This is a genomic window from Ornithinibacillus massiliensis, assembly GCF_018310345.1.
In the GTDB taxonomy this organism is placed as follows: domain Bacteria; phylum Bacillota; class Bacilli; order Bacillales; family Amphibacillaceae; genus Ornithinibacillus; species Ornithinibacillus massiliensis.
The window spans coordinates 634388-692058 of record NZ_JAGXBY010000001.1; the positions used below are offsets into that span (position 1 = coordinate 634388).

Annotated in this window: 53 protein-coding genes (2 of these 53 running past the window's edge); 42 read left to right on the forward strand and 11 right to left on the reverse strand. The window is 38.9% G+C overall.

Translation table 11 applies throughout. From position 1 onward, the window contains the following. Positions 1–1180 carry the 3' portion of a cation:proton antiporter gene (locus tag KGF86_RS03060; protein ID WP_186868273.1) on the forward strand. 653 nt of this gene lie to the left of the window's left edge, so the window shows 1180 of its 1833 coding nt (coding positions 654–1833); its start codon lies beyond the left edge, outside the window; it ends in the stop codon at positions 1178–1180. An 89-nt stretch (positions 1181–1269) separates the two neighbouring features. Here the strand turns inward: KGF86_RS03060 and KGF86_RS03065 are convergent, their stop codons facing one another. Then, positions 1270–1452, reverse strand: a complete 183-nt coding sequence (locus KGF86_RS03065) for an SE1832 family protein (protein WP_425516467.1) — start codon at positions 1450–1452, stop codon at positions 1270–1272. A gap of 95 nt (positions 1453–1547) precedes the next feature. Between KGF86_RS03065 and KGF86_RS03070 the strand changes: the two genes are divergently transcribed. Beyond that, a complete protein-coding gene (locus KGF86_RS03070) occupies positions 1548–2396 on the forward strand; it encodes a GNAT family N-acetyltransferase (RefSeq protein WP_186868274.1) in 849 nt (282 codons plus the stop codon). A gap of 78 nt (positions 2397–2474) precedes the next feature. Here the strand turns inward: KGF86_RS03070 and KGF86_RS03075 are convergent, their stop codons facing one another. Further along, positions 2475–3563, reverse strand: coding sequence for an AI-2E family transporter (locus KGF86_RS03075; protein WP_343221410.1), 1089 nt, complete (start codon positions 3561–3563; stop codon positions 2475–2477). A gap of 185 nt (positions 3564–3748) precedes the next feature. Here KGF86_RS03075 and KGF86_RS03080 point away from each other — a divergent pair, with 185 nt between their 5' ends. After that, positions 3749–5482, forward strand: a complete 1734-nt coding sequence (locus tag KGF86_RS03080) for a phospho-sugar mutase (protein ID WP_186868275.1) — start codon at positions 3749–3751, stop codon at positions 5480–5482. A gap of 74 nt (positions 5483–5556) precedes the next feature. Here the strand turns inward: KGF86_RS03080 and KGF86_RS03085 are convergent, their stop codons facing one another. Further along, the gene (locus KGF86_RS03085; protein ID WP_186868276.1) at positions 5557–6525 is read right to left on the reverse strand and encodes a DUF4003 family protein; all 969 of its coding nucleotides are present in this window, start codon (positions 6523–6525) and stop codon (positions 5557–5559) included. A gap of 153 nt (positions 6526–6678) precedes the next feature. Here KGF86_RS03085 and chrA point away from each other — a divergent pair, with 153 nt between their 5' ends. The 4 genes from chrA to KGF86_RS03105 all read left to right on the forward strand — a co-directional run bounded on the left by chrA (position 6679) and on the right by KGF86_RS03105 (position 10357). Then, entirely contained in the window at positions 6679–7857 is a 1179-nt protein-coding gene (gene chrA, locus KGF86_RS03090) for a chromate efflux transporter (protein WP_186868277.1), read from the forward strand. Between the two features lie 39 nt (positions 7858–7896). Then, positions 7897–8337, forward strand: a complete 441-nt coding sequence (locus KGF86_RS03095) for an OsmC family protein (protein ID WP_186868278.1) — start codon at positions 7897–7899, stop codon at positions 8335–8337. Positions 8338–8563: 226 nt separating this feature from the next. After that, on the forward strand, positions 8564–9958 hold the full coding sequence (locus KGF86_RS03100; RefSeq protein ID WP_186868279.1) for an L-cystine transporter: 1395 nt from the start codon (positions 8564–8566) through the stop codon (positions 9956–9958). A 147-nt stretch (positions 9959–10105) separates the two neighbouring features. Beyond that, positions 10106–10357 carry a hypothetical protein gene (locus tag KGF86_RS03105; RefSeq protein WP_186868280.1) on the forward strand — a complete coding sequence of 84 codons (252 nt, stop codon included), beginning with the start codon at positions 10106–10108 and terminating at the stop codon, positions 10355–10357. Between the two features lie 30 nt (positions 10358–10387). Here the strand turns inward: KGF86_RS03105 and KGF86_RS03110 are convergent, their stop codons facing one another. Continuing rightward, positions 10388–12199, reverse strand: a complete 1812-nt coding sequence (locus KGF86_RS03110) for a DNA ligase D (RefSeq protein WP_211741115.1) — start codon at positions 12197–12199, stop codon at positions 10388–10390. A 107-nt stretch (positions 12200–12306) separates the two neighbouring features. On the opposite strand from KGF86_RS03110, the gene ku reads away from it, so the two are divergent. Together ku and KGF86_RS03120 are read left to right on the forward strand one after the other, a co-directional pair. Further along, the gene (ku, locus tag KGF86_RS03115; RefSeq protein WP_186868282.1) at positions 12307–13146 is read left to right on the forward strand and encodes a non-homologous end joining protein Ku; all 840 of its coding nucleotides are present in this window, start codon (positions 12307–12309) and stop codon (positions 13144–13146) included. 423 nt (positions 13147–13569) lie between these two features. Then, entirely contained in the window at positions 13570–14604 is a 1035-nt protein-coding gene (locus KGF86_RS03120) for an acyltransferase family protein (protein WP_343221411.1), read from the forward strand. Between the two features lie 160 nt (positions 14605–14764). Here the strand turns inward: KGF86_RS03120 and KGF86_RS03125 are convergent, their stop codons facing one another. Then, entirely contained in the window at positions 14765–16111 is a 1347-nt protein-coding gene (locus KGF86_RS03125; protein WP_211741116.1) for a YjiH family protein, read from the reverse strand. 313 nt (positions 16112–16424) lie between these two features. On the opposite strand from KGF86_RS03125, the gene KGF86_RS19465 reads away from it, so the two are divergent. From KGF86_RS19465 to KGF86_RS03135, 3 genes are all read left to right on the forward strand, one after another. Then, positions 16425–16556, forward strand: coding sequence for a hypothetical protein (locus KGF86_RS19465; protein WP_255488048.1), 132 nt, complete (start codon positions 16425–16427; stop codon positions 16554–16556). A 148-nt stretch (positions 16557–16704) separates the two neighbouring features. Beyond that, complete coding sequence (locus tag KGF86_RS03130) at positions 16705–17007, forward strand: YwdI family protein (RefSeq protein ID WP_339213080.1); 303 nt, start codon at positions 16705–16707, stop codon at positions 17005–17007. 18 nt (positions 17008–17025) lie between these two features. Further along, positions 17026–17394 (forward strand): DUF423 domain-containing protein, encoded by a 369-nt coding sequence (locus KGF86_RS03135; RefSeq protein WP_186868284.1) that lies wholly within the window; start codon positions 17026–17028, stop codon positions 17392–17394. On the opposite strand, the gene KGF86_RS03140 is transcribed toward KGF86_RS03135, so the two are convergent. The 4 genes from KGF86_RS03140 to hemQ all read right to left on the reverse strand — a co-directional run bounded on the left by KGF86_RS03140 (position 17389) and on the right by hemQ (position 20078). After that, entirely contained in the window at positions 17389–17640 is a 252-nt protein-coding gene (locus KGF86_RS03140) for a hypothetical protein (protein WP_186868285.1), read from the reverse strand. The two genes, KGF86_RS03135 and KGF86_RS03140, sit on opposite strands and share 6 nt — an antisense overlap. 377 nt (positions 17641–18017) lie before the next feature. After that, a complete protein-coding gene (gerQ, locus tag KGF86_RS03145; protein ID WP_186868286.1) occupies positions 18018–18494 on the reverse strand; it encodes a spore coat protein GerQ in 477 nt (158 codons plus the stop codon). Positions 18495–18518: 24 nt separating this feature from the next. Next, entirely contained in the window at positions 18519–18941 is a 423-nt protein-coding gene (locus KGF86_RS03150; protein ID WP_211741117.1) for a cell wall hydrolase, read from the reverse strand. A 387-nt stretch (positions 18942–19328) separates the two neighbouring features. After that, entirely contained in the window at positions 19329–20078 is a 750-nt protein-coding gene (hemQ, locus tag KGF86_RS03155) for a hydrogen peroxide-dependent heme synthase (RefSeq protein WP_186868288.1), read from the reverse strand. Positions 20079–20130: 52 nt separating this feature from the next. Between hemQ and KGF86_RS03160 the strand changes: the two genes are divergently transcribed. The 3 genes from KGF86_RS03160 to KGF86_RS03170 all read left to right on the forward strand — a co-directional run bounded on the left by KGF86_RS03160 (position 20131) and on the right by KGF86_RS03170 (position 22079). Continuing rightward, positions 20131–20283, forward strand: a complete 153-nt coding sequence (locus KGF86_RS03160; RefSeq protein ID WP_211741118.1) for a hypothetical protein — start codon at positions 20131–20133, stop codon at positions 20281–20283. An 87-nt stretch (positions 20284–20370) separates the two neighbouring features. Beyond that, positions 20371–21342, forward strand: a complete 972-nt coding sequence (gene pta, locus KGF86_RS03165) for a phosphate acetyltransferase (RefSeq protein ID WP_211741119.1) — start codon at positions 20371–20373, stop codon at positions 21340–21342. Positions 21343–21431: 89 nt separating this feature from the next. Continuing rightward, positions 21432–22079, forward strand: a complete 648-nt coding sequence (locus KGF86_RS03170) for a Type 1 glutamine amidotransferase-like domain-containing protein (protein ID WP_186868290.1) — start codon at positions 21432–21434, stop codon at positions 22077–22079. On the opposite strand, the gene KGF86_RS03175 is transcribed toward KGF86_RS03170, so the two are convergent. Then, positions 22076–22933, reverse strand: a complete 858-nt coding sequence (locus KGF86_RS03175) for a lipoate--protein ligase family protein (RefSeq protein ID WP_186868291.1) — start codon at positions 22931–22933, stop codon at positions 22076–22078. The genes KGF86_RS03170 and KGF86_RS03175 overlap by 4 nt on opposite strands. A gap of 99 nt (positions 22934–23032) precedes the next feature. On the opposite strand from KGF86_RS03175, the gene KGF86_RS03180 reads away from it, so the two are divergent. The 3 genes from KGF86_RS03180 to KGF86_RS03190 all read left to right on the forward strand — a co-directional run bounded on the left by KGF86_RS03180 (position 23033) and on the right by KGF86_RS03190 (position 25413). Further along, the gene (locus KGF86_RS03180; protein ID WP_186868292.1) at positions 23033–24337 is read left to right on the forward strand and encodes an HD domain-containing protein; all 1305 of its coding nucleotides are present in this window, start codon (positions 23033–23035) and stop codon (positions 24335–24337) included. Beyond that, positions 24338–24841 (forward strand): YwgA family protein, encoded by a 504-nt coding sequence (locus KGF86_RS03185; protein ID WP_186868293.1) that lies wholly within the window; start codon positions 24338–24340, stop codon positions 24839–24841. A gap of 71 nt (positions 24842–24912) precedes the next feature. Beyond that, complete coding sequence (locus KGF86_RS03190) at positions 24913–25413, forward strand: YwhD family protein (protein ID WP_186868294.1); 501 nt, start codon at positions 24913–24915, stop codon at positions 25411–25413. 300 nt (positions 25414–25713) lie between these two features. Here KGF86_RS03190 and KGF86_RS03195 read toward each other — a convergent pair whose 3' ends face one another. Then, positions 25714–27756: a transglycosylase domain-containing protein gene (locus tag KGF86_RS03195; RefSeq protein WP_186868295.1), complete on the reverse strand. Its 2043-nt coding sequence runs from the start codon at positions 27754–27756 to the stop codon at positions 25714–25716. A gap of 151 nt (positions 27757–27907) precedes the next feature. Here KGF86_RS03195 and KGF86_RS03200 point away from each other — a divergent pair, with 151 nt between their 5' ends. From KGF86_RS03200 to KGF86_RS03315, 24 genes are all read left to right on the forward strand, one after another. Next, positions 27908–28339, forward strand: a complete 432-nt coding sequence (locus KGF86_RS03200; RefSeq protein WP_211741120.1) for a YwiB family protein — start codon at positions 27908–27910, stop codon at positions 28337–28339. Beyond that, positions 28336–30006 carry an arginine--tRNA ligase gene (gene argS / locus KGF86_RS03205; RefSeq protein ID WP_211741121.1) on the forward strand — a complete coding sequence of 557 codons (1671 nt, stop codon included), beginning with the start codon at positions 28336–28338 and terminating at the stop codon, positions 30004–30006. Before KGF86_RS03200 ends, argS begins: the two co-directional genes overlap by 4 nt. A gap of 772 nt (positions 30007–30778) precedes the next feature. Beyond that, positions 30779–32884: a (Fe-S)-binding protein gene (locus KGF86_RS03210; RefSeq protein WP_211741122.1), complete on the forward strand. Its 2106-nt coding sequence runs from the start codon at positions 30779–30781 to the stop codon at positions 32882–32884. 115 nt (positions 32885–32999) lie between these two features. Next, complete coding sequence (locus KGF86_RS03215; RefSeq protein WP_211741123.1) at positions 33000–34187, forward strand: acetyl-CoA C-acetyltransferase; 1188 nt, start codon at positions 33000–33002, stop codon at positions 34185–34187. A gap of 675 nt (positions 34188–34862) precedes the next feature. Then, positions 34863–35708: a 3-hydroxybutyryl-CoA dehydrogenase gene (locus KGF86_RS03220; protein WP_186868300.1), complete on the forward strand. Its 846-nt coding sequence runs from the start codon at positions 34863–34865 to the stop codon at positions 35706–35708. Between the two features lie 40 nt (positions 35709–35748). Next, entirely contained in the window at positions 35749–36882 is a 1134-nt protein-coding gene (locus KGF86_RS03225; RefSeq protein ID WP_186868301.1) for an acyl-CoA dehydrogenase, read from the forward strand. A 12-nt stretch (positions 36883–36894) separates the two neighbouring features. Beyond that, positions 36895–38034, forward strand: coding sequence for an acyl-CoA dehydrogenase (locus KGF86_RS03230; RefSeq protein ID WP_186868302.1), 1140 nt, complete (start codon positions 36895–36897; stop codon positions 38032–38034). A gap of 16 nt (positions 38035–38050) precedes the next feature. Next, positions 38051–38983: a methylmalonyl Co-A mutase-associated GTPase MeaB gene (gene meaB / locus KGF86_RS03235; RefSeq protein ID WP_211741124.1), complete on the forward strand. Its 933-nt coding sequence runs from the start codon at positions 38051–38053 to the stop codon at positions 38981–38983. 6 nt (positions 38984–38989) lie between these two features. Then, the gene (locus KGF86_RS03240) at positions 38990–39649 is read left to right on the forward strand and encodes a TetR/AcrR family transcriptional regulator (protein WP_246521268.1); all 660 of its coding nucleotides are present in this window, start codon (positions 38990–38992) and stop codon (positions 39647–39649) included. Continuing rightward, on the forward strand, positions 39627–42869 hold the full coding sequence (gene icmF / locus KGF86_RS03245; protein WP_211741125.1) for a fused isobutyryl-CoA mutase/GTPase IcmF: 3243 nt from the start codon (positions 39627–39629) through the stop codon (positions 42867–42869). Before KGF86_RS03240 ends, icmF begins: the two co-directional genes overlap by 23 nt. Before the next feature lie 500 nt (positions 42870–43369). Further along, on the forward strand, positions 43370–43915 hold the full coding sequence (gene rpoE, locus KGF86_RS03250; RefSeq protein ID WP_186868305.1) for a DNA-directed RNA polymerase subunit delta: 546 nt from the start codon (positions 43370–43372) through the stop codon (positions 43913–43915). A gap of 715 nt (positions 43916–44630) precedes the next feature. Continuing rightward, entirely contained in the window at positions 44631–46235 is a 1605-nt protein-coding gene (gene pyrG, locus KGF86_RS03255; protein WP_186868306.1) for a CTP synthase, read from the forward strand. Between the two features lie 259 nt (positions 46236–46494). Beyond that, positions 46495–46857 (forward strand): response regulator, encoded by a 363-nt coding sequence (locus KGF86_RS03260; protein ID WP_186868307.1) that lies wholly within the window; start codon positions 46495–46497, stop codon positions 46855–46857. 123 nt (positions 46858–46980) lie between these two features. Beyond that, entirely contained in the window at positions 46981–47835 is an 855-nt protein-coding gene (fba, locus tag KGF86_RS03265) for a class II fructose-1,6-bisphosphate aldolase (RefSeq protein WP_186868308.1), read from the forward strand. A gap of 120 nt (positions 47836–47955) precedes the next feature. Next, positions 47956–48603 (forward strand): fructose-6-phosphate aldolase, encoded by a 648-nt coding sequence (gene fsa / locus KGF86_RS03270; protein ID WP_211741126.1) that lies wholly within the window; start codon positions 47956–47958, stop codon positions 48601–48603. A 160-nt stretch (positions 48604–48763) separates the two neighbouring features. Further along, positions 48764–50050 carry a UDP-N-acetylglucosamine 1-carboxyvinyltransferase gene (locus KGF86_RS03275; RefSeq protein WP_186868310.1) on the forward strand — a complete coding sequence of 429 codons (1287 nt, stop codon included), beginning with the start codon at positions 48764–48766 and terminating at the stop codon, positions 50048–50050. A gap of 213 nt (positions 50051–50263) precedes the next feature. After that, positions 50264–51235 (forward strand): class II fructose-bisphosphatase, encoded by a 972-nt coding sequence (gene glpX, locus KGF86_RS03280; protein WP_186868311.1) that lies wholly within the window; start codon positions 50264–50266, stop codon positions 51233–51235. A 474-nt stretch (positions 51236–51709) separates the two neighbouring features. After that, entirely contained in the window at positions 51710–52990 is a 1281-nt protein-coding gene (rho, locus tag KGF86_RS03285) for a transcription termination factor Rho (RefSeq protein ID WP_186868312.1), read from the forward strand. Positions 52991–53157: 167 nt separating this feature from the next. Next, entirely contained in the window at positions 53158–53403 is a 246-nt protein-coding gene (locus tag KGF86_RS03290) for a type B 50S ribosomal protein L31 (protein ID WP_186868313.1), read from the forward strand. Positions 53404–53714: 311 nt separating this feature from the next. Then, positions 53715–54335 carry a thymidine kinase gene (locus tag KGF86_RS03295; RefSeq protein WP_186868478.1) on the forward strand — a complete coding sequence of 207 codons (621 nt, stop codon included), beginning with the start codon at positions 53715–53717 and terminating at the stop codon, positions 54333–54335. A 277-nt stretch (positions 54336–54612) separates the two neighbouring features. Next, entirely contained in the window at positions 54613–55683 is a 1071-nt protein-coding gene (gene prfA / locus KGF86_RS03300) for a peptide chain release factor 1 (RefSeq protein WP_186868314.1), read from the forward strand. 1 nt (position 55684) lies between these two features. Further along, positions 55685–56536 (forward strand): peptide chain release factor N(5)-glutamine methyltransferase, encoded by an 852-nt coding sequence (gene prmC / locus KGF86_RS03305; protein ID WP_186868315.1) that lies wholly within the window; start codon positions 55685–55687, stop codon positions 56534–56536. 358 nt (positions 56537–56894) lie between these two features. Further along, the gene (gene spoIIR, locus KGF86_RS03310) at positions 56895–57494 is read left to right on the forward strand and encodes a stage II sporulation protein R (RefSeq protein ID WP_186868316.1); all 600 of its coding nucleotides are present in this window, start codon (positions 56895–56897) and stop codon (positions 57492–57494) included. Positions 57495–57621: 127 nt separating this feature from the next. After that, positions 57622–57671, forward strand: the start of a protein-coding gene (locus KGF86_RS03315) for a GNAT family N-acetyltransferase (RefSeq protein ID WP_186868317.1). It continues 352 nt past the right edge of the window; 50 of the gene's 402 nt are visible here — the first part of the coding sequence; its start codon is at positions 57622–57624; the stop codon falls past the right edge of the window.

Sequence of the window (57671 nt, forward strand, 5' to 3'; positions counted from 1 at the left end):
GTTCTTAAAATCGCCAGCCGTGTTCACAGTTGTCATTCTTTGTTTCACCGTAGCTGATGAAATTATGCATGAAACAGGATTATTATCTGTAACGGCAATGGGAATCACGCTTGCGAATATGGGGATTTCCTCGGTTGCTGATATGCGTCACTTTAAGGAAAATATTTCGATTTTATTAATCTCAGCAATCTTTATCATGCTAACAGCATCCTTGCAAATCGATACGATTTTGGAAATTTTTAGTCCAAATATCATTGGGTATGTTCTATTAATGATGTTCTTAGTTCGACCGTTATCTATTTTTCTTTCCACATTCCGAACAGGACTGACATTTAATGAAAAATTACTAGTCGGATGGATTGCCCCAAGGGGGATTGTTGCCTTAACCGTATCTAGTTATTTCGCTACGATATTGTTAGATGCTGGTTATGAGGATGCGGAAATTCTAACGACCTTAACATTTGGTCTGGTATTCTTTACGGTTATCGCCCATGGCTTTTCGATTGGCTGGCTTGCGAAGCGATTAAATCTTTCTATGGAAGGTAGACCAGGAACATTAATTGTAGGAAGTAATAAGTTTACCGTAGAACTTGCCAAGTCGCTGGCAAAAGTGAATGTACCTATTATTATTGTAGATCGTTCCTGGCAGAAATTGAAGCTTGCTCGTGAAGCGGGAGTACCTTTTTATCATGAGGAATTCCTATCCGAGCAGACAGAACACCATTTAGACACCATTCCATATGAGTATTTAATTGCTGCTACGGATAGTAATTCATATAATGCGTTAGTTTGTACAACGTTTATGCCGGAATATGGCCGTACGAATGTCTTTAAGGTAAGCCCATATGATAAAGTCTCTAAATCAACGGAAATTGTCTCTAAAGTTGGTGGTAGGATTTTATTCAAACACGAAGTCAATTTAGAGGATTTAATAGAAAAAGTAGATAGTGGCTTTGTATTCCGTCAAACGATGATTACGGAGCAATACTCTTATAAGCAATACCTAGATGAAAAGGATGAGGAGACAGTATTCCTCTATATCATCAAACCATCAGGAAAAATTAATTATTACTCTGAGGAAATGCGCACCGTACCAAGTGCTGGAGACATCATTGTTAGTCTAATGCCACCAAATAAAGAAAAAGCAAAGATCCAAGCTAGATTGACTAATGAAGGATAAGATATAGTTTTTTTTGTCTAGCTTAAGTGGTAGCATTTATCAAATAAAGCACTGTAGATATCACAATTTACAGTGCTTTTATATAAGCTTTATTCAAATGCTTCTAGTTTTTTATAAACCTCGGCAATTTCCTCTTCAATACGTACAAGTTGCTCCTGAGCAGAAGAAGCTCTGCCACGAACATACACTAATTTATCTAAATCGCTTTGAATTCGAACATAATCCGATTTAAGCTCATCTAATTTATCGTAAAGCTCTTTTTTTGTCATCATCATTCACCCCTTATGTTAAGTTTATCGTGTAGACCTTTACAAAACAATAAATTGATGTAAAATAAATTAAATTATCATATAAAGGGGTGTAATGCATGAAAGTACGATTAGAGTCTTCCATCAAGCGTTATCTAGAACGTGTAGAGGACTTGTTGCTAAATCAGGAAGTACTCAATAACTTAATGTTAGGCTTATTAGAAAGAGGAAAAGAAACAATCGGCGTATTCTCGGACGGTATTCGATTAGGATTAGTGGAAGAAGATGGAGAACCTATTTATGCTTTTATGCAAACTCCTCCAAATAAATGGATTCTTCCCAGTGTAGATGGTCCAACTGAACAAGTAATTCCAGCTATCGTTCACTATCTATACCGACATAAATATCCTGTTCCAGGTGTTCTTGGTCGAAGTGAGCAAGCGAATCAATTTGTAAGCCTCTGGAAGGAACTATCTGGGAAAAAAGCAACAATACATATGAAACAACTAATCTATCAATTGGACGAAGTGAAGGTCACACCAAATCCAGAAGGAAAACTTATTCTAGCGACTGACGCACATTTGTCTATCGTAAGAGAATGGCTATACCAATTTGGTGGACAAGCCAATGTGCCCATTTCTAAATCACGAGCAGATAGCATGGCGAGAACCTATATCCAAAATCAGTCCCTTTACCTTTGGAGAGTAAACGGGGAGGTTGTATCGATGGCAAATAACTCGCGAAAAACCAAAAACGGTGCAACGATTAATGCTGTCTTCACTCCGGATCAATATAAGCGAAAAGGCCATGCAACCAGCGTAGTAGCAGCGCTATCCCAAAAACTGCTAGATGATGGGTATACATTTTGTAGCTTGTATACCGATTTAGCTAATCCTACATCAAACAGTATTTACCGAAAAATCGGCTATTACGACATCGGGGAGTCCGTGGAGTACCATTTTGAATAATGGTTTGTGGAGTGGATTGAGGCAATCAAATATGCAATCATACGATAAAAAACAGCGACATAGCCCGTCGCTGTTTTTCTATAACAATGCATCCTCTTTATTTTTCCTAGTATCCTGGTAAGTTTCATAGAAATGCATGATGATAACCTTAACGACTGCATAGAATGGAACAGCTACTAGAATACCAATAAAGCCAGCAATACTACCTGCTGCTAGAATAATTGTAATAATCGTTAAGGGGTGAATTCGTAAGACATGCCCCATGATATTCGGTGAGATAAAGTTGCCTTCTATTTGTTGTGCGATGATCATAATCAACGAAATCCAAACGATATTCATTGGATCTTCGAATGCCCCAACAATCAATGCCGGTAAAACCGCTATAAATGGTCCTACAAACGGAACAACACACATAACCATTCCGAATAGTGCAAGCGATAAAGCGTAATTTAAGTCAATAATTAAATAACCAATAAATAGCATTACCCCAATACTTAGACTGATTAGCAATTGTCCTTGGATGTAAGCTGATAAGGTGTGGTCAATCTTTCGTAACAAATTACGTAGGTTGTTTGCCTTTTTGTCGGCAAAAATTTTCGTCACAAATGGTACGAATTTTTCCCCATCCTTTAACATGAAAAATAGGAAGAATGGGACTAAGACTAGGACGAAGACAAACCCAATTAACTGGCTAATAAAACTGAATAAGAAAGTCATAAAGCCTTCAATATATGTTTGCATATTATCAATGAAATTATCCATGGTTTCATATACTTCTATTGGAATGATACTTTGGTTTGCTTGAACGTAGCGAATAACATCTTCTGCACCCTTCATCATGATCGGGATATTGTCAACGAATCTAGCGTATTGATCCTGTGCAATCGGGATAATGAAAATCGTGAAAAAATAAACGACTGCAATCAGTATGATAAATACTAATAGAATAGAAAGAATTCTTGGTACCTTGTATCGAATGAGGAGTTTCATAATTGGTCTAGTTAAATAGTAGAGTAATCCAGCTGCAATTAGTGGAAATCCTACTGCCCCAATATACTTTAGGACAGGATCAAAGATGAACCGGGTTAAATACACAAGATAGATTAATAGAAATACTAGAATCAAACCAACAAGAGTCTGAAACCAACGTTTATTAAACATATTCATCACACTTTCTACCTGTATAGGGTAATCATATAATAATTCGAACTTTTTCGCATTAGGAAATTACATCTTCTTATCTATCATTCTTTCCTAATAATAACAGAAATAAACGAAAAAAAGAGCAATTAGATTATTACTAGATTTTATGATAAAATTTGAACATATTATAGTGCTGGAGGCTTATGACAATGACGAACTGGAAGTCAGTCTATGAGAAATGGAATGCTTTCCAATCCCTAGATTCTCAATTAAAAAAAGAGCTAGATGACTTACAAACGAATCAAGAAAAATTAGAAGATGCATTTTATAAGGAACTAACATTTGGAACCGGTGGAATCCGTGGTGTATTAGGTGTTGGGACTAACCGCATGAATATATATACCATTCGTAAGGCAGTACACGGATTAGCGGAATATCTATTAAATAATGTAGTAAATGTCAAAGACCGTGGTGTCGTGGTAGCCTATGATTCACGGTATATGTCACGGGAATTCGCTATTGAAACAGCTAAAACACTTGGTGTGTTTGGAATCAGAACCTATGTATTTAAAACAATTAGACCTACTCCGCTTCTATCGTTCGCTGTTCGCTTCTTAGGGACAGCAGCAGGCGTGATGATTACGGCAAGTCACAACCCACCTGAATATAATGGCTTTAAGGTATATAACGAAGATGGTGGACAAATGGTCCCGAATGAAGCAAATAAAATAATCGAGGCCATTCAACAAATAGAAAACGAACTAGAAATTCCTGTTGTTGAACAGGAAGTTTTAGAGCAACAAGAATTATTAATATGGATTGATGAAGAAGTAGATAATGCCTATTTGCAACAGCTTAAACAAATTACCAAGCTTCCAGTTGAGGAAGTGAAGCAAGAAAAAGACTTAAATATTGTATTTACACCTCTACATGGAACAGCATACAGCTTGGTTACGAAAGGATTAGAACAGCTAGCGTTTACGAATGTATCCGTAGTAGAGGAACAGGCAAAGCCCGATCCAGAATTTTCAACAGTAGCGTCTCCTAACCCTGAAGAACATCAAGCATTCTCCATGGCTATTGAACTTGGGAAAAAGGTGGATGCAGATATTCTATTAGGGACTGATCCTGATGCAGATCGTTTAGGTGTTGCGGTTAAAAATGAAATAGGAGATTATACCGTACTTACAGGGAATCAGCTAGGAGCTCTCTTAGTGGATTATATTTTATCTCATACTAATAAAGTACTATTATCTAATTATCGTTTATTAAAAACAATCGTAACATCGGAGCTAGGACAGGCAGTAGCGAAATCGTATGGTGTGAAAACAATCAACACACTAACTGGATTTAAATATATTAGTGAGAAAATTCATCAATTTGATTCGACAGGTGAGGCATTTGCCTTTGGATATGAAGAAAGCTACGGCTATTTAATAAGTAGTTTCACCCGCGATAAGGATGCGGTTCAAGCAGCAGTAATGGCTAGTGAAATGGCTTACTATTGGAAGCAGCAAGGGAAGTCATTGCTTGATGCACTAGATGGATTATACGAAAAGCATGGCTATTATCGTGAAGGAATGTCTTCCCTAACCCTAGAAGGAATGGCAGGTACGGAAAAAATAGCCCTTATTATGAATACCATTCGTGAAAATTCGTTTAAGGAAATAGCAGGGTATAGAGTGGAACAAGTGGAGGACTACCTTGTAAGTGAACGTTATATCACATCTACAGGAGAAATAGAAACTATAGAGCTCCCACAAGAGAATGTATTGAAATTTATTTTGCAAAACAATAACTGGGTATGTCTGAGACCTTCTGGAACAGAACCCAAAATTAAATGCTATTTTGGAACATGTGGTGCAAGTCTATCAGAAAGTGAAGAAACATTAGGAGTGTTTAAAGAGAGAATAAATCAGGTGATTAATGAGATTATCTCTTAGATAGATGTTGTGATAAGGAAAGAATTGGGATAAAAAAGTCCTCCGTTCAAAGTTGAGCGGAGGACTTTTTTATGTTAATTTCCACTATTATTCGAGCTTGCAGCTGCAGTAGCGGTAACGGTTGCAATCATCACGGCTTGTTGTGCTTGTAAGATTGCCTCAAGAATTGTACTTAAACTCGTTTCAGCTAACCCGTTTTTCTCTATTTTTTCATTCATAAAGAAGCTCGCAGCTAGTATCAGATTTATATCTTTATACCATTTAAATTCCTTTTCCGAATTCAATTCCTCATAAAGGGAAAGAATCGGTCTTATATCATATTCCTCTGGAGGGAGTAATGCGAGCATTCCGATAATTGGATAATACATCTGTTTTGCTTTTATGTGTGCTTGAACAAAAGAATCCATGACATGGATGACCCGATTAATTAGCACATGCTTAGGAGCCTCTGTATTAAGAGCTAATATATGGCTTAGGAATTGTAAGTCATTACCTTTACGGAATCCATGTTTGGGAAGTTCGTTATAGAAATCTTCAATATGCTGAATAATACCTGTTCTATTTTCTAACGCAAGGAGTGTTGCCATTGGATAGTCACTACTTGTTGTTAAGAAGGCATGCTCACGTTTCATTCCATCATAAATTTCTTTAGCATGCAGAATGGTTACTCTTGGATCTAGCTGTCCATTGGTTAATAAAATGGTTGCTGCAATATAAGTGAATACGCCACTCCCAAATCTTGCTTCTCTAAATAAATCGTAAAGTTCATGAAGCTGATCGACCTTATCCTCCGGCCTTTCTAGTTTCACATCTAGCATAGCAGCTGTCGTAAATCTTGGATGTGAGCGAATGCTAGAGAAGAGACCTGCTTTCTTTTTGATGGCATCTGCTAATTGGAGAAAACGGTCCACATCTAGTGTTTTTTGATTAAGAACATATATAGAGGAAATGGTCATGAGAATTCGCTTGTCCGATACTTTCCACTTCATATGGCGTTTGAGTAAATCAAACGTTTGTTTATAAGAATCCAGTACGTTATTCAAAGGAATACTCCTTTCATTGGAAGGTAATTATATTACGAAATTGGTAGCTGAATAGTTTCACGTTACTTGTACTTTGTAAATTTTAAGTAAATTTGAAGCGGAATTCGGGTAGAATATGTTACCTTAGAAAAAATAAAACGTTTGGAGGTAACGATGAAGAGAAATTCATTATTAGAGATATTTGGAACTTCCTTAAAGCTAGGACTCACTTCTTTTGGTGGACCAGTGGCACATCTAGGCTTTTTTAAAAATGAATATATTGACAAGCGAAAATGGCTTGATGATAAGACCTATGCCGATATTATTGCGCTATGCCAGTTTCTTCCTGGACCGGCAAGTAGCCAGGTCGGTATTGCTATTGGAATGTTGCGTGGTGGATTGTTGGGGGGGGTTGTTTCTTGGTTCGGATTTACGATGCCATCTGTTCTCGTCTTAATCCTGTTTGCATTAGCATTCCAATCCTTTTCCTTAGGAGATGCGACGTGGATCGCAAGTTTAAAAATTGTAGCTGTAGCAGTAGTACTACATGCTGTGTTAGGGATGGGGAAGAATCTGGCTCCTGACAAGCCCCGTATTGCCATTAGCGTTATGGCAATGTTAGTCATGTTATTATTTCCTTCTGCTATTATACAAATTGCGATTATTATAGGTGCTGCTATTATTGGTTATTTTCTTTTTTCTAAGCATGCCGTGTCAAACGTAACATCTTTCTCCATGTCGATATCAAAAAAACAAGGTATTATTTCATTAGCCATATTAGTCATTCTATTAATTGGACTGCCTATTTTGGCACAGGTGATGAACAATCAATATGTAAGTATAGCTGATACATTCTTCCGAGTTGGTTCCATTGTATTTGGTGGAGGACATGTGGTATTACCGTTATTAGAACAAGAGGTTGTCCCGAATGGATTAGTAACAAGCAGTGAATTTCTTGCTGGTTATGGTATGGCTCAAGCTGTACCTGGTCCGTTATTTACATTTGCCAGTTACCTTGGAACGATGATTAGTGGTCTTGTAGGGGGAATCATTGCGACGGTAGCTATGTTTTTACCATCATTTCTTCTTATCATTGGTGCACTTCCTTTCTTAAGTGAACTGCGCAAGCACAAGCGCTTCCAGGGGATTTTAACAGGAGTCAATGCAAGTGTAGTCGGTATTTTACTAGCCGCATTCTATGATCCTGTTTTTACTAGCTCCATTACAAATGCAGCGAGCTTCTCGTTAGCAGCGATTTTATTCGCCCTAATGTATTTCTGGAAAACTCCTGCGTGGATGATTGTAATTATTGGAGTTGTATTAGGAGAGATTATGCATTACTTTTTCATTTAAAGAAGTATTCCGTTAGAATGAATAATGAGGTGAGTTAAGATGGCAGAACATCATTTTCATTTAAAAGCGGATTGGCCAGGCGGACGAAATAGTGAGGGATATATTGACGCAGGAAATTTAAAGACGAAGATTTCCATTCCTACTGAAATGGATGGCCCAGGTGTTGGGACAAACCCAGATGAAATGCTGCTTGGTGCCGCAGCTACTTGCTATATTATTACCTTAGCAGCGATGATGGAACGAGCCAATTTACCATTAAAAGAGATGGCTTTAGAGTCAGAAGGGATTGTCGATGTAACAAATGGTGTATTTACATATAAAAAAATTATACACCGACCTACCGTTTCATTAACAAGCCAGGCAAGTGAGAAGGATTATGAAGTATTGGAAAAGTTAATTCAAAAAGCAGAAAAAAGCTGTATGATATCTCGAGCAATTCAAGGTAATGTGGATCTGGAACTACAATATCATATTTTATAAAAAATAGGGGGACACTACGTATACGCGTAGTGTCCTTCATTTTGCCAGTAGTGGTAATAGCTAATTACATTACTTTTTGTCAGTATAGTTGAATTCATTCTCTTGACACTTGGTGAAAAACGATGTATCTTATTCAAGTCATACTAATTTTATCGGATTTATCAATTTTAGTAGCGATAGTCATGTAGAAGACATAACTTATTAAAAATTAGAGGGGGATTTATACATGGACTGGATGGTCATTTTAAATATTGCCGTATTACTCGTTATTATTGGTTTATTAGTTTATATGCAACGCAAACATGTTTCCTTTACGAAACGAGTATTTACAGGTCTAGGATTAGGGATTGTACTAGGGGCGTTATTACAATGGATTTATGGAAGTGGATCTGACACGCTTGCTTTAACGACAGATTGGTACAGTATCGTTGGGCGAGGATATATTAACTTCCTAATGATGATTGTTGTGCCGTTGGTTATGATATCGATTATCCAAGCAATTACAAACCTTGAGAAAACAGCGCAGCTTGGTAAAATGGCTAGTTGGATTATTGGACTTCTCATTGTTACGACAATGGTAGCTGCTCTAGTCGGGGTTGCTGCGGCAACTATTTTTGATTTAAATGCAGAAGAAATTACAGCAGGGCAAGCAGAACAAGATCGTGCTGCTTCACTGGAAGAACGTTATTCGTCTGATGTAGAAGGAGTTACAACACCACAGCGTATTTTAAACTTTATTCCGTCTAATATCTTCTTAGATATGACAGGAGCTCGTTCAACATCTGTTATTGCGGTCGTAATCTTCTCCATCTTTGTTGGGGTTGCCGTTCTTGGATTACGTCGCAAAAATCCAGAACAAGCGGAGACCTTTACGAAGATGGTTAATGCGGTATATGGTGTTGTCATGCGTATTGTGACTCTAGTATTACGTTTAACACCATACGGTATTTTAGCCTTGATGGCGAATACAGTAGCTACAACAGATTTTGCAGGAATTTTACAGCTTGGTAAGTTTGTATTAGCATCTTACTTAGCATTAGCCATTATGTTTATTATTCACCTAGTATTAGTAGGTGTGTTTGGTTTAAATCCGATAAATTATGTAAGAAAAGTATTACCTGTACTAAGCTTTGCCTTTACTTCACGTTCAAGTGCTGGAACGATTCCGTTAAATGTTTCTGCTCAGAAAAATGCACTAGGTGTAGAAGAGGGTATTGCCAATATGTCCGCATCGTTCGGTGCGACTATGGGGCAAAATGGATGTGCCGGTATTTACCCTGCCATGCTAGCGGTCATGATCGCGCCATCTGTTGGAATTGATCCATTAACTTGGGAATTCTTAGTTCCACTGGTATTAATTATTGGCTTTAGCTCATTCGGAATCGCTGGTGTTGGTGGTGGAGCAACATTTGCTGCACTTATCGTTCTTTCCTCTATGGGATTACCAGTTGGATTAGCGGGTCTATTGATTTCAATTGAAGCATTCATTGACATGGGACGTACGGCTTTAAATGTTAATGGTGCAATGGTTACTGGTACGTTAACATCAAGAATACTTGGAAACTTTAATAGTAAAGTATTTAATGATAAAACCGCGATTGAAGAAGCAAAATCACTATAAGATAACAAGAACCGTTCCTATATTAACTAGGAACGGTTCTATTTTTGTTAGACGAAAAGTAAAGTATATTTACATAGTAAAAAATGATGCCACCCTTACAATATACGACCTTCAATATTTTAATGATAAGAAGGGATGGATGTGTAGTTGAAACGAAATGTTTTTGCAATGCTTGTTTCACTAATTTTTCTATTTGCATTACCAACTAGTTACGGAATGGCGGAAAAGAGCGCTGATGAATGGAATAGGTTAGAAGAAGAAAAAGTGAATCAAGGGGTAGAACTAGAAAATTCAAATCCTATCATTTTTATTACGATTATGGTGCTATTGATAGGAGCAATTTTAAGGGTGTGGAATGTGATTTACAAGAAAAGAAGAAACAATCAAGGTGGAAACTAGTTAATAGTTGCCACCTATATATCCCGCTTACTATTGGATTAAATTTAGCACAAGCTCCATATTTTGCTCTTCCCCAACTAAGAAATAATCCTGAAATGGACAACCGTTTTGTTTAACCCTCTCTACTACATTTTTTATCGTGAACATTTCTGGTCGTAAAGCATCTGTTACTTCCTCCCAGTACAGAGGTGTTGCTACGGTTCCTTCTGCCGTTTTTCTTGTTGAATAAGGAGCAATTAATGTCTTATCCTTTCCGTGCTGAACGTAATCGATATAGAGCCTACCGTTTCGTTTGTTTTTCATTCTTTCTGTAGTAAACAGATCGGGATGCTGACTTTCTACCGTGTAGGCTATTGCTTGGGTGAATACTCCGGTATCTTCATATGTCATACTTTGCTCTGGAATTGGAATATGGACTTGGAGGCCTTTATTTCCAGAGGTTTTAATAAAGGATTTAAGTTGTAAGTCATCAAGCAACTGTTTAATAATGCGAGCTGCTTTAATCGCCCAAACAAATTCATCTCTACTTGGTGGATCCAAATCAAACACAATCTCGGTTGGCTTCTTGCTCGTTACGAATTGGAATGGAACATGATATTCCAATGTACCATGATTAGCAAACCATAATAACGATTCAAGTGAATCACATACCATGATTTTCTCATCGCCTTCTCCAATCCCTGTAATAAAATCCGGTGCATAGGAGGGGAGATGCTTTTGGAAAAAAGACTCACCATCAACACCATCTGGACAACGTATAGTGGTAAGTGCTCGACTCTTTAAGAAAGGTAACATGTACGGAGATATTTCGCGAATATAGCGTAAGAAATTTCCTTTAGTAAGACCAACCGCGGGCCAATATAATTTGTCTGTATTTGCAAACTCAATTACGCTAGGCAGCATAGCTAAATCCAGTTCTAGTCTCCCTATCGTGCATTCAGTTGGCTTTATCTCTGTAGCAATCCGGTTAAATTCTGGTTCGCGGAGCTCACCTTGGTAAATATCTAAGGTGTGTATCGCGGCACAGACTGCAGGTGGAAGGGTATAGTTTACGCCATTCTTTTTACCATTTTCGATAAACAATTTCTTCACCGTATCAAAATCTGTATCTGGTAGTCCATGCTTACATTTGCCAACAGAATATAATGCTTCCTCATCAAAGACCTGTACAGTGAAATAATCGTTTTTGCTGTCATATGCCGTCAGGAAAGCATGTATCAATCGCCAATTCTTAATCTTGTACCAATCTTGATGAGCTTTTCCAGGGCGGTAGGGACTCTTTTTCCGTTTGGCAATGATCCCTTCCCCTTTATGGTTAAAGACGACTTTCCATAACTCGTCAGGATCTTCAAAAGCTTTCACATAACCAATCCGATTCCCCGCATGACGACATATTTTTCCTTTGTCGAAGAATGATGATAATGCACTTTTTCTAGTCTCATAAGGCTTTTTAGATATGTCGGATCCTGCCAATACGAACAAATCAAATGCCAGTAGGGTTGCGGGTCTAGATTGTGCAGCTTTTTGGATAGATTCTTTATTCTTTAAGCGACCACGCTTTTGAATAAGGGAGAAGTTGGACTGGTATGGATTATTTAAAATAACAAGTTCCCCATCTATGCTTACTGGAAGTTGCTTTTTAACTATTGCTGCTTTCTCCCTGCAATAAGCAATAATTTCTGGAAATTGTGGAGTAAGGTCTTTTTTATTTTTACTGATAAGTTTAATATCGCCATTATCTCCCCAATGGAGGACACAGCGAAATCCGTCATATTTCACTTCATATAGCCAGTCTTCACCCTTTGGAATATCCTTTGTCGCGATTGGTTTCATAACATCCATAGGAATAACTCCCTTCCATAATAGGATGGTTGAAATAATGATAAAATAATCATCCAACGATTAAAAATCATGAACTTCGACAAACTATGAAAAAGGGAGGATTTCGAATGCATACGATGTGGAAGGGAACTATTAGCTTTGGGCTAGTGAATATACCTGTAAAAATGCACGCTGCAACGGAGAATAAAGATGTTTCCTTAAGACAGCTTCATAAGGAATGTAAGTCGCCTATTAAGTATGAGAAAGTATGCCCTGTCTGTGAAAAAGAAGTTGGAACAGAGGATATTGTCAAAGGGTATGAATATGCGAAAAATAAATTTGTTATTCTAGACGAAGAAGATCTGGCGGAGTTAAAAAAGGAGCAAGAGGATAAGGCAGTAGAAATAATTGATTTTGTAAAGTTGGAGGATATTGATCCAATTTACTTTGAAAAGAGTTACTATCTGTCGCCTAATGAGGGTGGCAGTAAGGCATATGGGTTATTACGAGCAGCCCTGGAAGAAAGCGGGAAAATCGGTGTAGCCAAAATGATGATTCGTTCTAAAGAGCAGTTAGCGGTCATTCGTATTTATAAAAATGCATTAGTTGTAGAGACCATTCATTATCCCGATGAAGTTAGGGATGTGAAAGAGGTTCCAAATATTCCTGAAAATGTAGAACTTGCCAAAAAAGAATTAGATACAGCTAAGATGTTAATCGACCAACTTACAACTGAATTTGAACCTGACAAATATAAGGATGAATACCGAACAGCATTGGTAGAATTAATTGAAGAAAAGAAAAATACCGACCAAACCACTACTGCAAAGGACAAGCCAAAGCCAGACAATGTTACAGACTTGATGGGAGCTCTACAAGCATCATTAGATCGAGCTAAAAAGGATAAACCAAAGCCATCACAACCTAAGAAGAAAAAAGGAACCACTAAAAAGAAAGCAGCACAGTAAGTTAGACCCTCACTTATATGGTGAGGGTTTCTGTTTGAGCAGGGGGGGATGGGCCCTTGGGGAAGGAGATGCGCCTGTGGGGAAGTGAGATAAGCCCAAAGTGAAAACATATGCCTCCATCCGAAAGCAGGATGCGCCGCCCCGAAGCAAGATGGGCCCAAAGAGAGAAGAGAAGCGCCCGTCCCGAAGCAAGATAGGCCCAAAATGAAAAGAGATGCTCCCGAGCGAAAGGAAGATAGACCCAAAGAGAGATAACCCTACCCCGTAGAAAGGTCCCCCACCCGAAAAGCCCTCTACCTTCCAAATTAATCTAATTACACAGATTACAGTCCATTTTCAATCTTTCATTGTCTTTACATGTTGTTAACAACCCCTCTAAATCGTGTTGGAATATGCGTATTTTTGTTTTGAAGCGGGTAAAGAATGATTAAGATTTTGCTTGAAATAATTAGTAAAGGAATGAGAGCCATGGAACGAAACGCCTTTTTTGACAATGCAAAAGTACTTTTAATCTTCTTAGTGGTGTTTGGGCATGTTATCCAGCCTTATATTGACGGTTCAGCGGGGATACATACGCTGTATACGTGGATTTATACGTTTCATATGCCAGCATTCATATTCTTATCTGGATTCTTTGCTAAAGGTTTTGGGAATAAAGGGTATATTATCAATTTAGCTAAAAAGCTCTTACTTCCATATGTAATCTTTCAATTAATCTATTCTTCCTACTATTATTTAATTGGGAAATCAAATTGGTTAACAGACATATTTTACCCACATTGGTCATTGTGGTTTTTAATTAGTTTATTTAGTTGGCATATGTTATTAATCTTATTTAAGAGGCTACCAGCGTATGCTAGTTTACTAGTTGCAATATTATTTGGCATAACAGTTGGCTATTTAGCGGCAATTGGCCATTCATTTAGTTTATCTAGGACATTTGTGTTCTTTCCATATTTCTTGTTAGGTTATTGGTTGAAGGAAGAGCATGTAATGATGTTGAAGCGTAAGAGCGTGAAAATAGTATCGGTTATGGTGATGGTGTTCATCGCTGTTGGAATATATTTTGCGCCTGACATTAATACTGGTTGGCTGCTTGCTTCTAAATCTTACTTTGATCTTGGAATGACGGAATTTGGTGGGGTAGCAAGACTGTTAGTGTATGCAACCTCAACCTTAATGGCAGCGAGTGTTCTTGCGTGGATTCCGACTAAACGGAATAGCATGACTAAACTAGGAGAAAGAACGCTATATGTCTATCTATTGCATGGCTTTATTATTCAATATTTCCGTGCTTATGATATCTTCCAAGTGAGTAGTCCCCTTGATGTGATAGGGCTTGCCGGAGTTTCCTTGCTCATCGTGTTAGCTCTTTCTAGTAAACCGGTGCTGGTGATGAGTCAGCCATTAATTGAATGTAATATGACTAATATGAAAAAAATGGTAAAAAGTTATTAGCCTGTTGAAACTTTCTTCCAACTTAATACGTATATATAAGTAGCCCCCCTTTTTCTAGAAATAATAATAATCCCGTATCACGGATAATGTGATACGGGATTATTTGCTTTAGTTTAGGGAGGTTGCCCAAATTGACGTAGAATGCCCACTTGACTTCAAGTTAGAAAATAATATGTGCCATTAGTACGATAATTGGTAAAGTAATAAGCGTTCGAAGCAGGAAGATAACGATTAGGTCTTTGAACGAAACTGGTACTTTGGAGCCTAGTAAAAGTCCCCCCACCTCTGACATGTAGATTAATTGTGTAACAGACAATGCCGCAATAATAAATCTTGTGATTTCCGCCTCTATCGATGAACCGATAAGGGATGGCAGGAACATATCAGCAAATCCAATTAGAATCGTTTCAGATGCTTCTTGTGCAAATGGTACTTGCATTAGCTCTAATATCGGAATAAACGGCATACCTAACCATTGGAATACGGGTGTATATTCCGCAATGATAAGGGCAACTAAACCGAAAGCCATTACGACAGGAGCAACGCCCATCCACATATCTAAAACGTTCTGGCTACCTTCCTTGACAAACTGGTAAACACTAGATTCTTTTTTCGCACGATCAACTGCCTTTTTATAACCAAAGGACAAAGAGTTATGTCCTTTTGGAATTGCTTCTTCAATCCCGGAAGCTTGTTCATTAATATACGTATCCGCTTTTCGTGAAAGTGGAGGGATTCTTGGCATTACTAATGCTGCAACTAGTCCGGCAATCAGAATCGTGATATAGAATGGAACAAACATATGACTAAGATTGACTTGAGCAATGACTACTAAAGAAAATGTAATCGAAACAACTGAAAAGGTAGTACCAATAACGGCAGCTTCACGCTTCGTATAGTATCCATCCTCATATTGTTTACTAGTAAGAAGAACTCCGATAGTACCATCACCAATCCAAGATGCTAATGCATCAATTGAGGATCTACCTGGTAGCTTAAATAATGGGCGCATGATCTTTGTTGCGAGTGTACCGAATAATTCCATTAGTCCAAAGTTCATTAACAACGGTAGGAAAATACCAGCAAACAAAAAGACGGCAAACAATACGTGCAATAGATCATCTAATAATAATTGACCTGTATCTTCACTATGGATTGCCTCGGGTCCAATTTTAAAATAAACCATAATAGCAAAGGCAGCTGCAAGGACTCTAGCAATTGTCCAAAACCAATTAACATAAAGTAGTTTTTTAAAAAATGGAGTTTTGGCTAAAGCATCAATACCAATCACTCTTGCAAGAATGGTTAATAATGCTGTTAAAGAAATGATGATCATCATGATTAGTGATAATTGTCCAGCAAGCACATCTTGTACCCAATTGGCTAAGATTGCAATCGGGATGGAAAATCCATCAGCTGTTTTTACTGGAATCATAAAAAAGAAAATACCTAGAAGCGAGGGGATTATAAATTTTAGCTGCTCCTTGAGAGTGTAAGAATGTTTCATGGCAAACCACCTTGTTCATATGTTTAGTATTAGTATATTAAAATAATAGTAATTAAATCACTGTTAATAGTATAAGTTCCGCATATATATTTGTCAAAATGAATTTTTATTAAAAAGCTAGTTTGCTAGAAGGAAATCTGGGTAAAAACGAACAGTTATTGCAGCTGAGAATGGTACTTTTATATTGCTGTATTTTTCTACTATCTATTATTTTTTAGTTATTAATCACTATTTGATTAAAAACATGTTGAGTATATATTCTAAAAATTGTAATATATAATTGATGGTTTATACGAAAGGGGACCAGTAGCGTATGAAACACTATTTGCAAATGCATAAAGACATAGAAGGTAAACTAGATCGCAAGCTTAGTAGTGATGAGATTAAATTTTTGCAATGGGTTTTTAGTCGCTATTTAGAAGAGAATAAGGATCAAAGTGCGTAACTTTGCCTTTTCCCTAATGACGTAAGTACAAGTCTTGAGGTACTCAAGGCTTTTTTAATTTTCCTGGAAGAAGTCTATTTTACTTTATGATGGTAATACTTTTCGGTATGATAAAGAAGAATGATTAAGAAAAAGAGGAGTGTCACAAGTGGCCGTTGCAAATGAGCGGATTCTACAGAAAATGATGCTAGAACTAAAGCAGGCAATGCAGAATCAGCATAACCAACCAGAAATGCTTAAGAATATAGAAAATATACGTTTATTATGTGATTTATTTTTACCAGAAAGCCAACCACAACCAACAGAGGAAAAAACAGATGCGATTAGTGAGGAAGAATTAAAAGCAATGATAGGAGAAACACCAAAAGCAAAGTCAACTTCACAACAGACCTTTAAACGATCAATCGAGCTCGATGATGAAGGCAATGGTGATTCGATTTTTGATTTTTAATAGGGAGTGTACAAAGAGATGAAGATCTTTTTAATATTGGGTGTAATTAATGGTTTTCTAGCTGTAGCCCTTGGTGCATTTGGAGCACATGGACTGGAAGGTAAGCTAACAGAAAAAGCTTTACGTACATGGGAAAAGGCTGTTACATATCAGATGTTCCATACCGTAGCATTGTTTGTAACAGGATTAATTGGATGGAAACTACAGTCCGGAAGCTTGTCTTGGGCTGGGTGGTTATTCTTTATTGGGGTTGTCCTATTTTCAGGTAGCCTATATATCTATTCCACTACAGGCATTAAAACCTTCGCTATGATAACCCCTCTTGGCGGGGTAGCATTTTTAATTGGATGGATTTTACTGGGATATACGATTATCAAGTTCCTATAAGAAAATGAATAGGAAAGTGGTTAATAGAAACAGGATTGCCGCTCTTAGCATTTGTTTGACACCGTGGTTTGGATTGCGCATATTCATGGCGATGAGTCCGTCAAACACAAGGCTTGCTGCTAGTAGGTAAAGGCAAATAACGATAAGTAAAAAAACGCCTTGTATTAATGCGATAAGTCCGCAAACTATGGCGAGTCCAATTGCAACCAGTTCACCTTGTATAAATTTATTATATGGATGTCGCATATAAAGTCGCCTCGCAAATAACGTGATGTAAAAAGGCTGGGACATAACTACAAGAATTAAATGTAAAACCGAATGATACACGATACTAGCTCCGGAAATATACCTAGACTCCTACGGGAGGATAGGCATAGGTGAGACCCCGCAGTGCGAAGCCTCACCAGCCGCCCGTGGAAAGCGAAGTATATTTCCGGAGCGGGGTCTTTGCTCATCATTCGGTTTTTCCTTTAAGATAAATTCTTATGTCCCAGCCACTTTTATAGTACTTTTAATTAGTTTTCTATCTGAGATAAACGAATAACATGATACTTTATTAGCTCCGGAAATAAATGAAAGAAAAGTACATTTCCGGAGCTAACTAGTTGTATGCAAATCGTTGTTTATCTTGGTGGGAAGGTAGCTAGATTTGGGTTAGTTCCATAAGGGTATTCATAATTTAGTTCTTCATCGAATGTAATATAATCCAAATACACCATCAGTAATAAGTAGCGCTTCCCGGTTTGTGGATCACTAAGTATGATATGATCTCGACCAGCGGCCTCAATCACCCCTCTAAAGATTTTGGCGTTCCACTCTGGATTGTTTTCAAACGTCATATAAACGGTCGCAACTTTGCCGCGATTTAGACGTAAGATATTCTCGATGTAAGATTGCTCCGCTGGTAGCATTCCTGGAACATCAATAAATGGTGATTGTTGTTGCTGTTGCTGTTGACCGGGCTGTTGCTGTGGGAATCCAAATTGGCGATATGGAAATGCTGGATAAAATGCTGGAGAAGTTGGTGGGAAATAGTAATAAGGTTGTTGGCTATAGCTTGCATTTTGTTGAGACTTTCCTTGGTTGTTATGATCAGACATTCTATAAAACCTCCTAAAAATTATTTAAAATACAGTTGGACAATCTTCGGCGGATGGGGCGAAGAAGCAATGTGCTTTAAACCTTCCACTGTTCCATTGGTTATACCATTGAGCTGGACAAGCTCCATCAGGTCTAAAAAACCATAAAGCATTACTCGCAGGATGGAACCTTTCCCCTTGAATCGTCCGGCGAGCTAATCGCTTTTCAGACTCTCGCGCCCGCTGATAAAAATATCCCTTAATAGTGGCTTCAAAGCCACCAGGCTGTTGATATACCATATCATTAATACTTCTTATATCTACAAAATCAAGACAGTCAGCTCGAACACGGTTTACCCCTACATTTCCAACCATTAACATTCCTTGTTTGCCATCACCTTCTGCTTCAGCACGTATTAGACGTGCCAATAGATCAATATCGCTCTCGTTATGTGATATTACCGCCATTAGTACACCTCATTTCTATCCAAGGTCTACTATGATTATATGTATGTATGGGTGGGAAGTGATATGCCTAGATATTTTTTAGAAAATTTATAGTGGGATCGAGGTAGGGGAGAGAGTAAAAGTTTGGCGATGAGATAAATGGGTATGTTTCTCTTGTGGTTGATATAATTTTCAGCTAGTATAATTTTCCTGTTAGGTAGCTACTACGATTAGCAATTCGCATAAGAGGTAAATCTTTGAAGCCAGGGTAGGGAATCCCTCTACTACATTATCCTACATATTAGACACAGTCCTGATTTTGACAAAATCTTTGTATTTTCATCAAAACTTGTAAAAACCGCATAGAAAAAGACTTCCTGTCGAAACAGAAAGTCTTCTTTATTCGTCTTATACTTCCAAGAATTTAGCGATTTCTTCTTTTTTCAATAAGTTGCCGACAAAGAATTCACCGAACTCACCATAGCGTGAGCTAACTTCATCGAAACGCATTTCGTATACAATTTTTTTGAATTGTAATGGCTCGTGAGCGAATAAGGTTACGCCCCATTCCCAATCATCTAGACCTATAGAACCAGTGATGATCTGTTTTACTTTACCAGCATATTTACGACCTGTTTTACTGTGCTCATAAAGTAATTTACCACGAACATCTTTTTCTAAGGTGTACCAGTTTTCATCTCCTACACGACGTCTATCCATTGGGTAAAAACAAACATGCTCCCATTTTGGTAAGATAGGTTTTAAGCGAGCTTGTGTCTCTGGTAATGTTTCAGGATCGATTCCATCCTTAGCAGGGCGATATTTAGAAAGCTCTACTACAGAAACGTACGAATGAGCAGGAGTTAGGAACTCAGCAAATTTAGATTTGTTTAATTCTGTTTCTAGCTCATTTAATTCTTCCATGGTTGGGCGGAGGAACATAAACATGAGGTCTGCTTTTTGACCGACAATTTTATACATGGCATGAGACCCGTTTTTTGCTTCCTCGACAGCATCCCATTTCGTAATGAGTGCTTCAAAGCTAGCAATAGCTTCTTTCTTTTCTTCTGGAGTTGCAGTTTTCCAGTAAGTCCAATCTATTGTGCGGAAATCATGTAGGCTATACCATCCATCCATTGTTTCGACAGCTTCTACCATATATATCTCTCCTTCGTAGTAATATCTATTTCATATGTTTACTATATCACAAATGAATGGCATAATCATGAAAGAGGGCTTCCTATTAAATGATGGAGGAACATTGATATATCAATGGTTAACCGGTTTTTTAGTAGGGTTGTCACCAGATTGTCGATTTCTTGCTGAGTCATTTCATTTCATTCTAGGGCATTTTATACTATGATGATAATTGGTTTAAACAACACGATATGTGCAACTTTTACATCATGTTGATACATATTAAGTACATACAACAATTGGAGGTAAGATAATGAGTAACTTATTTGATGAGGTAAAATCACAGATTAACGGCAAAAATAAATCAATCGTTTTTCCAGAAGGATTAGATGAGCGTGTTCTTACCGCTGCTAGTAAGCTAGGAACGGAGGGAGTACTGAACCCTATCGTTATTGGTGACAAGGATGCAGTACAACAAAAGGCTTCTGAATTAAATGTCGATTTAAGTGCAACAACTGTTCTTGACCCAAACAGCTATGAAAAATTTGACGATATGGTACAGGCTTTTGTCGAACGTCGAAAAGGGAAGGCAACAGAAGAAGATGCACGAAAAATGTTAATGGATGAAAATTACTTCGGTACGATGTTAGTGTACATGAATGAAGCAGATGGTCTTGTAAGTGGGGCTGCCCATTCAACAGCAGACACGGTACGACCAGCACTACAAATCATTAAAACAAAAGAAGGCGTGAAGAAAACGTCTGGTGTATTTATCATGGTTCGTGGCGATGAAAAATATGTGTTTGCAGATTGTGCTATCAATATCACACCAGATAGTAATGATCTAGCAGAAATCGCTGTGGAGTCTGCGGTAACAGCTAAATTATTCGGGGTGGATCCTAAAGTAGCAATGCTAAGCTTTTCTACAAAGGGCTCTGCGAAGTCACCAGAAACGGAAAAAGTGGTGGAAGCATTACAGATTGCTAATGAAAAAGATTCTTCTCTTGTAATTGATGGCGAATTCCAATTTGATGCTGCATTTGTTCCGAGTGTTGCAGCGAAAAAGGCACCAGATGCAGTTATTCAAGGGGATGCGAACGTATTTGTTTTCCCTAGTCTAGAAGCTGGAAATATTGGATATAAAATTGCCCAACGCTTAGGTGGATTTGAAGCAGTTGGTCCAATCCTACAAGGATTAAATAAGCCTGTAAATGACTTGTCACGTGGATGTAGTGCAGAGGATGTTTATAACCTTGCATTAATCACCGCTGCTCAAGCATTGTAATAAGAGAAAAGCCTGTTATAGAAAAATATCTATTGCAGGCTTTTTCTTATGTTATAATGGTTCAAAATATTGAGACAGGGGCGAGAGGAATGGATAAGCACTTATTTCTTTTCGGTGGTGGTTCACCTTTTACTGCTAATTTTGCCAAGGAATTTGTGGAATTGACTTCACCTGGGCCTATAGCAATCCTTTTTATAGATGGTGGAGAACCTATCATCCACCGCTATACGGATCGATTATCCAATTTTGGTCAAGTGGAATATTTCAATTTACCTTTACCATCTACATCAGTGGAAGAGGCGATTAGAATCATCAAAGGTAGTACTGGAATCATTATTTGTGGCGGAGATACGGCTAAATACGCGGAATGTATTGTAGATACGGAAATAGCAGATGCCGTACGAAATGCTTATGAGAAGGGGATTCCTGTTGCGGGATTTTCTGCAGGTGCGCTAATTAGTCCGGAATTATGTGTGATTTCTGCACGGGACGGTGGCTGGGATCACTATCAGAAACGAACAGGACTAGGATTAATTAAAGACACATTAATTGCGGTGCACTTCACAGAGTGGAATGAGCAGGAACATCTCACACAGATGACAAGGGATATATATACAGCCCACAACTATGGTATTGATGAGCAAACGGGAATATATTTTAAAAATGGAAATCTACAGGCATTTGATGGTGGCCATGTCTATACAATGGAAAAAGGAAGCTTATTTCAACTTCATTAAGCTTCCTCTTGCATTTTTACTATTTTTTCATTCCGCTTTACCATCTGTTCGTATCGCTTGGTAAATTCATCCAGTTCATCTTCGGAAAATGGCATTTCGACGACTTCTCCTAATTCTTGCAAAGTGGATAAAACGCGTCCTATCATGTCAGGAACTGTCAAGTGGTGTCCGGTAAGGTTCGACAAAGATTCCATAACGTTTGGATTAACAGTTGGATAGGTAAATTTCGTTTCTTCCCCTTTTAAGCTAATATCATAAAATTGTCGAATCAGAGTTGCACGCTCATGGCTATTTCCCTCAATATCTAAATAAATCTGGATAGCAGCACCATCACGGACTCTGCGTTGCGAAATTCCGGCAAATTTCTTCCCATTAATACTTAAATCATAGTCACCAGGACAATAGGATTCGCTAATTTCATAGGCCTCAATTTCATTTGTTATATCCCGGAGCATGTATTGAATAAAGCTAACCATGGCTTCGTAACATTCATGAATCGACAGATGTTTCACTCCTGGCAATACAAGGGATAAATTTAGAACGCCTTCATCGAGTGCAACAGCTAGCCCACCGGAATTTCGTACGATAACCTGATAGCCATGACTTCTTAATAGCTTTACCCCTTCATCTACATAAGGTAAACGTGCATCTGGAATTCCAAGTACAATTGTTTTGGGGTGGACCCATAGTCTCATGCTGGGTGGTGACTTTGCTAAGCTTACAGAAGTCGAAAGGGCATCATCAATTGCAAAGGATGTTAATGCGGTATTCGACACGTTATGAAAATATTTTTCTTTCGTATGATCAATGTAGCGGAATGTCGTATGATGTATGATTTCTTGCCATTTTTTCATGTTGTTCTCCTTTACCATTTCAGAAAAATGTCTTTTTTCGTCTGAGTATCTATTATATAATGATAACAAAATCGTCGAATAGAAACGAGTTGAAACACTGTGGCCTACAAAGATGAAAAACTGCATGAAGAAAAGGTGTTTAAAGATCCAGTGCATCGATATGTCCATGTTCGTGATCGAGTAATCTGGGATTTAATTGCAACACCTGAATTCCAACGCCTTCGTAGAATAAAACAATTAGGAACAACCAATATTACGTTTCATGGGGCAGAACATAGCCGCTTTAATCATTCATTAGGTGTTTATGAAATTGTCCGGCGTATTATAGAAAATTTTCAAGATCGACCACATTGGAATAATGATCAGCGTCTATTATGTATGGCTGCGGCATTATTACATGATTTAGGACATGGTCCATTTTCCCACTCCTTCGAAAAGGTGTTTAAGCTGGACCATGAATACTTTACACAAGCTATCATTCTCGGAGATACAGGTGTGAATAGAGTGCTAGAACGTGTTAGTCCTGGTTTTGCTCAGGAGGTAGCGGATGTAATAGGTAAAACACATACGAATAAATTAGTTGTTAGCTTAATATCTAGCCAAATTGATGCCGATAGAATGGATTACCTGCAGCGAGATGCCTATTTTACTGGGGTAAGCTACGGCCATTTTGACATGGAACGTATTTTGCGTGTCATGCGCCCGATGGAAGACCAAGTCGTGATTAAATCTTCTGGGATGCATGCTGTGGAAGATTACATTATGAGTCGTTATCAAATGTACTGGCAAGTGTACTTCCACCCTGTAACAAGAAGTGCAGAGGTCATTTTAACCAAGATACTACATCGTGCAAAGCATCTATATGAATCAGATTATAATTTTACCTTACAGCCGACCCATTTCCTGTCCTTTTTCGCAGGGGATGTTTCATTGGATGAATATTTAAAGCTAGATGAGTCTATTGTTCATTATTACTTCCAGCTATGGCAACAGGAAGAAGATGAAATACTAAGCGATTTATGCGAGCGATTCATGAATAGACGCTTATTTAAGTATGTTGAATTTAATCCTAATAAACAGGTTGCTGATTTATTACGCCTAATCGAACTTTTTAAAGAAGCAGGGATTAATCCGGATTACTATCTTGTAATGGATTCTTCATCGGATTTACCATATGACTTTTATCGTCCAGGTGAGGAAGAAGAGAGACTTCCGATTCACCTATTGATGCCAAATGGATCATTTAAGGAGCTTTCAAGACAGTCAGATATCGTAGAATCCATCTCAGGTAAGAAAAGAACCGATCATAAATTATATTTCCCTAAAGACTTTTTATATGCAATCAAAGATGAAAAAATCGTACAAGAAATCACAGGAATTCTATATAGCAAGGAGATGGAATAAATGCTAGATAATCATGCAAAGCTAATGCAGTTTTTTTCTGAGGCAAAGCAAGTGACCGGTAGAAAAAAACTGCAAAAAATGGTCTATATTCTACAATCATTTGGTATTCCTTTTGAGGAAAAATTCCAATTTCACTTTTACGGTCCTTATTCGGAAGAGCTCTCATTACGAATGGAGGAGTTATGTAATTTAGGGTTTATCAATGAAGAAAAAGAAGTGAAAAGCAATTATTTTCAATATCACTATACGTTAACGGATGATGGTGTTGCGTTTTTAAGCCAATACAGTGTGGACATGCCAAATTGTTCTGAAAGCATTGAGCTACTAAAAGGCAAAAGCTCTCGTTTTCTAGAACTAGTGTCTACAATGCTATATTTTAAAGACTTACCAAAGGATGAAGTGGAACTTAAAGTACATGCGGTAAAGCCAAAACAAAAATATAGTGACGAAGAAATGGCGGATGCCTGGAAGTTAATTGACGAGTTAAATCGGAAGCTACAGTAACGATAGTCGTGAAATAAATAAGCAAGCTGTGCTACAATAGTGGATAAACAGTTTGTGTAGGAGGTTTACGAATGAGCGGAGATAATAAAAACCGATTTACGATTATTAAAGATGATTCCAATGACGGGCATGGGGGCTATGGGGTAGGAGCAATTAGTCTAGAAAACATGTCATCCGTGATTGTTGATCCTAATGAAAACAAAGCCTATGTTGATATGGGTGCCATGCACGCTAGAAGTGATGTAGAACGCCGTGTGAAATTCCAACCAGATCGCACCAAAGTACCCGATGGAAAATTATATTGGATAGTATGGGTAAACGTCGACCGAAATGAAAACGGCCCTTATTATGCAGGGGTGGCAGGATGCGAAATCCTAGTTGATCGCCCAAACAAAATAGCATACAAATCCATGCCAGAGCATGTGAAGCATATGGAAAAATCCCTTAAAGGTCATGTCATCGTCGACCATATGGATGAACAGTCTAGACATTTATTACGTGACTTCTTAAAGGAGTTTAAACCAGAATTCTGGGAAAACTCTACCGACGAATTAAAACAAGCATTAGAATAGTAAGAAGAGGACTAGTAACGGAATCGTTATTAGTCCTTTTTAATCTTCACTGGAAAAAATTATTAAAATAGTGAACAATTTGTGTCTGAAAAATGAATCTTTTAATAAAATCTTGTACTTTGCTTCAGAAATTTGTAAACTAATTAATACATGGGCTTACTCATGTATTACTAGGACAAAAAAGAAGCCGACACCTGCAAACTGGACACTTGCGGGATGTCGGCTTCTTTTTTGTGTTGGATGGGAGGGAGATGCGCCAACCACACCAGCACATGCCCCAAAGAGACCCAACCCCTAACCTCAATCAAAAAACACTTCAAACCAACGTCGGAATAGTCCTTTCTCTTTATCATCTTGCTCTATTTCATCCCCATAAAAATGTTCATTACAATAAAACTCTGGTTCGGTACCTTTTTCAAAGAACATGACGGTACTTGTTGGGCAATGTGGTGTTGCACGCAATCCAGTAGTTGGGTCAACTGGTACGGCAACTAGTCCATCTGGGGCTTCGAAGTGCTCCTCTGGGATATCTTGATGAGCTTGCTCCATAAAGGTGCTCCATATTTCCTTGGAATAGGAGCGTTCTGGTACGGAGGTTATGCTTCGGTTATCATCATAACCAGTCCAAATGCCAGCTACAAGGGATGGGCTGAACCCAATCATCCAACTGTCTGAATCGGTAGAACCAGTTTTGCCAGCGTAGGTACGGGTTAGATTATCCACTATAGAAGAACCAGTAACGGACATATAGCCATTAAGCGACTCATCGAAAGTGCCAGTCATTAGCTGTGTTAAGATAAAGGCTTTTTGTGGATCTAACACTGGCTTTTTCCTGCTTTCATCGCGTTTATAGACAGTTCTTCCTTCCCGGTCAACAATCTTTTCAATAGTATGGCTATCAATAGAATAGCCACCGTTAGCAAGCATGGCATAACCAGAAACCATTTCCTCGACTGAAACAGTTGCGGTACCGAGTGCTAAGGAAGGAACAGATGGTAACTTACTAGTAATTCCAAATTTCCTAGCTGTTTCAACAAGCGTTTCTACTCCTAAATACATATTTGTCTTTACAGCGTAAATATTATCGGACAAGGCAAGGGCTTGGGCTAACGTAATTGGTTCATTCGCATAATATCCGTTAAAATTACTTGGTTGATAAACTTGTCCATCATCAATTTCAAAGGTAGTCGGTTTGCTCATTAGCATTGTCGTTGCCGTATAACCATGTTCTAAGGCTGCATAATATAAGAACGGCTTAAATGTAGAACCCGGCATCCGCTTGGCTTGTATTGCACGGTTAAATGGACTTTTTTCATAGCTACGGCCACCAACCAATGCGCGAATTGCCCCGTTATGGGGATCCACTACTACCCCACCGACCTCTAATTTGCTTGAATCCTGAATCGTTTGAACAATACTTTCTTCTAAATGCTTCTGTAGCGCAATATCTAATGTTGTGTAAATTTGATACCCGCCAGACCGAACGGATTCATGGTCGATATCGAGAAGAACGGCAGCCTCTGTTAGCACGGTGTCCTGAAAATAGGGACCAATGCTAAGCTGTTTTCTTTCGGATGGGTCCGTAAATACAAGTTGTTCACTTTTGGCTGAAAAATATTCTTCTTCTGAGATAATATCTTTTTGCTGCATAATGGCTAGTATTTGCTGCTGCCTGTTTGTTGCTCTTTCTAAATCATTTTGAGGCGAATAGTATGTCGGTCCTTTAGGAATTCCAGCGAGCATAGCAGCCTCCGCGATCGTCAAATCACTAGCTTCTTTATTGAAAAAGTAATGACTTGCTGCTTCAATTCCATAAGCTCCATGACCATAGTAAACTGTATTCAAATATCCTTCCAAAATTTTTTCCTTCGAGTAAAACATTTCTAGTCTTAATGTATAAAATGCCTCTTTCAGCTTTCTTGTCCATGTTTTTTCATGTGAAAGATAAAGATTGCGTGCATATTGCTGGGTTAGTGTACTCGCCCCCTCTTTTAACGACATGGTTTTGATATCCTTTAAGATTGCTCCTAGGATACGCTTTATATCAAAGCCGTTATGTTTATAGAAGCGCTGGTCCTCAATCATTAATGTCGCATTAATCAAATTGGGGGATATATTTTCTAAATCGACCCAATAACGGTTCTCTACACCATGTTCTTCACCAATCATTTCACCATTGGCACTATAGTAAATGGTCCTTTGATCATTTAACAGACTAGGCGGACCTAGTAAAAAGGCGATAAGATATAGAAGTAGAATTCCTGAGACAAAGAATAACGTGATTCCGATAGTCATTTTCAATACAATACGTCTGAGTTTTTTGGCTAGAAAGTTTTTCTTCATATCCTAATCTCCATTTGTTTTGTCGTAAACTGTCAATTATTATCATTATGGGAAAACAGACTAGGAAATAAACTTCTGATTATATATATTGAAATACGACTTAGATTGTCGCTATAATAGTAAAATATGAGCAAATAATAGGGGCGACAAAATGAAAAACCAAGTAACCATTCATTTACATACGGTAATTGAGGATAATGGTCTGAAAGAAACAAGCACCGTGAAGCAGATTGGTAACTTTTATCAGAAGAATAATATGGATGTATTAGCTTTTGAGGAAAAGGTAGAAGGGGATCACGCGATAAAGAGTATGATTACCATTCAACCAGGAAAAGTGAATATTAAACGGTCTGGACTCGTTTCAATGAATCAGCAGTTTCGCTCGGAGAAAGTCACTGAGAATGTGTATAACCACCCACATGGTCACATTCACATGGAAACTTTTACAAAATCAATTGATTACCAAGCACTAAGCGGCGAGCAAGCAGGTCATTTAAAAGTGGAATATACCGTAAAACTGAACGGACAAGATGAACGTAATCATACGCTTACACTCACGTTTAACAAGGAGGAAGAAGAATGAACGTCTTAGCACAAACGGAAACAAATTTAAAAGAACAAATACGTGCTGCCGTATTAAAAGCAGAATTAGCACAAGAAACGGAAATACCAGATTTCGTATTAGAAAAACCAAAGGATAAATCCCATGGTGACTTCGCTACGAATATTGCCATGCAACTAGCACGTGTTGCGAAGAAAGCACCTAGACAAATTGCTGAAGCTATCGTAGCTAATTTAGACGCATCAAAAGCATCAGTAGAAAAGGTTGATATTGCAGGACCTGGATTCATTAACTTCTTCATGAAAAATGATTTCTTAACCGATTTAATTCCAACCATTTTAGAGGCTGGAGAAGCCTATGGTAAAACAGAGCATGGAAAAGGGACAAAAGTTCAAGTGGAATTTGTTTCGGTAAACCCGACAGGAAATCTTCACCTAGGCCATGCTCGTGGGGCAGCCTTTGGGGATGTATTATGTAATGTCCTCAGTGCGGCAGGATATGATGTAGAACGTGAATATTATATTAATGATGCAGGGAACCAAATTGATAACCTAGCTCTATCTGTCAATGCTCGTTATTTACAAGCATTAGGTAAGGATGTCGCAATGCCTGAGGACGGATACCATGGTCAGGACATTGTAGCAATAGGGAAGCAATTGGCTGAAGAGCACGGAGAAGAATGGGCGAATAAATCGGAGGAAGAGCGCTTAGCATTCTTTAAGGAGTTTGGTTTAGAGCATACACTAGGGAAAATAAAAACAGATTTAGCGGACTTCGGAGTTGAGTTTGATAATTGGTTCTCAGAAAGAAGTCTTTACAAAAATGACGAGATTACCGATGTATTAGCGAAGTTGAAGGCTAGTGGCTATATCTATGAACAAGACGGTGCTACTTGGTTCCGTTCTACCGATTTCGGTGATGACAAAGACCGTGTATTAGTGAAAAATGACGGAGCATTTACGTACCTAACACCAGACATTGCATATCATCAAAACAAGCTAAACCGTGGCTTTGATAAGCTAATCAATGTATGGGGTGCTGATCACCATGGCTATATTCCTAGAATGAAGGCAGCAATTGAAGCATTAGGCTATGATCCAGAACGCTTAGATGTAAAAATTATTCAAATGGTAAATCTATTTGATGGTGGAGAAAAGCTACGCATGAGTAAGCGTACAGGAAATGCTGTTTCACTTAGAGAATTAATGGATGAGGTTGGAGTGGACGCGGTACGTTATTTCTTTGTTGCACGTTCAAACGATTCTCAGCTTGATTTCGATGTAGAGCTTGCTCGTTCTCAATCAAATGATAACCCGGTATACTACGTACAGTATGCACATGCTCGTATTTGCACGATGCTTAAGCAAGCAGAAGCAAAAGGGATAGAGGTTAAGCAATCATTCGATTCTTCTTTATTAACCTCTGAGAAAGAGCTTGATTTGTTGAAGAAGATGGGAGAATTCCCTCAAGTTATTGTGGAAGCTGCTGAAAAGCATACACCACAGAAAATTACGCAATATGTATTTGATTTAGCATCCTTGCTGCACAGCTTTTATAATGCAGAGAAAGTATTAGATACCGAAAATATCGAGTTAACCAATGCAAGACTTGCGTTAATGAAAGCAGTCCGTACTACCATTGCAAATGGCTTAAACTTAATAGGAGTAACAGCACCTAAGAAGATGTAAAAGACTTTTAAATAGAAGACGTTAAAACCTGGGGAATTCCCAGGTTTTTCCTATATTCGGACGGGGGTATTTCTTTGTTTCTAGAAATAACTATTGTTTTTATGAGGAAGGCTTGCGATTCGGTTTTAGCCCTTCCTTTGAGCCTCCCGTTAATCCAATCATCCTCATGCGGAGCTACTTTCCCCAGCCAAAACCTGATTTCCCCATAAAATACAATATACCTACAGAAGATACGATAACTAAAATGCCATACACAATTTCCATGGATATCCTCCTGAAATTTGTCATATTATTATCTTAATTTTACGATAAAGGGAAGTGTAGTTCCAGTTTCTACACGAGAATGAAGTCAATTTATTTCTGAACACGCTTAAATATGTTCTTCTTCATTAACGTTTTCCAAGAATTTCTAGTCTAGTGGTAAACAAAGCTCATTTCGATAAAAATAGGTTGACTGAATAGTCATTCATAATTTATAGTGGTAGAAGAAGCACTCTTTTTTATTTTCGGAAAAATGGAATCACTATCATTCTGGTTCATCGTACCATGTTTTAGTAAATTTAAGCAATAGGGCGTTTGTTATGAAGACGTAAGGGCAGAGCCGACTAGCAGAAGATAAAGAAAACACGACGGGTGAGGGGAGCCGGTGTTAACTGATCTAATCGTGAGTTGGCAGAAGTCTGTTGTGGAATGATGCGTCCGGATGAAGCAATCTTTGATGTTTAATTTCTATTTTAAAAGAAGACCTAGAAACAGTCAGGAGGAGCAGCTGATGGAGACATTTTTGTTCATTAATACGCTATTATTTTCAGCTATCACACTGTATGCATTTTACTTATTTGGTAGAGTAATAGCAACTCGAGTAGCCTACATTAGATTAGGTAAAAAGTCAGAATTCGATGGGGACATGAAGGAGCGAATAAGACGGATTATCACGATAGTATTTGGTCAATCGAAGCTATTAAAAGATAAAAAGTCCGGTGCTATTCACGTCATGATGTTTTACGGTTTTATTCTAGTACAATTTGGAGCTATCGACTTTATTGTAAAAGGGATATCACCAGGTAATCATCTCCCATTTGGATTTTTATATCCCGGATTTACCTTCTTCCAGGAAATCGTAACATTAACGATTTTAGTGGCTGTAATTTGGGCATTTTATCGTCGTTATATTGAGAAGCTAGTTCGACTAAAGCGTGGGCTGAAGGCTGGATTAGTATTAATTTTTATCGGGACATTAATGCTATCGGTATTATTTGGAAATGGAATGGCATTAATTTGGCACGGGGAATCAGCTACATGGACAGAGCCTGTTGCAAGTTTATTTGCCACTATCTTTGGCTTCTTATCTCCTCAAGCAGCCATGGTTATGTTCTTTATAGCATGGTGGATTCATAATTTGACTTTATTAACGTTCCTAGTATATGTACCGCAGTCTAAGCATGCACATTTAATAGCGGCACCGATTAATGTGTTTTTTAGTAAACATATACCTGGGAAATTGAAAAAGCTAGACTTTGAGATTGATGAAGAAAGTGAAGAAGAAGTATCTTTTGGAGTAGGGAAGGTTGAAGATTTTGAGCAAGTACAGATGATTGATTTCTATGCTTGTGTCGAATGTGGCCGCTGTACAGATGTTTGTCCTGCTTCTGGTACTGGGAAAATGCTTTCTCCAATGGACTTAATGGTTAAAATCCGTGATCACTTAACGGAAAAAGGAGCAGCAGTAACAGGCAAATCACCGTGGGTACCAGCATATGCCTTTTCTAGTACACAAGGTAACCAATTAGCGAAACGTGCTAACAATGAAGCAGCTGCAACATTTGAAAGTATGAGCTTAATCGGAGATGTCATTACAGAAGAAGAACTCAATGCATGTACAACTTGTCGTAACTGTGAAGAGGCATGTCCAGTAATGAATGAACATGTCGACAAAATAATTGATTTACGACGTTATCTGGTGATGACAGAAGGAAAAATGGATGCAGAAGTGCAACGTGCGGTAATGAATATCGAGCGTCAAGGAAACCCATGGGGACTATCGAAAAAGGACCGTATTAAATGGCGTGAAATGGATGAGTCCGCATACATTCCAACTATAAAAGAATTGAAAAAAGAAGGAAAAGAGTTTGAATACTTATTCTGGGTAAGCTCTATGGGCTCATTCGATGCACGTAGCCAGAAAATCGCTATTGCATTTGCCAAATTAATGAACCAAGCAGGGATTAGCTTTGCGATTCTAGGTAATAAAGAGGCGAATTCTGGGGATACGGCAAGACGGATTGGTAACGAATTCTTATTCCAAGAAATCGCAGAGAAGAATATTAAAGAATTTGAGATAAATGAAGTGAAAAAAATCGTAACGATTGATCCACACGCCTATAATATTTTTAAAAATGAATATCCAGACTTTGGCTTTGAAGGGGAGGTATATCACCATACCCAATTACTATATGATTTAGTCATGGAAGGGAAGTTAAAGCCTACTAAACCGATAAACGAACGATTAACCTACCATGATTCTTGTTATCTAGGAAGGTATAACGGTGTCTATGATCCACCAAGAGAAATCTTACTTGCTATTCCAGGTTTGGAGCTTGTGGAAATGGATCGTAGTCGTGAAAACGGTATGTGCTGTGGGGCTGGTGGTGGCCTAATGTGGACAGAGGAAACAACTGGTAACCGAATTAATGTTGCAAGAACCGAGCAGGCTTTGGCTGTTGAACCAACAGTTATCTCTAGTGCTTGTCCGTATTGCTTAACCATGTTAAGTGACGGAACAAAGGCAAAAGAAGTGGAAGAAGATATTAGCACAATGGATGTAGCGGAAATTCTTGCCTTATCTGTTTTAGTTGAAGAAGAAGTAAAGACAGCGTAAGGTTAAAGAGAGGGGCGTTTTGCCCCTCTTTATCAGAATTAAACTTGAGCGAGCGTTCAATCGTAGAGATTTAACGTATTACTAGATATAAGTTTAAGAGGAGGAAATGAAGATAATGAAGAAATCTGTAATAGTTTCTGGAGCTAGAACTCCATTTGGGAAGTTCGGAGGGGCATTAAAGTCACTAACAGCATCCGAGTTAGGCGGGAAAGCAATTGAAGCAGCATTGAAGCGAGCGGGAGTAGATAACTCAGCAGTAGGCGAAGTGATTATGGGGAATGTGCTACAAGGTGGGCAAGGACAGCTTCCGTCACGTCAAGCAGCACGTGCAGCTGGATTACCGTGGGAGGTAAAGACGGAAACGATTAACAAAGTATGTGCATCAGGCTTGCGTAGTGTCACACTGGCAGATATGCTCATCCGCCTTGGGGAAGAAGACATTGTCGTAGCAGGTGGTATGGAAAGCATGAGTAATGCCCCGTATATACTACCAGATGCACGCTGGGGCAACCGGATGGGAGATAAACGTGTAGTCGACATGATGGTTCACGACGGGCTAACCTGTTCCTTCACTGGAGTACACATGGGAACTTACGGAAACTCTACCGCCGATGAATTTAACCTTACACGTGAGGCACAAGATGAATGGGCATACCGTAGCCATATGCGTGCAGTAAAAGCAATCGAAGACGGCAAATTTGACGAGGAGATCGTCGCAGTTGAAATCCCACAACGAAAAGGCGATCCAGTACTAGTAGAAAAAGATGAAGCACCTAGAAAAGATACTAGTGTAGAAGCTTTAGCAAAATTAAGACCAGCATTTGATAAAGACGGGACAATTACAGCAGGGAATGCACCTGGAATTAATGATGGAGCAGCAGCATTCGTCATTATGTCTGATGAAAAGGCTTCGGAGCTTGGTAAGAAGCCATTAGCTACCATTTTAGGTCATGCCGAAGTAGCCGTAGAAGCAAAGGATTTCCCAAAAACTCCAGGAATTGTCATTAATCATTTACTAGAAAAAACAGGTTACACCAAGGATGATATTGCCCTTTATGAAATTAATGAAGCATTTTCAGCAGTATCCTTAGCAAGTAGTGTAATCGCCGATCTAGACCCTGAAAAAGTAAATGTCAATGGTGGGGCAGTTGCACTAGGCCATCCAATCGGTGCAAGCGGCTCCCGCATCATTCTAACCTTAATCCATGAACTAAAACGCCGTGGAGGAGGATTAGGTATTGCAGCTATCTGTAGTGGAGGTGGCCAAGGAGACGCCATATTAATAGAGGTTGCTGCAGAATAATAGGGGCTAGATGTGAGTTTTTATTGCTTACTAGCCTTGGTTGCGAGCGCGTCATGGCTCGGGAGTTACGCGAGAAAGAAAGCAATTCGCGCCAAATCCAGATTTCGCACGAGAATGTGGGAAACTCGCGCGACTTGGTTAGGATATCGCGCGGGAGAGGAAGGAACTCGCGCGACTCAGTCTAAATTTCGCGCGAGAGAGTTAGAAATTCGCGCCACAAATTAGATTCCGCGCGAAAAAGGCAACTCTCCGCGTGCTCCAGACCAAGTCCCGCGCGAAAAAAGTAAAAGCCCGCGCGCCCCTGGTTAGTTATCTAACAAGAGAAGAAGTATCTCGCGCCCAATGCAGATTTCACGCGAGAAAGTGGGAAACTCACGCGACTTGGTTTGGATATCGCGCGAGAGAGGAAGGAACTCGCGCGACTCAGTCTGAATAACGCACGAGAGAGTGAGAAATTCGCGCCACAACTGAGGTCCCGCGCGAAAAAAGCAACCCCTCGCGCGCTCCAGACCAAGTCCCGCGCGAAATTTACACATATCCAGCCAGAGCACGCAGCAAGTAGTCCAACACTAGTCAAAACCTTATAAATGTAATAAAACCAATAAGCCAGAAAAGCTCCCATATACTAGCAATCTACTTTTCTGGCTACATTAGAACTTTCAGGAGGTGCCAATAATGAAAACGATTATGGTCATAGGAGCAGGACAGATGGGATCGGGAATCGCTCAAGTCTTTGCTCAATCTGGCTTCGATGTATATTTAAATGATATGAATGAAGCGGCGTTAAATAAAGGAATGAACAATATAGAAAAGCTATTAACTCGTGCGGTTGAGAAGGGTCGTATGACAGATGATCAAATGGCGGAGACCTTAAATAGACTTACACCATCAACGGGCCTTGAGGATGCTTCCAATTGTGATGTAGTTATTGAAGCAGTTGTTGAAAACATGGACGTAAAAACAAGTGTGTTCAAACAGCTAGATGAAATTACGCCTGCACATACTATTCTTGCTTCCAATACATCATCCCTTCCTATTACAGAAATTGCAAGCGTTACCAACAGGCCGGAGAAGGTAATTGGTATGCACTTTATGAATCCGGTACCTGTTATGAAACTAGTAGAAATCATACGTGGATTACAAACGAGTAATGAGACATACCAAGCAATAGAGATAATAACGCATAGCTTAAACAAGACGCCAGTAGAAGTAAATGATTTTCCAGGCTTCGTGTCGAATCGTATTCTAATGCCGATGATCAATGAAGCGATTTACACGCTTTATGAAGGAGTGGCATCGGTTGAGGATATCGATACTGTGATGAAGCTAGGTATGAATCATCCGATGGGTCCGCTGCAATTAGCAGATTTTATCGGATTAGATACATGTCTGTATATTATGGAAGTGTTGCACGAAGGCTTTGGTGACAGTAAATACCGTCCATGCCCATTATTAAGAAAATATGTTAAGGCAGGATGGCTCGGTAAAAAATCAGGTAGAGGATTTTATCATTATGAGTAGCACGACATTAACTTCACCTCACAGGATAGGAGGGGACCACATGCGTTTTCATTTTACCGAAGAACAGCAAATGATGCGTAAAATGGTTCAGGATTTTGCTCAGAAAGAAGTGCTTCCAGAAATAGAACGAATGGAAAAGGAAAAACGGTTTCCAATGGAGCTCATTCGTAAAATGGGTGAACTTGGTATTATGGGAATTCCTATCCCAGAGGAATATCAAGGTTCTGGGATGGACTATACCTCATATGTTATTGCAATCCATGAGCTATCGAAAGTAAGTGCAGCATTAGGTGTTATTTTATCCGTCCATACTTCTGTTGGAACGAATCCGATACTTTTTTTCGGGACGGAGGAACAGAAGAAGAAATATGTTCCGAAGCTTGCTACGGGTGAATATCTTGGTGCATTTGCATTAACAGAGCCACATGCAGGGTCCGATGCCAAAAATTTAAAAACGACAGCGAAACTGGATGGGGACCATTATGTTCTAAATGGCTCAAAGGTATTCATTACCAATGGTGGAGCAGCAGATATCTATATTACTTTTGCCCGAACGGCACCAGGTGCTAATGGTATTAGTGCCTTTATCGTAGAAAAAGATACGGAAGGCTTTATTGTTGGGAAACAGGAAAAGAAAATGGGATTACATGGATCGAATACAGTCCAGTTAATGTTTGAAGGCTGTCGTATCCCTAAGGCACAGTTACTCGGAAGAGAGGGGGACGGCTTCAAGATTGCCATGGCTAACTTAAACAAAGGGAGAGTTGGCATCGCGGCACAAGCCTTAGGAATTGGAGAGGCGGCATTTGAATATGCTGCAAATTATGCGAAGGAGCGAGAGCAGTTTGGGAAACCGATTGCCAACAATCAAGGCATTTCATATAAGCTAGCAGACATGGCAACCAAATTGGAGGCTTGCAAACTATTAGTCTATCGCGCTGCATTGTTAATCGAGCAGGACACCCCATGTGCCAAAGAAGCCTCCATGGCTAAAATGTTTGCTTCAGATACCGCGATGCAAGTGGCAATTGAAGCGGTACAGATTTTTGGAGGATATGGTTATACCGAGGAGTATCCAGTTGAACGGCTATTCCGTGATGCAAAAATCACTCAAATATACGAAGGAACAAACGAAATTCAGCATATGGTAATCGCTAATAATCTACTGAAATAGGGGGCATGGAGGATGAATTTTCAATTAACTGAAGAACAAGAAATGCTACGTAAAATGGTACAGGATTTTGCCAGGAAAGAAGTAGAACCAACCGCAGCAGAGCGTGATGAAGAAGAGCGCTTTGACCGTGAGATCTTTGATAAGATGGCGGAACTTGGTTTAACCGGAATTCCTTGGCCGGAAGCGTATGGTGGTATTGGTGCAGACTATGTCAGTTATGTCATTGCGGTAGAAGAATTATCTCGTGTCTGTGCTTCTACAGGGGTTACATTATCCGCGCATCTTTCCCTTGCAAGCTGGCCGATTTATAAATATGGAACGGAAGAACAGAAGCTTGACTTCCTTTATCGTCTAGCTACAGGGGAGGCATTAGGGGCCTATGCATTATCAGAGCCTGGTGCAGGTAGTGATGTTGCCTCTATGAGAACGACTGCGAAGTTAGATGGAGCTCATTATGTTTTAAATGGAAGCAAAGTCTGGATAACTAATGGTGGTGTTGCTGATATTTATGTTGTATTTGCTAAGACAGATGTTGATGCACGCCATAAGGGAATCAGTGCCTTTATTGTAGAAAAAGGCACAGAAGGCTTCTCCTTTGGAAAAAAAGAAAAGAAGCTTGGAATTCGTTCCTCACCTACTACAGAATTAATATTTGAAAATTGCCGTGTGCCAAGGGAGAATCTGCTTGGTGAAGAGGGAGAAGGCTTTAAGATTGCCATGTCAACGCTAGATGGTGGACGTAATGGAATAGCTGCCCAAGCGGTTGGTATTGCTCAAGGTGCACTAGATGCCGCGACGAGCTATGCCAAGGAACGGGAACAGTTTGGTAAGCCGATTGCTCACAACCAAGGGATTTCATTCAAGCTAGCGGACATGGCAACGGAGATTGAAGCGGCTCGACTATTAACCTATCAGGCTGCTTGGTTGGAATCGGAAGGAAAACCATATGGTAAAGCATCAGCCATGTCGAAGCTGTTTGCTGGAGATGTGGCGATGAGAACGACAGTGGAAGCTGTTCAAATATATGGTGGATATGGCTATACAAAAGACTACCCAGTAGAGCGCTTTATGCGCGATGCAAAAATTACCCAAATCTATGAAGGAACACAGGAAATACAACGCCTTGTTATTGGGAGAATGGTAACGAAATAGAGAGGATGGTAGGAGGATGCACCAGTTAGTTGAACGAATTCAGGAACAGGACATTCGTGCTCTAGCAAGAGCCATTACATTAGTAGAGAATGATCATGAAGATAAGCTGCAAATTATGCAAGATGCTTATCGGATCAGGAAAAATGGGATGTATATCGGACTAACTGGTTCACCTGGTGCCGGAAAAAGCTCACTAGTAAATCGTTTAATCTCACATATCCGAAAAGAAGGAAAAACAGTCGCTGTTATCGCTGTGGATCCTACTAGTCCCTTTAGTGGAGGGGCACTACTAGGGGACAGGGTTCGGATGAATGAGCATTTTATTGATGATGGGGTTTTTATAAGGAGTATGGCAACACGTGGAAGCCTTGGTGGGCTTGCTCGTGCAACAAAGGATGCCTTAAGACTTTGTGATGCGTTTGGTTTTGATGTCATTATAGTCGAAACCGTTGGAGTTGGGCAATCCGAGCTTGATATTATGAAAATCGTCGATACTACCGCTCTTGTTCTAACACCCAATAGTGGTGATGTCCTGCAAATATTCAAAGCCGGTATTATGGAGATAGCCGATTTGTTTATTATTAATAAGGCAGATTTGCCAGGAGTTGGCAAGCTGAGAGCGTTATTAAGAGAGTTAGTTCATATTACCAAATCCGCTGAACACCAAACACCAATTGTCAAGACCATCACCACGGAAAACCAGGGGATCGATACGTTATGGGAAAAGCTGAAAGAACATCATGACTACTTATATCGCACGACAGAAGGGGAAAAGCGACGAGAAGAAAGACACCAGCTAGAAGTCTTGGAATTGATTCGAGATGAAATTTGGCGCGATGTATACCAATTTGTCCAAATTCAACCTGAATTTAATCGTAAGTTAGTAAATAGTGATCCTTATAAGCAAGCAGTGGACTGGTACTACAAGTGGAAAAAAGAAGGGAGATAGCTCAAGTTGGAGAATAAGGTTCTATCTTCTGTAAAAGATGAGGGATTAATTAAGAAAAGGCGAAATCAAATGATTAGAGGTGCCTTAACGTTATTTAAAGAAAAGGGATTTCATCGTACAACAACAAGAGAAATTGCGAAAGAATCCGGATTTAGTATTGGAACCCTGTATGAATATATCCGTACGAAAGAAGATGTACTATACCTTGTCTGTGAATCCATTCATGGGGAAGTGGAAAAACGGCTTGAAGCCGTAGTGGATCTGAAGAAACCATCAACGGAAACACTTTGTAATGTGATTACATCTTTTTTCCGATTGATGGACGAGATGCAGGAAGAAATTCTGGTTTTATATCAAGAGGTTAAATCACTTAGTAAAGAAACGAGAAGTGCTATTTTAGACAAGGAACGCGAAATGGCGGCTATGTTGGAGAAAGCCATTATCACGTGTCTCCCTCATCCATTGCCTAAACAAGATACAACATTGCTGGCAAATAATATATTAATTCACGGCCATATGTGGAGTTTTCGCAGGTGGATGATACAAAAGGATTTTACATTAGAGGAATATATCGATAAGCAGCTTTCGTATACACTTTCTGCAATGGGAATAAATCGAGACGAATTGAATTGGAGGGGTGAGAATGGAACAGGTAACCGTATATAAAACAGAGCATCCTGTTCGCTTTGTTACGGCATCAAGCCTTTTTGACGGGCATGATGCGTCCATTAATATTATGCGTAGAATATTACAAGCGAGTGGAGCCGAGGTTATTCACCTTGGTCATAATCGTTCCGTAGAGGAAGTAGTACATGCAGCGATTCAAGAGGATGTACAAGGAATTGCGATTTCCTCTTATCAAGGCGGACACGTGGAATATTTTAAATATATGGTCGATCTTTTACAGGAGCTTGGGGCTGGTCATATTAAGGTCTTTGGTGGCGGTGGTGGTGTCATTATCCCACGCGAAATTAAGGAATTACACCAATATGGGGTAACGCGAATTTTCTCCCCAGAAGATGGTCGTAAACACGGCCTACAAGGGATGATTAATCTCATGCTTGAGGAATGCGATTTTTTGCCACCATTTGATATTGAGAACCAGTTAAAACGCCTACAAGCGGGCGACCGTCAAGCAATGGCAAGGCTCATCACTTTTGTAGAAAATGGAAAGATTTCGGATTCGGAAAAGAAGGAATTACTGGACGCTTTACAAGAATTGTTAAACCCGAATATCCCGGTTCTTGGTATTACAGGTACTGGTGGTGCGGGAAAAAGTTCACTAACAGATGAATTAATTCGTCGTTACCTGAATGAAATTCCAGATAGAAAAGTTGCCATTATCTCCATTGATCCAACAAAGCGGAAGACCGGTGGTGCCTTATTAGGGGACCGTATTCGCATGAACGCTATTTTTACAGATCGTGTATATATGCGCTCATTAGCTACGAGAGATTCTAGTAGTGAATTATCTAAAGCAATTGAAGATGTCATACAGGTCGTGCGTGCTTCTGGCTATGACTTTATTGTGGTAGAAACGAGTGGTATTGGTCAAGGAGATGCAGCAATTACAGAAATAACGGATTTATCCATGTATGTCATGACCTCTGAATATGGGGCGCCGACACAGCTTGAAAAGATAGATATGATTGATTTCGCTGACTTTATCGTGATTAATAAATTTGAACAAAAGGGTTCTGAGGATGCATTAAATCAAGTGCGTAAACAATATGAGCGTAGTCATATGCTGTTCCATCAGGATAAGGAAACCTTCCCAGTCTTTGGGACCATCGCTAGTCAGTTTAATGATAGTGGTACAAATGCACTTTTTGCAGCACTTATTGATAAGTTGAATGAGAAATATGATTGGAATGAGCAAGTTGATTTCGACCGTCATACGATTTCTGAAAAGCAAAATTTAATTATTACCAATGAGCGTCGCCATTATTTGCGTGAAATTGCGACCCATGTTCGTAACTATCAAAAGTTTGCCAAAGAGCAAAGTGAGATTGCAAGCAAGTTGTACCAATTACATGGTGCTATGGAGTTAATCGAGGAAGAAAATGTAAACGCTTCACTAGAGGCCGCTTATAAAACATATGAGGCCAAACTTTCTCCAGCCGCCAAGGAATTACTGGAATCATGGGATAAAACAAAGGAAAGCTATTCGGGTGACACGTATACCTTTAAGGTCCGTGATAAGGAAATTCAAATGGAGCTTACTACTGAATCACTAGCCGGCTTGAAAATTCCTAAAGTTGCGTTTCCGAAATATATGGACTGGGGGGAACGATTGCGCTGGCTATTAAAGGAAAATGTTCCAGGTGCATTTCCTTTTACTGCTGGTGTCTTCCCATTTAAGCGAAAGGGAGAGGATCCAACTCGTCAATTTGCAGGAGAAGGTACACCAGAGCGCACGAATCGTCGTTTCCACTACTTATCTAGAAATGATGATGCCAAACGGTTATCGACTGCCTTTGACTCGGTAACCTTATATGGGGAGGATCCAGCCTATCGCCCAGATATTTATGGAAAGATCGGGGAAAGCGGTGTAAATATATGTACGTTAGATGATATGAAGAAGCTATACAAAGGCTTTGACTTAACCGATCCATTAACCTCTGTATCCATGACGATTAATGGTCCGGCTCCGATTATTTTAGCAATGTTCTTTAATACAGCGATAGATCAGCAGGTGGAGAAGTTTGAAGCAGAAAACAGAAGAAAAGTAACCCCAGAAGAATATGAAAAACTAAAAGAGGATACTTTAGCAGTAGTCCGAGGTACAGTTCAAGCGGATATTTTAAAAGAAGACCAAGGGCAAAATACATGTATTTTCTCAACAGAGTTTGCGCTTCGGATGATGGGAGATATCCAGGAGTATTTTATTGACCACCACGTTCGAAATTATTACTCCGTTTCTATTTCTGGCTATCATATTGCGGAAGCAGGGGCAAACCCAATTACCCAGCTTGCCTTTACATTAGCCAATGGCTTTACGTATGTAGAATACTATTTAAGCCGTGGAATGGATATTAATCAGTTCGCACCAAACCTATCCTTCTTCTTCTCCAATGGGTTAGATCCAGAATATACGGTAATTGGTCGGGTCGCTCGACGAATTTGGGCTGTCACGATGCGGGATAAGTACGGGGCTAATGAGCGCAGTCAAAAATTAAAATACCATATTCAAACATCTGGCCGGTCCTTACATGCACAAGAAATTGATTTTAATGATATTCGCACAACCTTGCAAGCGTTAATCGCAATCCAAGATAATACGAATTCACTTCATACGAATGCATATGATGAGGCGATTACAACACCGACAGAGGAATCGGTTCGACGAGCGATGGCAATTCAAATGATTATTAACCGTGAATTCGGTTTAACGAAAAACGAAAACTCCCTACAAGGGTCATTTATTATTGATGAGTTAACCGATTTGGTGGAAGAGGCTGTACTACAGGAATTTGAACGTATTAATGATCGCGGCGGTGTACTAGGGGCAATGGAGCGGCAATATCAACGAGGAAAAATCCAAGAGGAATCACTATACTATGAAGGAAAGAAACACTCAGGTGAGCTTCCAATCATTGGCGTCAACACATACCTAAACCCTAATCCACCATCAGAGGAAGAAATAGATTCCATGGAGCTTGCACGCGCGACAAAAGAAGAAAAAGAGCACCAAATCCAGGAGCTAAAGAATTTCCAAGAAAAACATAAACACGAAGCAGAGACCGCACTTAAGAATCTAAAGCAAGTAGCGGCATCAGGTGGAAACATTTTCGAGGAACTAATGGAAACTGTAAAAGTAGCCTCCCTTGGCCAAATTACTACTGCCTTATATGAAGTCGGTGGGCAGTATAGACGGAATATGTAGGAAGTGTGTGGGTAGGTAAGTATTAAATTTTTCATCAGCATTAAAAAACGTACACATTAGCTAAAGAATAAGCGAATTCAAGTTTTGTTATTGAACTGTATTAGAACAATAACTTAAGGATTATGGGGTAGCCCGAATACGTACAGCCTATATGGGATTAATGACTTATAAGAATGTCAACAGAGCAAAGCTTATTAAGACTCACTATCCTCCGTAGAAAGGCGAAGTGTATTCGGGCTGCATGTATTGATTTCTTTAAATTTCCAATTTAGGGGATTCTGGTAGTAAATAAACTGTAAAAACAAGAAAATAAATTTGATAATTCCTGCATAATTTGTTTATAATGTATGATAGCTTTTAAAAACATACATACCATAAATCAACAAGAGTAATCCCAAATAGGATTGGCTTTTTATTACGTGTTAGAGTATGTGGTTCAATCTTTACCAATCAAGTTATTCTAACAAATCGATATATTAATGAAAAGGGAGTGCGGTATTGTGAGCTTGGAAAATCTTAGCCGCGAGGAAATCACAAAAATGTCAATGCTAGAGTTGGCAAAAGAAATACTAACAGAAGAAACAAAGGCACTAGACTTTAGAGATATTTTTAATAAAATTGCTGAACTAAAAGAATTTAATGATGAGCAAAAGGATGACATGCTAGCACAATTCTATACGGATCTAAATGTGGATGGAAGATTCATTACGCTTGGTTCTAATATGTGGGGACTAAAGCGTTGGTATCCATTTGAACAAATTGATGAAGACATTCATAATGAACCGAAGAAGAAGAAAAAAGCGAAGAAGAAACTGGATGATGATTTAGATCTAGACGATGACTTAGATCTTGATTTAGAAGAAGATGATGTTCTGTTAGACGAAGACGATGATTTTGATGACATTGATGAAGATTTTGACGAAGATCTTGATGATGATGATGACTTTGATGATTTTGATGATGAAGACGAGATTGAAGATGAGCTAGAAGATTTAAATGAGATTGATGAAGACGAAATCGATGAGGATTTTGAAGAAGATAAATAAAATGACTGCTTGACTTTTAGAAGACAGGTTAGTACAATTTGTATTGGGCTCTTTAATTTATTTATTCGAAGCGTTTCCCCTTAAATGGGGAGGCGCTTTTTGTGTTTTAAACAAGCTTTTAATGGGAATCTAATCCCTAGTGGCGGAAAAGAAGATGTGGTTAAATTCTTTTCTACATACTGGTGTTGATTCTTGTTTTTTATTTTTTTGGGCTTTTTTATAGATTGTTATTCTCTCTAATCATGTGCACGTGGCTGGGGGACAAAAGAATTAACCTTAAAGGAAAACCGAATGAAGAGCAAGGACCACGCTCCGGAAATATACTTGCGGTTGCTTTCAGTACAGGGGCGACATCTGCTCGAAAAGACCATCGCAGTGTCTACCTTGTCGCCGGGCGGCTGTTGAGCCTCCTCGTGCTTCGCACTGCGGGGTCTCACCGATGCCTTTCCTCCCGCTGGAGTCTACGTATATTTCTAGAGCTAGTATCGTGTATCATCTGGTTTTACATTTAATTCTTTTCGTTATGTCCCAGCCTCGCTAAGAGCTTTGGTTGGAGAATTGGTCTTTTTATAGCAATCAAATAAAAAAAAGTAGTCTAACCCGAACATCACTGTTTTATTTTTGTTTTCTCCGATTCTATTGGAGAATAGTGTACACAATAAATACAAACAGTGGTCGTACTTATTATTTATTATATATAGAAAGAGGGATAGTTGTGGCTAAGTATATTTTTGTCACTGGTGGCGTAGTGTCATCTTTAGGAAAAGGAATTACAGCAGCATCAATTGGAAGATTATTAAAGAACCGTGGTTTAAAAGTTACGATTCAAAAATTTGATCCATATATTAATGTTGATCCAGGTACAATGAGTCCTTATCAGCATGGGGAAGTTTTTGTAACAGATGATGGTGCAGAAACCGATTTGGATTTAGGACATTATGAACGCTTTATTGATGAGAATTTAAATAAATATAGCAATATTACGACTGGTAAAGTGTACTCTAACGTTATTCGTAAAGAACGCCGAGGAGATTATTTAGGTGGGACTGTACAAGTAATCCCACATATTACAAACGAGATTAAAGACCAAGTTTTCCGAGCAAGTGAAGCAACAGGTGCGGATGTTGTTATTACAGAAATTGGTGGTACTGTAGGGGATATCGAATCACTTCCGTTTTTAGAGGCAATTCGCCAAGTGAAAAGTGATATCGGCAAGAAAAATGTCATGTATATCCATTGTACATTAGTACCATATATTAAAGCGGCTGGTGAACTTAAGACGAAACCAACTCAGCATAGTGTAAAAGAATTACGTTCATTAGGTATTCAACCGGATGCAGTAGTATTACGTACCGAACACGAAATCAGTGAAGAAATGAAGGCTAAAATTGCCCTATTCTGTGATATTGATGAAGAAGCAGTGATTGAAATGCGTGATGCTGCAAATCTATACGAAATTCCACTAGCATTACAAGCACAACATCTTGATCAGATTGTTTGTGATCATTTTGGCTTAGAGGCAGGACCTGCAGACATGACAGAATGGAAAAAGCTAGTTGACCGTGTATGTAATTTATCGAAGAAAGTTACGATTGGCTTAGTCGGGAAATATGTTGAGCTACAAGATGCTTATATATCTGTTGTCGAATCACTAAAACACGCAGGATACGCGTTTGATGCTGATATTCATGTTCATTGGATTAACTCAGAAAAATTAGATGCACAATCAATCAGAGAAAAACTATCACAGGTCGACGGGATTATCGTGCCAGGAGGATTTGGTGACCGTGGAATCGACGGGAAAATTGAAGCAATTCGTTATGCACGTGAAAATAAAGTTCCATTCCTTGGTATTTGCTTAGGAATGCAGTTAGCAACAGTAGAGTTCGCTCGTAATGTATTAGGGTATGAAGATGCACACTCAGCGGAAATTAATCCAAATACGACACATCCGATCATTGACTTACTTCCAGAACAGAAGGATGTGGAAGACTTAGGTGGAACATTACGTCTAGGCTTGTATCCTTGTAAGTTAAAAGATGGTACAAAAACAAAAGCAGCATACGACGGGGTAGATATGATCGAGGAACGCCATCGTCATCGTTATGAATTTAATAATGAGTATCGTGAGGAAATGGAAGCAAAAGGATTTATTTTCTCAGGTACAAGTCCAGATGGACGTTTAGTGGAAACTGTCGAAATTGCTGACCACCCATGGTTTGTCGCATGTCAGTTCCACCCAGAGTTTAAATCTCGTCCGACAAGACCTCAAAATCTATTCAAAGGATTTATTGGCGCAGCTGTAGAACAAAAGAACTAATAATCGAAATAGTTATTGTTAATAAGTGTAGTAAAAAAGTCGTGAATTTGTACTTGAAAGGGTACGAATCGCGGCTTTTTTGCTATATTCAAATTAAGTTTAACTTTTATTCAAGGGGGTATAGTATAAGGCATTAACCATACTATATGCAATGATTAACTAATGTGATTCCAAAAAGTACCACATGTGGTGTTCGTTAAAAAGAAGGGTTTTGGAGTTTTCTGTCGAATAGTTAATCAAAAAAGGGGGTATTGTCGAAATGGATCGAAATATTTTAGTGGTGGATGATGAAGTAGGGATAAGGCTGTTACTGGAAGACTTATTGGCAGCAGATGGTTATACGGTCTATACTGCTCAAACAGGGAAAGAAGCATTAGAGCTAATAAACCTACATAAGATTGATTTACTAATCATTGATTATAAGCTGCCGATTATTGATGGTATTGAAGTGATTAAACAATTAGAAAGAGATGACAAAGAAATAAAGATTGTCCTTATGAGTGGCTTAGCAGAGAGCTTAACAGATGAAATATATCAACTATCATCTATTACAAAAGTACTCTCTAAGCCATTTGATGTGATGGAATTTAAAGGATATATAAACCAACTACTTGCAGAGTAGTAGAAATATTTGAAAATAAAACACTAACACTATAATCTTGCACCATGGCATTTGTATTGGTATTCTTATACTGAAGTGAACAATCATATAAGGATTTTCATATATCAGAAGGAGGAAAAACAAATGCCATTAGTATCAATGAAAGATATGCTAGAAAAGGCTAAGGACAACGGCTATGCTGTTGGACAATTCAATATAAATAACTTGGAGTACATACAAGCTATCCTGCAGGCTGCTGAGGCAGAAAAATCACCAGTTATTTTAGGAGTATCTGAAGGTGCTGGAAAATATATGGGTGGTTTTAAAGTAGTAGTAGCAATGGTAAAAGCTTTAATGGAAGAGTATGGTACTACAGTTCCTGTAGCGATTCACCTAGACCATGGTTCAAGCTTTGAAAAAGTTGCCCAAGCTATTCACGCAGGATTTACTTCTGTTATGATCGATGCTTCACATTCTCCAATTGAGGAAAATATTGCATTAACGAAAAAGGTAGTAGAACTTGCACATATCCACGGTGTTTCTGTTGAAGCAGAAGTTGGAACTGTTGGTGGAGAAGAAGATGGTGTTATTGGTGGCATCAATTATGCTGATCCACAGGAGTGCTTAAGTCTAGTAAAAGAAGCTGGAATTGATTGCTTAGCACCAGCATTAGGTTCTGTTCACGGTCCTTACCAAGGTGAACCAAACTTAGGATTTAAAGAAATGGAAGAAATTCTTAACCTAACACAAGTTCCATTAGTATTACATGGTGGTACTGGAATTCCTACTAAGGATATTCAAAAAGCAATTTCTCTTGGTACTGCTAAAATCAATGTCAATACAGAGAACCAAATCGCACAAACAAAAGCGATTCGCCAAGTATTAAATGACAATACAGAAGTTTATGATCCTCGTAAATATTTAGGACCAGGTACAGAAGCAATAAAGCAAACTGTTATTGGTAAAATGCGCGAATTCGGATCTTCTAATAAAGCTTAATAATATGAAAAAATGCCCTCTCTGTTTTGCATTGTCCTACGTATACAATTATGTAGCGTGAAACAGATAGGGCTATTCCTATAACAAAAGGTATAAATTAAAATTAGGGGAGGCAACAAGATGAAGTTTTTTATTGATACAGCAAACATTGAGGAAATTCGTTCTGCAAATGAGTTAGGGATTTTAGCGGGAGTTACAACTAACCCAAGCTTAGTAGCAAAAGAAGGCGTATCCTTCCATGATCGTCTACGTGAAATTACTTCAGAAGTTTCCGTTGGATCAGTTAGTGCAGAGGTAATGTCAGAAGATGCAGAGGACATGATTAAAGAGGGATTAGAGCTTGCTGCTATTGCACCAAACATTACGATTAAAGTACCTATGACTTTAGAAGGCTTAAAAGCAGTAAAAGCTTTTAGTGATAAAGGGATTAAAACGAATGTAACGCTTATCTTTAATCCAAACCAGGCACTACTTGCTGCTAGAGCAGGTGCTACATATGTATCACCGTTCTTAGGTCGCCTTGATGATATTGGTCATAATGGGATGGAATTAATCGCAACGATTGCCGATATCTTTGATCGTCATGGCATTGAAACCGAAATCATTGCAGCAAGTATTAGACATCCACTACACGTAACAGATGCAGCACTTCACGGAGCTCATATTGCAACAGTTCCTTATAATGTATTAAGTCAGCTTGTTAAACACCCATTAACAGATCAAGGAATTGAAAGATTTATTGCGGATTGGAACAAAGCAAATCAATAATTATTAAAAATAAATTCTCAAGGTCAAACTATTTTTAAAAAAACCAGTATATTCGCTTTTCGTTTTAAATAAAGTAAAAGTGGAAAAAATAACTGGAATACTATTTAAATAAGTGGAGGATGTACAAGTTACATTCTCACCTCAAAAGCGGGGTTAAAACATGCAAAAAATGATAGTTGAGGGCGGTCATGTCTTAAATGGAAAGATTCGTATTAGTGGTGCAAAAAACAGCGCGGTAGCACTCTTACCGGCAGCGATTTTAGCTGATTCACAAGTTACGATTGAAGGCTTGCCTGAAATTTCGGATGTGTATACACTTAGTGATTTGTTAGAAGAAATCGGCGGTAATGTAAGCTGGGATGGACAAACGGTACATATAAATCCGGAAAACATGATCTCCATGCCATTGCCAAATGGGAAAGTAAAGAAGCTTCGTGCTTCCTACTATTTTATGGGGGCGATGCTTGGTAAGTTTGGTAAAGCAGTAATCGGCTTACCTGGTGGCTGTTTTTTGGGTCCACGTCCGATTGACCAGCATATTAAAGGTTTTGAAGCATTAGGTGCTGAAGTTACGAACGAACAAGGTGCTATATACTTACGAGCTAAAGAGCTAACTGGTGCAAGAATTTATTTAGATGTCGTTAGTGTAGGTGCGACAATTAATATAATGCTTGCTGCAGTTCGAGCAAAGGGTAAAACCGTTATTGAAAATGCAGCTAAAGAACCAGAAATTATTGACGTAGCAACCTTACTAACCAATATGGGTGCAAAGATTAAGGGTGTTGGTACAGATGTTATTCGAATCGAAGGAGTACCATCCTTACATGGATGTAGACATACCATTATACCTGACCGAATCGAAGCAGGTACCTATGCTATTGCAGCTGCTGCCGCTGGTAACGAAGTAATCATCGATAATGTAATTCCGCAGCATTTAGAATCATTGCTAGCGAAACTACGCGAAATGGGTATTACCGTAGAAGACTCAGACGACCAACTATACATCGCATCAAGGAACCCACTAAAAAGCGTGGATATTAAAACATTAGTATACCCTGGTTTTCCAACTGACTTACAGCAGCCTTTTACTAGTCTGCTGACTAAGGCCCATAATACTGGTGTTGTAACAGACACGATTTATTCGGCTAGACTTAAACATGTAGATGAGTTGAGAAGAATGAATGCCGTTGTCAAGGTAGAAGGTGGCTCTGTTATTGTCACTGGACCAGTCCAACTAGAAGGCGCACGAGTAAAAGCAAGCGATCTCCGGGCAGGTGCCGCTTTAGTCATAGCAGGCTTAATGGCTAAGGGTATTACCGAAATCACTGGATTAGAACATATAGACCGAGGCTATGAAAACATGACTCAAAAGCTAAATAATCTCGGTGCAAATGTTTGGCGAGAAGACTTGTCTGAAGAAGAAGTCATACAATTTCAAAACTCTTAGGACCTTCGCGAACATTATTAATTCGTAATGGTATTTTCAAGCTAGAATACACAGAGATGAGGGTGAGACTCCGGTATTAGCTTTCAGGAGGCTCACCAATCGTCCCTAGAAAACAAAGTGTATTTGAAACGCAGGCTTACCATTCTTCACCGATACATTTAAATAAATAAACCTTTTTGGGATGAGGCTATTTATTTAAAGGAGATGGAAATCATGGAAAGAAGTCTAACAATGGAAATCGTACGCGTTACAGAAGCAGCAGCACTTGCCTCAGCCCGATGGATGGGAAGAGGAAAAAAGGAAGAAGCAGATGATGCGGCAACTACAGCAATGCGAGACGTATTTGACACCATACCGATGCGAGGCACTGTAGTAATTGGAGAAGGTGAAATGGACGAGGCCCCAATGCTTTACATAGGAGAGAAATTAGGCACTGGTACTGGACCATTAGTAGATATTGCGGTTGACCCATTAGAAGGGACTAATATTGTTGCTAAAGGGACAACCAACGCACTTACCGTTATTGCAATTGGCGACCATGGTAAAGTCCTCCATGCACCAGATATGTATATGAAGAAAATTGCCGTTGGACCTGAAGCGGTGGGCAAAATTAATATTAATGCCCCAACTGTTGATAACTTAAAAGCAGTGGCAAAAGCTAAAAATAAAGAGGTAGAAGACCTTGTCGTCATCTTATTAGATCGTCCTCGCCATCAGCAGATAATTGAAGAAATTCGAGAAGCGGGAGCGAGAATTAGACTGATTCAAGATGGTGATGTCGCAGCTGCAATTAATACGGCATTCGATGAAACTGGAATTGATTTATTTATGGGAACTGGTGGTGCCCCTGAAGGTGTTATCGCTGCCATTGCATTGAAATGCTTAGGTGGTGAAATGCAAGGACAGCTTGTACCACAGAATGATGAGGAAATTGCTAGATGCCATAAAATGGGCATTACCGATATCGACAAAGTCTTTTATATGGATGACTTTTGTGGTGGAGATGATGCTATTTTTGCAGCGACCGGCGTAACCGATGGTGAGCTATTAAAGGGAGTCCAGTTCAAGGGGACCAAAGCTAAGACGCAAACCGTTGTAATGCGAGCAAAAAGCGGTACGGTTCGTTTTATTGATGGAGAGCATAGTTTAAGAAAAAAACCCAATTTAGTTATGAAACCGGAATAATACTCATATACATGGAAAACATCGGCTCTCGTGTCGGTGTTTTCCAGCTTCTCTATTTAGGTAATCAAAGGATAACATTCCACTTATAACCAGTTTGTATTGGTTTACTCTACCCTACATTAGATACTCATTTTCCAAATGAAAAAAAGTATTGAATAATCCCATTAAAACGGTTAACATTGTAAATGTTTAAGATAAGTATTGTTTGGTTAATATACAAAGTATAAGAAAAATTAATCTATCGCTTTCTCTACTACTAGAGAAGCCGAAAACTTCTATTCTAGCTTCTAACTATTCTTCCCTTCTAAATAAGATTTCACATCAGGAAGCAATAATTCATTTAATACTAATCAGATAAGTCTTATCAAATTTAAATACTCCGGTATCAAAGATTCTTTGCTGTTTTTGTATATGTACATAACCAGTGATGTTTCTATCAAAATAGTAAAATGTATATGAATAGGCGTGGTGAATATGGCTGAATTAACATTAAGTAAACTTCAAGAACTAACGTTAAAAGAAATTTATGCATTAGCAAGAGAATATAAAGTATCTTACTATGCGAAACTAACGAAAAAAGAACTTATCTTTGCAATTTTAAAAGCACAAGCAGAAAAAGATGGATTCCTATTTATGGATGGCGTTTTAGAGATTATTCCTTCAGAAGGATTTGGTTTCTTACGACCAATTAATTATTCGCCAAGCGCAGAAGATATCTATATTTCTGCCTCTCAAATCCGTCGTTTTGACTTGCGAAATGGTGATAAAGTCTCTGGTAAGGTTCGTCCACCAAAAGAAAACGAGCGTTACTATGGGCTACTACATGTAGACGCGGTAAATGGGGAAGACCCTGATTCGTCTAAAGAACGTGTCCACTTTCCGGCATTAACAGCACTTTACCCGGATCGTTTAATGAAGCTTGAAACAAAATCGAACAAGCTTTCCACTAGAATTATGGATTTAATGGCACCGGTTGGATTCGGTCAACGTGGATTAATTGTTGCACCTCCAAAGGCTGGTAAAACGATGCTATTAAAGGAAATTGCAAATAGTATTTCGGTAAATCATCCAGAAGCCAAACTGATTATCTTATTAGTTGATGAACGTCCCGAGGAAGTAACCGATATTGAACGCTCGGTACACCCGGATGTGGATGTGGTAAGCTCTACATTTGATGAAGTACCTGAAAATCATATTAAAGTATCCGAACTTGTACTAGAGCGTGCGATGCGCTTAGTAGAGCATAAGCGTGATGTAATTGTCCTAATGGATAGTATTACGCGCTTAGCACGTGCATATAACCTAGTTATTCCGCCAAGTGGTCGTACCCTATCAGGTGGTATTGATCCAGCGGCATTCCACCGACCAAAACGTTTCTTTGGAGCTGCTCGTAATATTGAAGAAGGTGGAAGCTTCACCATTCTTGCGACAGCACTTGTAGACACGGGTTCTCGTATGGACGATGTCATTTATGAAGAGTTTAAAGGTACTGGTAATATGGAATTACATCTAGACCGTAATCTGGCAAATCGTAGAATTTTCCCAGCTATCGATATTTTACGTTCAGGGACACGGAAAGAAGAGTTGTTAGTAGATAAGCAACAGCTTGACAAAATGTGGGCAATTCGTAAAACAATGCAAGATTCGCCTGATTTTCTGGAACGCTTCCTAAGAAAACTGAAAGCATCAGAAGGTAATCAAGAATTTTTACAAAAGCTAGAAGAAGAAATGCAGCGTAAACGTTCAGGAAGATAATGGGAGGCTTAATCACTTTTTTCTCTATTAAATATGACAATAGCTACTTGCAAATAGTCACGCAGATTGTTATAATTTTTTAGTGAGTTTAGAAAAGGTTTATACCTAATTGTGGCTCTTAAAATAACTCTGTTTCCAAAGGATTCAGGGCAGAAGGAGTGAAAGACATGAAAGAAGGAATTCATCCTGAGTACAGAAAAGTAGTATTTTTAGATACTAGCTCAGACTTCAAATTCTTAAGCGGTTCAACAAAGCATTCTGACGAAACAATTGAGTGGGAAGATGGTAACACATACCCATTGATTCGTGTGGAGATTAGCTCTGAATCACATCCTTTCTATACTGGTAAGCAGAAAGCTGATACAGTTGGTGGACGTGTAGATCGCTTCAAGAAGAAATATAATATGAAATAAAATTAGTTATCACTACATGAAGTAGTGGGACTAAGTAATACACATTTTGGATGAGATTAATCATTCCGGTAGAAACAGGCAAATCGATTATGCTTTGCCTGTTTTTTATTTAAAAGATAAGAAAAGTACAAACTCGGGAGCGATCTAGCTTTGGACGCCTTGCTCTTTTCTTAATAGATAGGAACGTATAAAAGTTCTTTCCACCTGCATAATAAAATGAAGTATGTTAAAAGATAAATACGTTTTTACTTAAATAAATTCACAGATGATAAGCAATGAACATAGAAGAAATGAAGGGAGATCCAAGAAGCATGTATGTTATGAAGCAAAGTGGCTGGCTAGAAGTAATCTGTGGCAGCATGTTTTCAGGTAAATCCGAAGAATTAATTCGACGAGTAAGAAGAGCAACCTATGCGAACCAAAAGGTACAAGTGTTTAAACCTGCAATTGATAATCGTTACGATGATGTAGCCGTTGTATCTCATAACGGAAATTCGGTAACGGCGACTCCAGTGGATACTTCTAAAGATATACTAGAAAATATTCAAAACGGTATTGAAATAGTCGGAATAGATGAAGCACAATTCTTCGATGATGGTATTATTGATGTTGCAGAACAACTAGCAGACCAAGGCATTCGTGTCATCGCTGCTGGCTTAGATCGAGATTTTCGCGGTGAACCATTCGGCCCTATGCCTGTCTTAATGGCCCTAGCTGAATCGGTTACGAAGCTAAATGCAATCTGCCCAATTTGTGGATCTCCTGCAAGTCGTACACAACGCTTAATTAATGGACAACCAGCATCCTATAATGACCCAATCATACTTGTTGGTGCATCAGAATCCTACGAACCAAGGTGCCGTCACCACCATGATGTACCACACCGTCCGACAAGCTCTGAAATGCGAAAATTGATGAATGTAGGGGAGTAAAGTTAGCTTTAGACTTTAGAAAAACGAATATTCGTTTTTCTAATGCTAGCGGAAAAGATCGTTAAACATTACTTTCTGTTTAAAAAACTCGAACTAATTTCTCTCATACGGAGTCGAATTAGCTCGGGTTTTTTCGTATTCACCTTCACAGGGTGTAGTGTTCCTGTCTTAGAGTGAGGATCTTTATGCGCTAGTACAGGGATAATCCCTGAAGAATTTTGACCTAAAGGGCTCTGTATACTATAATTATACTGTTAATCTGAGTGAGGTGACCGTGATGATAGATCGTTTGCAATCATTAGAAGATCGTTATAATAAATTAAATGAATTATTAAGTGACCCAGAAGTAATTAGTGATACGAAAAAGTTACGTGATTATTCGAAGGAACAGGCAGGACTAGAAGATGTTGTGCAGGCCTACCGTGAATATAAAGATGTAACCGAACAACTAAAGGACGCTAAGGAAATGCTAGAGGATGACCTAGATAGCGAAATGCAAGTGATGGTAAAGTCAGAAATTGCTGAGCTAACCGAATCGAAGGAAGAATTAGAAGAGAGAATGAAAATTCTTCTTCTACCGAAGGATCCGAACGATGATAAGGACGTGTTCGTGGAAATTCGTGGTGCTGCTGGTGGAGATGAAGCAGCATTGTTTGCTGGTGATCTTTACCGCATGTATAGCCGCTTTGTAGAAGCCCAAGGTTGGAAAACCGAGGTAATGGAAGCCCATACGACAGGGGTCGGTGGTTATAAGGAAATCATTTTCATGGTAAAAGGTAATGGCGCGTATTCTAAACTGAAGTATGAAAACGGTGCACATCGTGTACAGCGTGTTCCGGAAACAGAATCAGGTGGTCGTATCCATACGTCAACTGCTACCGTGGCAGTACTTCCGGAAGCGGAAGAAGTCGAAGTTGAAATTCACGAAAAAGATATTCGTGTCGATACATTCGCATCTAGTGGACCTGGTGGGCAGAGTGTTAACACAACCATGTCTGCTGTTCGCTTAACCCACTTACCAACTGGAATAGTCGTATCCATGCAGGACGAAAAATCGCAAATTAAAAACAAAGAAAAAGCGATGAAGATTCTTCGTGCACGTGTATATGATAAGTTTCAACAAGAAGCACAGGCAGAGATTGATGAAAACCGTAAATCGGCTGTCGGTACTGGGGATCGTTCGGAGCGTATTCGTACCTATAACTTCCCGCAAAACCGTGTAACAGACCATCGCATTGGACTTACCATTCAAAAGCTTGACCAGATTTTAGAAGGGAAGCTTAATGAAGTCATCGATGCTTTAATTATGGAAGAACAAACGAAAAAATTAGAACAAATTGGTGAATAACATGGCACAAAAACAATACGAAGTCCTAGAGTGGGCTTCTCTTTTTTTAGAGAAAAGCAATCGGGAAACACGAGTAGCTGAGCTGTTACTTCAACATCACTTGAATGTTTCAAGGACGCAATATTTTGCGCAAATGCGTGAAGATATCCCACAGCATATTGTAGAGAAGTTTCGTGCTGATATTGTGAAGCATGCCGAAACTGGAGTTCCAATCCAACATTTAATGGGGTATGAGATATTTTATGGAAGAAAGTATTCCGTAAATGAAGATGTATTAATTCCACGTCCGGAAACTGAGGAGCTAGTTCTCCATGTAATTGCGCATGCACCTAAGGACAAACCGATTACCATTGTTGATGTTGGAACTGGTAGCGGGATTATTGCTATTACACTAGCCCTGGAATTACCGAATGCTGACGTGTATGCAATCGATATTTCACCAGATGCATTAGTAATGGCTAAGAAGAACGCAGAAGATTTAGAGGCTAATGTTACATTTTTACAAGGCGATTTTCTAGAACCTTTTGTAAAACAGGACTTACGTGCAGATATAATCGTTTCGAACCCACCATATATTGCCGAGGAAGAACGGTCTGAGCTTTCAGATACCGTAGTGAATTATGATCCTGAGATAGCATTGTTTGCAGAAGATAATGGGCTTTTTGCATATAAAAAAATAATATCCCAGCTGCCAGCTGCTATTCTTTCCGGTGGAAGTGTTGCCTTTGAAATCGGTCATTTACAAGGGAAGGCAGTCCAAGAATTACTTCAGCAAACGTTTCCTGAAAGTAGTGTAACGGTTAGGAAGGATATAAATGGCAAGGACCGAATTGTTTCAGCGAAAATTATTTAGTTGAATAGAGGAAAGATAAACCGAATGCATCATTCGGTTTTTATCTTTTTTTCACCTTGTCCTAATTGATAGGCTACATCACAAACATATAACATCCCGATAATAAACGAGTTCCATTAGATAGTTAACTACTTACTTGAATCTTTGCAAGCTTTCTAGCATTAGATATTTTAACTTTTCTAATGTTTTTAGTTATTCCTCCTCATATAACCCCTCTATAGGTTTGTTCCGTATTCATGCGCTACTTTATGTGATGATTATTTCTTAACGTTGAATGAAAAAATACTAGATTACTAGTTTAAATACATCTTCTTCTGTCCATACTGTGACTAAATCAAATAGTGGGGGACGGATTTTGATGAAAAAATTAGCATTTATCGTTATTGTAATTATTTTGATTGCACTTTCTCTACCGGTATATGGTCAGGGGAATGAAAATAAGACCGATGATTACCAAGTAATACCGGATGATGCGATTCGTTTGCGGATTTTGGCTAACAGTGATAATGAGGCAGATCAACAAATTAAGCGTATTGTTCGAGATAAAGTTAATGCTGCCATTACGGAATGGGTTGCTGAAATCGATGATATTGAGGAAGCAAGATCATTGTTAGAAAACAGAGTTCCAGAGATTAGCGAAATCGTGAAGCAAACGCTAGCAGAAGAGGGTGAAAATCGTGACTTTGATGTGGAATATAATGATAGTGTCGGTTTTCCAATGAAAATATATGGGAATTATCTTTATCCTGCAGGAGAGTACGAAGCAATATTAATTACCCTTGGAGAAGGAGAAGGCTCTAATTGGTGGTGTGTGCTATTCCCTCCGTTATGCTTTTTAGATTTTGCTAATGGAATTAGTGTTGCACAAGCAAGTGATGGTGGCTTTGAGGATGAGGAAGAGCAAGATAGTGGATTACAAATTAAATTTTTTCTATTAGAATGGTTAGGACTGTCATAGAGCACCCGAAATATGCATAAAATGATAGAAATGCGAGATTCTAGTAAATATTGTTTGAAGCAACAAGCTTCATATGTATTTGGCGTATAGCTTTTAAAAAAATTTCTATCAAAATAGGGGTGTAGGAATGAAATTAAAAATTGCACGTGATGTACCGAAAGAGAAGATGGATCAATT

Bases quoted from the DNA above. Each gene is read 5' to 3' on its own strand.
- KGF86_RS03120 (WP_343221411.1), top strand. From the start codon at position 13,570: ATGATTAAGATTTTGCTTGAAATAATTAGTAAAGGAATGAGAGCCATG.
- KGF86_RS03295 (WP_186868478.1), top strand. From the start codon at position 53,715: ATGTATGTTATGAAGCAAAGTGGCTGGCTAGAAGTAATCTGTGGCAGC.
- icmF (WP_211741125.1), top strand. From the start codon at position 39,627: ATGGAACAGGTAACCGTATATAAAACAGAGCATCCTGTTCGCTTTGTT.
- KGF86_RS03190 (WP_186868294.1), top strand. From the start codon at position 24,913: ATGAGCGGAGATAATAAAAACCGATTTACGATTATTAAAGATGATTCC.
- KGF86_RS03075 (WP_343221410.1), bottom strand. From the start codon at position 3,563: ATGAATATGTTTAATAAACGTTGGTTTCAGACTCTTGTTGGTTTGATT.
- KGF86_RS03100 (WP_186868279.1), top strand. From the start codon at position 8,564: ATGGACTGGATGGTCATTTTAAATATTGCCGTATTACTCGTTATTATT.
- rho (WP_186868312.1), top strand. From the start codon at position 51,710: ATGGCTGAATTAACATTAAGTAAACTTCAAGAACTAACGTTAAAAGAA.
- hemQ (WP_186868288.1), bottom strand. From the start codon at position 20,078: ATGGTAGAAGCTGTCGAAACAATGGATGGATGGTATAGCCTACATGAT.
- gerQ (WP_186868286.1), bottom strand. From the start codon at position 18,494: ATGTCTGATCATAACAACCAAGGAAAGTCTCAACAAAATGCAAGCTAT.
- KGF86_RS03200 (WP_211741120.1), top strand. From the start codon at position 27,908: ATGAAAAACCAAGTAACCATTCATTTACATACGGTAATTGAGGATAAT.
- chrA (WP_186868277.1), top strand. From the start codon at position 6,679: ATGAAGAGAAATTCATTATTAGAGATATTTGGAACTTCCTTAAAGCTA.
- KGF86_RS03220 (WP_186868300.1), top strand. From the start codon at position 34,863: ATGAAAACGATTATGGTCATAGGAGCAGGACAGATGGGATCGGGAATC.
- pta (WP_211741119.1), top strand. From the start codon at position 20,371: ATGAGTAACTTATTTGATGAGGTAAAATCACAGATTAACGGCAAAAAT.
- KGF86_RS03275 (WP_186868310.1), top strand. From the start codon at position 48,764: ATGCAAAAAATGATAGTTGAGGGCGGTCATGTCTTAAATGGAAAGATT.
- meaB (WP_211741124.1), top strand. From the start codon at position 38,051: ATGCACCAGTTAGTTGAACGAATTCAGGAACAGGACATTCGTGCTCTA.
- KGF86_RS03230 (WP_186868302.1), top strand. From the start codon at position 36,895: ATGAATTTTCAATTAACTGAAGAACAAGAAATGCTACGTAAAATGGTA.
- fsa (WP_211741126.1), top strand. From the start codon at position 47,956: ATGAAGTTTTTTATTGATACAGCAAACATTGAGGAAATTCGTTCTGCA.
- KGF86_RS03185 (WP_186868293.1), top strand. From the start codon at position 24,338: ATGCTAGATAATCATGCAAAGCTAATGCAGTTTTTTTCTGAGGCAAAG.
- ku (WP_186868282.1), top strand. From the start codon at position 12,307: ATGCATACGATGTGGAAGGGAACTATTAGCTTTGGGCTAGTGAATATA.
- KGF86_RS03080 (WP_186868275.1), top strand. From the start codon at position 3,749: ATGACGAACTGGAAGTCAGTCTATGAGAAATGGAATGCTTTCCAATCC.
- KGF86_RS03150 (WP_211741117.1), bottom strand. From the start codon at position 18,941: ATGGCGGTAATATCACATAACGAGAGCGATATTGATCTATTGGCACGT.
- glpX (WP_186868311.1), top strand. From the start codon at position 50,264: ATGGAAAGAAGTCTAACAATGGAAATCGTACGCGTTACAGAAGCAGCA.
- fba (WP_186868308.1), top strand. From the start codon at position 46,981: ATGCCATTAGTATCAATGAAAGATATGCTAGAAAAGGCTAAGGACAAC.
- KGF86_RS03135 (WP_186868284.1), top strand. From the start codon at position 17,026: ATGAAGATCTTTTTAATATTGGGTGTAATTAATGGTTTTCTAGCTGTA.
- KGF86_RS03065 (WP_425516467.1), bottom strand. From the start codon at position 1,452: ATGATGACAAAAAAAGAGCTTTACGATAAATTAGATGAGCTTAAATCG.
- KGF86_RS03095 (WP_186868278.1), top strand. From the start codon at position 7,897: ATGGCAGAACATCATTTTCATTTAAAAGCGGATTGGCCAGGCGGACGA.
- argS (WP_211741121.1), top strand. From the start codon at position 28,336: ATGAACGTCTTAGCACAAACGGAAACAAATTTAAAAGAACAAATACGT.
- prmC (WP_186868315.1), top strand. From the start codon at position 55,685: ATGGCACAAAAACAATACGAAGTCCTAGAGTGGGCTTCTCTTTTTTTA.
- spoIIR (WP_186868316.1), top strand. From the start codon at position 56,895: ATGAAAAAATTAGCATTTATCGTTATTGTAATTATTTTGATTGCACTT.
- prfA (WP_186868314.1), top strand. From the start codon at position 54,613: ATGATAGATCGTTTGCAATCATTAGAAGATCGTTATAATAAATTAAAT.
- KGF86_RS03210 (WP_211741122.1), top strand. From the start codon at position 30,779: ATGGAGACATTTTTGTTCATTAATACGCTATTATTTTCAGCTATCACA.
- KGF86_RS03225 (WP_186868301.1), top strand. From the start codon at position 35,749: ATGCGTTTTCATTTTACCGAAGAACAGCAAATGATGCGTAAAATGGTT.
- KGF86_RS03125 (WP_211741116.1), bottom strand. From the start codon at position 16,111: ATGAAACATTCTTACACTCTCAAGGAGCAGCTAAAATTTATAATCCCC.
- KGF86_RS19465 (WP_255488048.1), top strand. From the start codon at position 16,425: ATGAAACACTATTTGCAAATGCATAAAGACATAGAAGGTAAACTAGAT.
- KGF86_RS03215 (WP_211741123.1), top strand. From the start codon at position 33,000: ATGAAGAAATCTGTAATAGTTTCTGGAGCTAGAACTCCATTTGGGAAG.
- KGF86_RS03175 (WP_186868291.1), bottom strand. From the start codon at position 22,933: ATGAAAAAATGGCAAGAAATCATACATCATACGACATTCCGCTACATT.
- KGF86_RS03140 (WP_186868285.1), bottom strand. From the start codon at position 17,640: ATGCGACATCCATATAATAAATTTATACAAGGTGAACTGGTTGCAATT.
- KGF86_RS03170 (WP_186868290.1), top strand. From the start codon at position 21,432: ATGGATAAGCACTTATTTCTTTTCGGTGGTGGTTCACCTTTTACTGCT.
- KGF86_RS03195 (WP_186868295.1), bottom strand. From the start codon at position 27,756: ATGAAGAAAAACTTTCTAGCCAAAAAACTCAGACGTATTGTATTGAAA.
- KGF86_RS03260 (WP_186868307.1), top strand. From the start codon at position 46,495: ATGGATCGAAATATTTTAGTGGTGGATGATGAAGTAGGGATAAGGCTG.
- KGF86_RS03160 (WP_211741118.1), top strand. From the start codon at position 20,131: ATGAATGGCATAATCATGAAAGAGGGCTTCCTATTAAATGATGGAGGA.
- KGF86_RS03110 (WP_211741115.1), bottom strand. From the start codon at position 12,199: ATGGATGTTATGAAACCAATCGCGACAAAGGATATTCCAAAGGGTGAA.
- KGF86_RS03290 (WP_186868313.1), top strand. From the start codon at position 53,158: ATGAAAGAAGGAATTCATCCTGAGTACAGAAAAGTAGTATTTTTAGAT.
- KGF86_RS03070 (WP_186868274.1), top strand. From the start codon at position 1,548: ATGAAAGTACGATTAGAGTCTTCCATCAAGCGTTATCTAGAACGTGTA.